Source organism: Arsenicicoccus sp. UBA6765 (genome assembly GCF_002453335.1).
GTDB lineage: Bacteria > Actinomycetota > Actinomycetes > Actinomycetales > Dermatophilaceae > Arsenicicoccus > Arsenicicoccus bolidensis.
In genome coordinates this window covers 56,488-110,788 of record NZ_DKGR01000020.1, presented here as the reverse complement: position 1 = coordinate 110,788, position 54,301 = coordinate 56,488, and the positions used below count along the sequence as shown (strand labels likewise).

58 protein-coding genes and 1 riboswitch (1 of these 59 cut by a window edge) are annotated in these 54,301 nt (G+C 72.0%); of the genes, 18 read left to right on the top strand and 40 right to left on the bottom strand.

The window, feature by feature from the left end:
* Positions 1-54 precede the first annotated feature (54 nt).
* Both B4K29_RS06150 and B4K29_RS06145 read right to left on the bottom strand, forming a co-directional pair.
* The gene (locus tag B4K29_RS06150; protein WP_286966665.1) at positions 55-774 is read right to left on the bottom strand and encodes a M15 family metallopeptidase; all 720 of its coding nucleotides are present in this window, start codon (positions 772-774) and stop codon (positions 55-57) included.
* Positions 771-2,291 carry an APC family permease gene (locus B4K29_RS06145; RefSeq protein ID WP_286966664.1) on the bottom strand — a complete coding sequence of 507 codons (1,521 nt, stop codon included), beginning with the start codon at positions 2,289-2,291 and terminating at the stop codon, positions 771-773. Before B4K29_RS06145 ends, B4K29_RS06150 begins: the two co-directional genes overlap by 4 nt.
* Before the next feature lie 172 nt (positions 2,292-2,463).
* On the opposite strand from B4K29_RS06145, the gene B4K29_RS06140 reads away from it, so the two are divergent.
* Positions 2,464-3,132 (top strand): hypothetical protein, encoded by a 669-nt coding sequence (locus B4K29_RS06140; RefSeq protein ID WP_286966662.1) that lies wholly within the window; start codon positions 2,464-2,466, stop codon positions 3,130-3,132.
* A 66-nt stretch (positions 3,133-3,198) separates the two neighbouring features.
* On the opposite strand, the gene B4K29_RS06135 is transcribed toward B4K29_RS06140, so the two are convergent.
* The 3 genes from B4K29_RS06135 to B4K29_RS06125 all read right to left on the bottom strand — a co-directional run bounded on the left by B4K29_RS06135 (position 3,199) and on the right by B4K29_RS06125 (position 6,761).
* Positions 3,199-4,326, bottom strand: a complete 1,128-nt coding sequence (locus B4K29_RS06135) for a D-alanine--D-alanine ligase family protein (RefSeq protein ID WP_286966660.1) — start codon at positions 4,324-4,326, stop codon at positions 3,199-3,201.
* A gap of 132 nt (positions 4,327-4,458) precedes the next feature.
* The gene (locus B4K29_RS06130) at positions 4,459-5,991 is read right to left on the bottom strand and encodes a Mur ligase family protein (RefSeq protein WP_286966658.1); all 1,533 of its coding nucleotides are present in this window, start codon (positions 5,989-5,991) and stop codon (positions 4,459-4,461) included.
* Positions 5,988-6,761, bottom strand: coding sequence for an alpha/beta fold hydrolase (locus tag B4K29_RS06125; RefSeq protein ID WP_286966656.1), 774 nt, complete (start codon positions 6,759-6,761; stop codon positions 5,988-5,990). The genes B4K29_RS06130 and B4K29_RS06125 overlap by 4 nt, the downstream gene beginning before the upstream one ends.
* 101 nt (positions 6,762-6,862) lie before the next feature.
* Here B4K29_RS06125 and B4K29_RS06120 point away from each other — a divergent pair, with 101 nt between their 5' ends.
* Both B4K29_RS06120 and B4K29_RS06115 read left to right on the top strand, forming a co-directional pair.
* The gene (locus B4K29_RS06120; protein ID WP_286966655.1) at positions 6,863-7,675 is read left to right on the top strand and encodes a hypothetical protein; all 813 of its coding nucleotides are present in this window, start codon (positions 6,863-6,865) and stop codon (positions 7,673-7,675) included.
* The gene (locus B4K29_RS06115; RefSeq protein ID WP_286966718.1) at positions 7,558-8,520 is read left to right on the top strand and encodes a GGDEF domain-containing protein; all 963 of its coding nucleotides are present in this window, start codon (positions 7,558-7,560) and stop codon (positions 8,518-8,520) included. The genes B4K29_RS06120 and B4K29_RS06115 overlap by 118 nt, the downstream gene beginning before the upstream one ends.
* Here B4K29_RS06115 and B4K29_RS06110 read toward each other — a convergent pair.
* The 8 genes from B4K29_RS06110 to B4K29_RS06075 form a co-directional block, all read right to left on the bottom strand.
* Positions 8,493-9,728, bottom strand: coding sequence for an acyl-CoA dehydrogenase family protein (locus B4K29_RS06110; RefSeq protein ID WP_286966653.1), 1,236 nt, complete (start codon positions 9,726-9,728; stop codon positions 8,493-8,495). The genes B4K29_RS06115 and B4K29_RS06110 overlap by 28 nt on opposite strands.
* A complete protein-coding gene (locus B4K29_RS06105) occupies positions 9,728-10,810 on the bottom strand; it encodes a phosphotransferase family protein (RefSeq protein WP_286966652.1) in 1,083 nt (360 codons plus the stop codon). The genes B4K29_RS06110 and B4K29_RS06105 overlap by 1 nt, the downstream gene beginning before the upstream one ends.
* A complete protein-coding gene (locus tag B4K29_RS06100; RefSeq protein ID WP_286966650.1) occupies positions 10,810-11,265 on the bottom strand; it encodes a MaoC family dehydratase in 456 nt (151 codons plus the stop codon). Before B4K29_RS06100 ends, B4K29_RS06105 begins: the two co-directional genes overlap by 1 nt.
* 97 nt (positions 11,266-11,362) lie before the next feature.
* Positions 11,363-12,139: a 3-oxoacyl-ACP reductase FabG gene (fabG, locus tag B4K29_RS06095; RefSeq protein ID WP_286960802.1), complete on the bottom strand. Its 777-nt coding sequence runs from the start codon at positions 12,137-12,139 to the stop codon at positions 11,363-11,365.
* An 85-nt stretch (positions 12,140-12,224) separates the two neighbouring features.
* Positions 12,225-13,208, bottom strand: coding sequence for an NADPH:quinone oxidoreductase family protein (locus B4K29_RS06090; RefSeq protein ID WP_286966647.1), 984 nt, complete (start codon positions 13,206-13,208; stop codon positions 12,225-12,227).
* The gene (locus B4K29_RS06085; RefSeq protein WP_286966645.1) at positions 13,205-14,002 is read right to left on the bottom strand and encodes an SDR family NAD(P)-dependent oxidoreductase; all 798 of its coding nucleotides are present in this window, start codon (positions 14,000-14,002) and stop codon (positions 13,205-13,207) included. The genes B4K29_RS06090 and B4K29_RS06085 overlap by 4 nt, the downstream gene beginning before the upstream one ends.
* Positions 14,003-14,007: 5 nt before the next feature.
* A complete protein-coding gene (locus B4K29_RS06080; protein WP_029212306.1) occupies positions 14,008-14,772 on the bottom strand; it encodes an SDR family oxidoreductase in 765 nt (254 codons plus the stop codon).
* 182 nt (positions 14,773-14,954) lie between these two features.
* A complete protein-coding gene (locus B4K29_RS06075; protein ID WP_286966643.1) occupies positions 14,955-16,100 on the bottom strand; it encodes an acyl-CoA dehydrogenase family protein in 1,146 nt (381 codons plus the stop codon).
* 122 nt (positions 16,101-16,222) lie between these two features.
* Between B4K29_RS06075 and B4K29_RS06070 the strand changes: the two genes are divergently transcribed.
* Positions 16,223-16,813 (top strand): TetR/AcrR family transcriptional regulator, encoded by a 591-nt coding sequence (locus B4K29_RS06070; RefSeq protein WP_286966641.1) that lies wholly within the window; start codon positions 16,223-16,225, stop codon positions 16,811-16,813.
* 116 nt (positions 16,814-16,929) lie between these two features.
* On the opposite strand, the gene B4K29_RS06065 is transcribed toward B4K29_RS06070, so the two are convergent.
* From B4K29_RS06065 to B4K29_RS06050, 4 genes are all read right to left on the bottom strand, one after another.
* Entirely contained in the window at positions 16,930-17,349 is a 420-nt protein-coding gene (locus tag B4K29_RS06065) for a type II toxin-antitoxin system VapC family toxin (protein WP_286966640.1), read from the bottom strand.
* Positions 17,346-17,582 carry a type II toxin-antitoxin system Phd/YefM family antitoxin gene (locus tag B4K29_RS06060; RefSeq protein ID WP_286966638.1) on the bottom strand — a complete coding sequence of 79 codons (237 nt, stop codon included), beginning with the start codon at positions 17,580-17,582 and terminating at the stop codon, positions 17,346-17,348. Before B4K29_RS06060 ends, B4K29_RS06065 begins: the two co-directional genes overlap by 4 nt.
* 133 nt (positions 17,583-17,715) lie before the next feature.
* Positions 17,716-19,014, bottom strand: a complete 1,299-nt coding sequence (locus B4K29_RS06055; RefSeq protein WP_019286699.1) for an AI-2E family transporter — start codon at positions 19,012-19,014, stop codon at positions 17,716-17,718.
* 238 nt (positions 19,015-19,252) lie between these two features.
* Positions 19,253-19,825 carry a sugar O-acetyltransferase gene (locus B4K29_RS06050; protein ID WP_239261816.1) on the bottom strand — a complete coding sequence of 191 codons (573 nt, stop codon included), beginning with the start codon at positions 19,823-19,825 and terminating at the stop codon, positions 19,253-19,255.
* A 28-nt stretch (positions 19,826-19,853) separates the two neighbouring features.
* On the opposite strand from B4K29_RS06050, the gene B4K29_RS06045 reads away from it, so the two are divergent.
* Positions 19,854-21,173, top strand: a complete 1,320-nt coding sequence (locus B4K29_RS06045) for an MFS transporter (RefSeq protein WP_239261814.1) — start codon at positions 19,854-19,856, stop codon at positions 21,171-21,173.
* A gap of 272 nt (positions 21,174-21,445) precedes the next feature.
* Here B4K29_RS06045 and B4K29_RS06040 read toward each other — a convergent pair whose 3' ends face one another.
* Complete coding sequence (locus B4K29_RS06040; RefSeq protein WP_286966635.1) at positions 21,446-22,309, bottom strand: aminodeoxychorismate lyase; 864 nt, start codon at positions 22,307-22,309, stop codon at positions 21,446-21,448.
* Between the two features lie 149 nt (positions 22,310-22,458).
* On the opposite strand from B4K29_RS06040, the gene B4K29_RS06035 reads away from it, so the two are divergent.
* The 3 genes from B4K29_RS06035 (at position 22,459) to B4K29_RS06025 (ending at position 23,691) form a co-directional block, all read left to right on the top strand.
* The gene (locus B4K29_RS06035) at positions 22,459-22,929 is read left to right on the top strand and encodes a nucleotidyltransferase domain-containing protein (protein ID WP_286966633.1); all 471 of its coding nucleotides are present in this window, start codon (positions 22,459-22,461) and stop codon (positions 22,927-22,929) included.
* The gene (locus B4K29_RS06030) at positions 22,926-23,207 is read left to right on the top strand and encodes a DUF86 domain-containing protein (RefSeq protein ID WP_286966631.1); all 282 of its coding nucleotides are present in this window, start codon (positions 22,926-22,928) and stop codon (positions 23,205-23,207) included. Before B4K29_RS06035 ends, B4K29_RS06030 begins: the two co-directional genes overlap by 4 nt.
* A gap of 262 nt (positions 23,208-23,469) precedes the next feature.
* Positions 23,470-23,691, top strand: a complete 222-nt coding sequence (locus B4K29_RS06025) for a hypothetical protein (protein WP_029212296.1) — start codon at positions 23,470-23,472, stop codon at positions 23,689-23,691.
* A gap of 106 nt (positions 23,692-23,797) precedes the next feature.
* Here B4K29_RS06025 and B4K29_RS06020 read toward each other — a convergent pair whose 3' ends face one another.
* Together B4K29_RS06020 and B4K29_RS06015 are read right to left on the bottom strand one after the other, a co-directional pair.
* Positions 23,798-24,298 carry a hypothetical protein gene (locus B4K29_RS06020; protein WP_029212295.1) on the bottom strand — a complete coding sequence of 167 codons (501 nt, stop codon included), beginning with the start codon at positions 24,296-24,298 and terminating at the stop codon, positions 23,798-23,800.
* A 32-nt stretch (positions 24,299-24,330) separates the two neighbouring features.
* Entirely contained in the window at positions 24,331-24,897 is a 567-nt protein-coding gene (locus tag B4K29_RS06015; RefSeq protein WP_286955365.1) for a TetR/AcrR family transcriptional regulator C-terminal domain-containing protein, read from the bottom strand.
* A 159-nt stretch (positions 24,898-25,056) separates the two neighbouring features.
* Between B4K29_RS06015 and bioB the strand changes: the two genes are divergently transcribed.
* Positions 25,057-26,337, top strand: a complete 1,281-nt coding sequence (gene bioB, locus B4K29_RS06010) for a biotin synthase BioB (protein WP_286966628.1) — start codon at positions 25,057-25,059, stop codon at positions 26,335-26,337.
* Between the two features lie 81 nt (positions 26,338-26,418).
* Here the strand turns inward: bioB and B4K29_RS06005 are convergent, their stop codons facing one another.
* The 9 genes from B4K29_RS06005 to B4K29_RS05965 form a co-directional block, all read right to left on the bottom strand.
* Complete coding sequence (locus B4K29_RS06005; RefSeq protein ID WP_286959807.1) at positions 26,419-26,685, bottom strand: DUF2277 domain-containing protein; 267 nt, start codon at positions 26,683-26,685, stop codon at positions 26,419-26,421.
* A 159-nt stretch (positions 26,686-26,844) separates the two neighbouring features.
* On the bottom strand, positions 26,845-27,510 hold the full coding sequence (locus tag B4K29_RS06000) for a DUF305 domain-containing protein (protein WP_286955357.1): 666 nt from the start codon (positions 27,508-27,510) through the stop codon (positions 26,845-26,847).
* 344 nt (positions 27,511-27,854) lie between these two features.
* Entirely contained in the window at positions 27,855-29,027 is a 1,173-nt protein-coding gene (gene metB / locus B4K29_RS05995; RefSeq protein WP_286955355.1) for a cystathionine gamma-synthase, read from the bottom strand.
* Positions 29,028-29,108: 81 nt separating this feature from the next.
* Positions 29,109-29,229, bottom strand: a riboswitch (SAM riboswitch).
* Between the two features lie 76 nt (positions 29,230-29,305).
* Positions 29,306-30,031 (bottom strand): GAF and ANTAR domain-containing protein, encoded by a 726-nt coding sequence (locus tag B4K29_RS05990; RefSeq protein WP_286966625.1) that lies wholly within the window; start codon positions 30,029-30,031, stop codon positions 29,306-29,308.
* A 61-nt stretch (positions 30,032-30,092) separates the two neighbouring features.
* Entirely contained in the window at positions 30,093-30,530 is a 438-nt protein-coding gene (locus B4K29_RS05985) for a DUF6918 family protein (RefSeq protein ID WP_239264490.1), read from the bottom strand.
* 102 nt (positions 30,531-30,632) lie between these two features.
* Positions 30,633-31,241, bottom strand: a complete 609-nt coding sequence (locus B4K29_RS05980; RefSeq protein WP_286966623.1) for a hypothetical protein — start codon at positions 31,239-31,241, stop codon at positions 30,633-30,635.
* Positions 31,242-31,296: 55 nt separating this feature from the next.
* Positions 31,297-32,028 (bottom strand): class I SAM-dependent methyltransferase, encoded by a 732-nt coding sequence (locus tag B4K29_RS05975; protein ID WP_286955347.1) that lies wholly within the window; start codon positions 32,026-32,028, stop codon positions 31,297-31,299.
* A 17-nt stretch (positions 32,029-32,045) separates the two neighbouring features.
* A complete protein-coding gene (locus tag B4K29_RS05970; RefSeq protein ID WP_286955346.1) occupies positions 32,046-33,317 on the bottom strand; it encodes an FUSC family protein in 1,272 nt (423 codons plus the stop codon).
* Between the two features lie 80 nt (positions 33,318-33,397).
* Positions 33,398-33,613, bottom strand: coding sequence for a hypothetical protein (locus B4K29_RS05965; protein WP_019286717.1), 216 nt, complete (start codon positions 33,611-33,613; stop codon positions 33,398-33,400).
* 187 nt (positions 33,614-33,800) lie between these two features.
* Between B4K29_RS05965 and B4K29_RS05960 the strand changes: the two genes are divergently transcribed.
* On the top strand, positions 33,801-34,340 hold the full coding sequence (locus tag B4K29_RS05960) for an SRPBCC domain-containing protein (protein WP_286955344.1): 540 nt from the start codon (positions 33,801-33,803) through the stop codon (positions 34,338-34,340).
* Positions 34,341-34,371: 31 nt separating this feature from the next.
* Here B4K29_RS05960 and B4K29_RS05955 read toward each other — a convergent pair whose 3' ends face one another.
* Positions 34,372-34,743 carry a hypothetical protein gene (locus B4K29_RS05955; protein ID WP_286955342.1) on the bottom strand — a complete coding sequence of 124 codons (372 nt, stop codon included), beginning with the start codon at positions 34,741-34,743 and terminating at the stop codon, positions 34,372-34,374.
* 176 nt (positions 34,744-34,919) lie between these two features.
* Here B4K29_RS05955 and B4K29_RS05950 point away from each other — a divergent pair, with 176 nt between their 5' ends.
* A complete protein-coding gene (locus B4K29_RS05950; protein WP_414632591.1) occupies positions 34,920-36,839 on the top strand; it encodes an amino acid transporter in 1,920 nt (639 codons plus the stop codon).
* Positions 36,840-36,843: 4 nt separating this feature from the next.
* On the opposite strand, the gene pflA is transcribed toward B4K29_RS05950, so the two are convergent.
* The 6 genes from pflA to B4K29_RS05920 form a co-directional block, all read right to left on the bottom strand.
* Positions 36,844-37,746, bottom strand: a complete 903-nt coding sequence (pflA, locus tag B4K29_RS05945) for a pyruvate formate-lyase-activating protein (RefSeq protein ID WP_376786836.1) — start codon at positions 37,744-37,746, stop codon at positions 36,844-36,846.
* Positions 37,709-37,960 carry an autonomous glycyl radical cofactor GrcA2 gene (gene grcA2 / locus B4K29_RS05940; RefSeq protein ID WP_019286722.1) on the bottom strand — a complete coding sequence of 84 codons (252 nt, stop codon included), beginning with the start codon at positions 37,958-37,960 and terminating at the stop codon, positions 37,709-37,711. Before grcA2 ends, pflA begins: the two co-directional genes overlap by 38 nt.
* A 109-nt stretch (positions 37,961-38,069) precedes the next feature.
* Positions 38,070-40,184 carry a pyruvate formate lyase family protein gene (locus B4K29_RS05935; protein ID WP_029211157.1) on the bottom strand — a complete coding sequence of 705 codons (2,115 nt, stop codon included), beginning with the start codon at positions 40,182-40,184 and terminating at the stop codon, positions 38,070-38,072.
* A gap of 250 nt (positions 40,185-40,434) precedes the next feature.
* Positions 40,435-42,459 (bottom strand): ABC transporter ATP-binding protein, encoded by a 2,025-nt coding sequence (locus tag B4K29_RS05930; RefSeq protein WP_286966618.1) that lies wholly within the window; start codon positions 42,457-42,459, stop codon positions 40,435-40,437.
* Complete coding sequence (locus tag B4K29_RS05925; protein WP_286955335.1) at positions 42,456-44,324, bottom strand: ABC transporter transmembrane domain-containing protein; 1,869 nt, start codon at positions 44,322-44,324, stop codon at positions 42,456-42,458. Before B4K29_RS05925 ends, B4K29_RS05930 begins: the two co-directional genes overlap by 4 nt.
* Before the next feature lie 43 nt (positions 44,325-44,367).
* Positions 44,368-45,177 (bottom strand): PIG-L deacetylase family protein, encoded by an 810-nt coding sequence (locus tag B4K29_RS05920; protein ID WP_286955334.1) that lies wholly within the window; start codon positions 45,175-45,177, stop codon positions 44,368-44,370.
* A 59-nt stretch (positions 45,178-45,236) separates the two neighbouring features.
* Between B4K29_RS05920 and B4K29_RS05915 the strand changes: the two genes are divergently transcribed.
* Complete coding sequence (locus tag B4K29_RS05915; protein ID WP_286959798.1) at positions 45,237-46,085, top strand: aldo/keto reductase; 849 nt, start codon at positions 45,237-45,239, stop codon at positions 46,083-46,085.
* A gap of 99 nt (positions 46,086-46,184) precedes the next feature.
* Positions 46,185-46,673, top strand: a complete 489-nt coding sequence (locus B4K29_RS05910; protein WP_286966617.1) for a glutathione peroxidase — start codon at positions 46,185-46,187, stop codon at positions 46,671-46,673.
* Between the two features lie 86 nt (positions 46,674-46,759).
* On the opposite strand, the gene B4K29_RS05905 is transcribed toward B4K29_RS05910, so the two are convergent.
* On the bottom strand, positions 46,760-47,305 hold the full coding sequence (locus B4K29_RS05905; protein WP_029211151.1) for a YceI family protein: 546 nt from the start codon (positions 47,303-47,305) through the stop codon (positions 46,760-46,762).
* A 98-nt stretch (positions 47,306-47,403) separates the two neighbouring features.
* Entirely contained in the window at positions 47,404-47,874 is a 471-nt protein-coding gene (locus B4K29_RS05900) for a DUF6328 family protein (protein ID WP_239264471.1), read from the bottom strand.
* A 49-nt stretch (positions 47,875-47,923) separates the two neighbouring features.
* On the opposite strand from B4K29_RS05900, the gene B4K29_RS05895 reads away from it, so the two are divergent.
* The 5 genes from B4K29_RS05895 to B4K29_RS05875 all read left to right on the top strand — a co-directional run bounded on the left by B4K29_RS05895 (position 47,924) and on the right by B4K29_RS05875 (position 53,055).
* Positions 47,924-48,772 (top strand): alpha/beta fold hydrolase, encoded by an 849-nt coding sequence (locus tag B4K29_RS05895; RefSeq protein ID WP_239264469.1) that lies wholly within the window; start codon positions 47,924-47,926, stop codon positions 48,770-48,772.
* 74 nt (positions 48,773-48,846) lie between these two features.
* On the top strand, positions 48,847-50,442 hold the full coding sequence (locus tag B4K29_RS05890; protein ID WP_376786835.1) for an SDR family NAD(P)-dependent oxidoreductase: 1,596 nt from the start codon (positions 48,847-48,849) through the stop codon (positions 50,440-50,442).
* A gap of 57 nt (positions 50,443-50,499) precedes the next feature.
* Positions 50,500-50,940: a VOC family protein gene (locus tag B4K29_RS05885; RefSeq protein WP_286966616.1), complete on the top strand. Its 441-nt coding sequence runs from the start codon at positions 50,500-50,502 to the stop codon at positions 50,938-50,940.
* The gene (locus tag B4K29_RS05880; RefSeq protein WP_019286737.1) at positions 50,937-51,569 is read left to right on the top strand and encodes a helix-turn-helix domain-containing protein; all 633 of its coding nucleotides are present in this window, start codon (positions 50,937-50,939) and stop codon (positions 51,567-51,569) included. Before B4K29_RS05885 ends, B4K29_RS05880 begins: the two co-directional genes overlap by 4 nt.
* Positions 51,570-51,765: 196 nt before the next feature.
* Positions 51,766-53,055 (top strand): citrate synthase, encoded by a 1,290-nt coding sequence (locus B4K29_RS05875; protein WP_029211148.1) that lies wholly within the window; start codon positions 51,766-51,768, stop codon positions 53,053-53,055.
* 198 nt (positions 53,056-53,253) lie between these two features.
* Here B4K29_RS05875 and B4K29_RS05870 read toward each other — a convergent pair whose 3' ends face one another.
* The gene (locus tag B4K29_RS05870; RefSeq protein ID WP_286966615.1) at positions 53,254-53,946 is read right to left on the bottom strand and encodes a DUF4328 domain-containing protein; all 693 of its coding nucleotides are present in this window, start codon (positions 53,944-53,946) and stop codon (positions 53,254-53,256) included.
* Positions 53,943-54,301: the final stretch of a DUF4328 domain-containing protein gene (locus B4K29_RS05865; RefSeq protein WP_286966614.1), read on the bottom strand. Its footprint extends 475 nt past the window's final position; only the last 359 of its 834 coding nucleotides appear in the window; the start codon falls outside the window, past its right edge; the stop codon is at positions 53,943-53,945. Before B4K29_RS05865 ends, B4K29_RS05870 begins: the two co-directional genes overlap by 4 nt.

Sequence of the window (54,301 nt, the reverse complement as noted above, 5' to 3'; positions counted from 1 at the left end):
CTGCCCCGACGCACCTTGGACCGTGCGCGTCAGCGCACGGATCGGTCGACGCCGTTAGTGGACCTCCACCGGCGCGTAGATCGTGCGACCCATGCGGTGCTGTGCGGCCCAGCGCTGCTCGCCGTAGGACCAGTGCCACCACTCCAGCGGGTAGGGCGCCAGGCCCGCGCCGGTGAGCACGTGCCCGAGCAGGCGCCGCAGGTCACGCGCCACGCGATGACGGGGCTCGGCGTCGTCGCCCACCGACTCCAGCGCCAGCAGGTGCGCCGCGTCGTCGAAGCTGTCGAAGTCGGTGCCCAGCGCCAGCGCCACCCCCTCGTGCGCGAGCGTCAGGTCGACCGCCCCACCCGTGGTGTGCGGCGCCATCCGCGTGCGGGACGCCGGGTCGGAGACGTAGCCGTCGAGCGCCTCACCGGTCTGCTCGCGGTAGTAGGCCAGCAGGTCGCCCTGGAACCGAGGCGTCCGCCACCCGTCGAGCACCACGAGCGAGTACCCCTGCGGCAGGGCTTCCTGCGCCTGCAGGAGCCGCTCGACCACACCGCGGCGCAGCCGCATCTCGGGCGGCGCGGTCGGCAGGTCGAGCTCGCGATAGCAGTGTCGGCGACCCAGCCCGGGCGGCAGTGCCACGAGCTCCTCGCCGCACTCCCCCGCCACCACCGCGTCGACGGCCTCCTCGGGCGCGGCCGGCACCAGGGGCGGCAACGACGGCAGGGACGAGAGCGCCTGCAGCAGAGCGGGGTCCGGCTCGACGAGCCATCGGGCCGGGGCGGTCATCGTCGCGGCTCCCGCGACTCCCGCGACTCCCTCGATGCCTTCGACTCCCGCGACTCCCGCGATGCCCTCGATGCCCTCGATGCCCTCGATGCCCTCGATGCCTCGGAGTCGCCCTCGACCAGGGTGTCGGCATACTCCCCGAGCAGCGCGCCCAGCGCCTCCTCCCGGGGCAGGGGGCGGCTCACGGCATACAGGATCACGCCGAGGACGAGCCAGACCCCGAGGATGAGGTACTCCGCGGGCCAGACCAGGGACACGTTGGTGCCCGGCCACAGGGCCATGACGATCACCACGGCAGCACCGAGGGCGCCGACCGCGGGGATCCACGAGGTCTGCAGGCGCCGGCGCGCCGCGAGGTGCGGATAGCGGCGCGGGAGCGCGTATTTCGCGAGGACCACCATGATCCACACGGCGCCGAGATAGATGCCGCCGGTGTCGAGGAACCACACGACGGCCGCCTTGCCGAGCCAGCCGAGCGCCAAAGTCACCACGACGGTGAAGACCAACGCGTTGCGCGGGGTGCCGCGGCGCTCGTCCAGCCGCGCCAGCCCGGCGGGCAGCAGCCCGGCTCGCGCCATCGCCACCACGATGCGGGACGTCGCGATGAACAGCCCGAGGAAGCTCGTCAGCAGACCGAGGATCGCGATCGCGAACGCGCCCCACCCGAGCAGCGGGAAGCCGGCGGCCTTGAACGCGTCGATCGTGCCGAGCTTCATGCCCGCGACGTCCTCCCACGGCACGACCCACGCGCTCGAGAGCAGGACGAGGCAGTAGAAGCTGCCCGCGAGGAGGACGGTCCAGATCACGGCGCGGGCGATCTTGCGCGGCGGCAGGTTCGCGTCCTCCGCGAGCACCGCGACGAGGCCGAAGCCCGCCATGTAGGTCATGCCCGGCACCACGAACCGCAGCGTGTCGCTGAGGGCGTCGTGGTCCGCGGCATACGGCGGCCAGAAGTTGCTCGGCGAGCCGGACGCGAGACCCACGACGACGAGGGCCAGCCCGATGAGGATCATCGCGGCGAACAGCACCACCTGGACCTGCGCGCCGATCTCCACGCCCCACCAGTTGAGCGCGAACAGCAGCAGCGTGAGCGCCACGCCCGCGATCAGGACGGGCGCGGTCACGGCCTCGCCGTTGATCGAGTAGAGGGGATGCTCCTCCATCACGGGCAGGAACTTGCCGAGCAGCAGCCCGAACGCCGTGACGTAGAACGCCAGGCTGGAGACATAGGCGCCGATCAGCATCCAGCCCGTGACCAAGCTCGCCCGCCGCCCGAGGATGGTGAACGAGTAGACGACCTCCCCACCCGCGCGCGGGAACAGCGTGGTCAGCTCCGCGTAGGCCAGCGCCACGCACGCCGCCAGCAGCGTCCCGATGGCGAGGCCGAAGATCATGCCGCCCGCGCCGTACTGCTCGAAGAACGCCGAGTTGGTGTAGATCCAGCTCGACCCGATGACCCCCGCCACCCCCAGCGCGATCAGCGGGAGGAACCCGAGGGTCTTCTTGAGCTCGGCCATGAGGGTGCCTCACCTTCGTCGGGGACAGGTGCCGTATGGCGAGAAGCCGCCACCTCCGTCATACTCCATCGTGGCTGCCGTGGCCACCCCCATCTGCCGGGTCCTGGACACGGGCGCCGGTGGTCCCCCTAGGCTCGACGGGTCACAGCAGATCGATCGAGGGGGAAGTCTCGTGCGTCGCACGCTCGTCATCACCACCATCGCCGCCACCGCGCTGGGTCTCAGCGCGTGCGGGGGCGCACCCAAGGACCTGTCCCAGGACATGGCCAAGTCGTCCATGCTGGAGGCGGGGGACCTGCCCGACGGCGGCTGGGAGGCCGGCTCCGTGGACGAGACCAAGCCCAAGCAGGACGACAAGTCGGCCGAGCAGATCTTCAAGAATGCCAAGGACGTCCCGCAGGCCTGCAAGGACGCGATGAACGCCATGAGCACGATGTCGGCCGACAACCCGTCGTCCTACGCCAAGCGCAGCTTCGCCAAGGGCAGCGGCACGGACAAGACCCAGGTCGAGGTGGTCGTGGAGACGCTCGGCAAGGCCAAGGACGTGCCGGCGCAGCTGACCAAGGTGGCGGACTCCTGCAAGACGATCAAGATGGGGACCGGGGCCGTGTCGATCGACCTCAAGATGAGCTCGCCGAAGCTCGAGACCAAGGACGCCAAGGGCCTTCAGATGTCGGCCGAGGCGATGGGGCAGAAGATGGCGGTCTCGATGGGCGCCGTCAACCGCGGCAACAACCTCGTGGTCGTGCAGACCCAGGGCACGGACGTCGACAAGGCCAACAAGCTCGTCGACAGCGTCCTCGGCAAGCAGGCCGACAAGGTCGAGAAGGCCGCCGGCTGATCCGGGCGGCCGTATGCCGAAGCCCCTCACCGCGACGAGCAGCGGTGGGGGGCTTCGGCATACGGCTCAGCGCTGGGGGCCGAGCCCGGTCAGCTTGCCGGAGATGCCGCCGGCCGCGCGCAGCGCCGCGCCCTCCTCGAAGGAGGCGGTCGGCACACGCCGGTTGGCGGTCTTGGCCTCCTCGACCATGGCAAGCAGGAGCCTGCCTGGGTCCTCGTCGGGCCACAAGTAGAGCGCCATCGCGCCGGGGATCGAGTTGACCTCGTTGACGTAGATGTCGGTGCCGTCGGTGAGGAAGTCGAGGCGGTTGATGCCGGTCAGGCCGGTGAGCTGCTGGACCTGGCGGGCGAGCTCGCGGGCCTGCGCCTCGAGCGCCGGGTCGATCTGCGCGGGTAGCTCACGCGGCGCGGAGGTCATGCCGTCGGCCCCGCCGCCCATGTACTTGCCGGCGTAGTCGTAGATCGCGCCGCCCTCCTTGCGCAGGGGCTTCTCGATCAGGGAGGTCTTGAACTGCGGGGCGGTGGTGAAGGAGATGTTGAGGTCCCACAGGTCCTCGCGGTAGGGCTCGACGACCGCGCCGGCGCGCATGTGCAGGCTGGACTTGAGCAGGGCGAGGGCCGTGTCGTAGTCCTCGACGACCTCGATGCCGATCGACGAGCCACCGAAGCGCGGCTTGACGATGTAGGGCCCCTCGAAGCTGGGCCGGAAGTCCGGGGAGACGATCTCGCGGCGCAGCGCCGGGACGCCCGCATCGGCCATCAGCGCGCCGAAGGCCAGCTTGTCCATGCCGAGCGCCGCCGCGGCCGGGGACGAGCCGGTCGCCGGGACCCCGAGCAGCTCGAACAGTGCCTGCGTGCCGCCGGACTCGCCCGCGCCGCCGTGCAGGGCGAGCAGCAACGAGCCGAGGTCGAGGGTCTTGGTGCCACGGAAGCCGGCCTTCATCTGGAAGCCGTCGTCGGCGCCGACGCCGATCTTGAGCTCGACCCTCTGCGCCTTGGCCGGGGCGCCGTCGAGGTAGTCCCGCGCCTCGGTCTGCGGCGGCACGGCGTGCCAGCGACCACCGCGGTCCCAGTAGAGGCACTGGACCTGGGCGCCCGCGCGCTGCAGGACGCGCTCGCACTGCAGGCCGGTGAGGATCGAGATGTCGTGCTCGGCAGACGGCCCGCCGAAGACGACGGTCACGGTCTGGGACATGGTCGTGAGACCTTTCTGCAGACGGCAGGGTGGCTACAGGCGATCGTATGCCGCCCGCCCGCCGCACGGCGGGGTGAGCGTCTCGCGGCGCGCCGCCGCCACGTCGTGCGCTCGCAGCCCAGGCGGGCCGGGTCAGGGGTAGTTGTCGGGCAGGTCGTTCTCGAAGAGGACGACGTCGCCCGCGCGGGTCTCGGGCATGATCGCGGCGGCCGCCTCCTCGCGCGAGGCGTAGGTGCGGACCTCACCCGGCTGACCCTCGGCGCCGGCGAGCAGCGCTTTCTTGTTGGTGAGCTGCGTGATGGCCAGCACCTGGTGGGGCGCGGCCGTCGCGTCGGCGCCGAACGTCCGGTTGCGCTCGGCCTGCTCGTCGCCGAGCTCCACCATGCCGGGGGTGATGGTGTAGATCCGGCCGCCCTCGCCCACGGCCGCCCGAGCCGAGCGCAGCGCAGACGCCGCGCCGTCGGGGTTGGAGTTGTAGGTGTCGTCGATGACGGCCACGCCGCGGTCGTCGCGCTGCAGCTCGGCGCGGTGGGCGGCGCCGGGCAGGTCCACCATGAGCGGCGCAAGGGTGGCGGGGTCGACGTCGAGCGCGCGGGCGATGCCTACGGCGACGGCCAGGTTGATCGGGTGACCGGCGGCGGGCGCGTCGACCGTCGTGACCTGCGCACCGTCGACGGTGACCTCCCAGCGACCCTCGTCGACCGGAGCCACGACCACGTCGGCCCGCGCACCGGGCGTCGTCGAGCAGCGCACGACCCGCTTGACACCGTCGAGGCGGTCCGCAAGCTCAGCCAGCTCGGGCACGTCGACGTTGAGGACCGAGATCGCGGCGTCCTCGGTGATCTCGGACTTGGCGCGCACGATGGTCTCGCGGTTCTTCATCCGCTCGAGGTGGGCCTCGCCGATCGTCGTGATGGCGGCGATCGTCGGGGGAAAGACGCGGCACAGCTCGCGGATCTCGCCGGGGCCGTAGGTGCCCATCTCGGCGACGAAGACCTCGGTGCCGGGCACGAGCCGGTCGTTGACGGTGCGGGACAGGCCCATGAGGTTGTTGAACGACGCGGGTGAGGCCACGGCGGCGTGCGAGCGCGACAGCAGCTGGTTGACGTAGAGCTTGGTCGACGTCTTGCCGTAGGACCCGGTGATCGCGACGACGGTCGGGCGCAGCCGGCGCAGCTTGTCCTGGGCCTCGACGACCCACCGCTGGGCCAGCTTCTTCTCCACCGGGCGCATGATCGCCATCGCGAGGTCGACGGTGGGCACGGCGAGCAGGGCGACCACGGCGGCGGCATACGGCCCGCCGAGCAGACCGGCGGCGGCCGCGAGGACGAGCTGCAGCCCGACGGTCACGGCGGTGAGCCGCTTCATCCGGTCGGTCCAGCCGAACTTCGCGGAGCGGCCACGCACCGGCAGGCCGAGCGGCCACGCGGCGATCGCGGCCAGCCCGAGCAGCGTGGCCGGGTGGGCCCAGAGGCCACCGGCGATGCAGAGCGCGGCGGCGGCGAGCAGCAGCTGGTTGGCCGGCTTGACCCTGCTCCACAGCCCGGCCATCGCGGTGGCGCGGCCCGGCTCGTAGTGCTCGCGCTGCGCGACCCGCAGCCAGCGCGAGTCCTCGGCGGCGAGCGCGGCCGCGACGGCGGCCCAGGTGATGACGTCGAGGATCACGGCTGAGTCTCCTTCGGGGTGTCGAGCAGACGGTCCAGGGCGGTGCGCAGGTGCGCGCCCAGCTGGTCGTCCAGCAGGTGCGCCGAGCCCGCGACGACGTCCAGGTGGGCGGTGGGGCCGATCAGCTCGGCGGCGGAGCGGGCCATCGCGACCGTGGCGGCCGTGTCACCCTCGCCCCACACCATCTCGACCGGTATGCCGGCCGCGCGCACCGCCTCGAGCTCGCGCGTGTAGTCCTCGTTGACCGCCTTGACCAGGACGGTCCGCATGACGCCCTGCGCGGCCTTGTAGTCGGCGGAGCCGTACTTCTTGCGGTACTTGTCAACCACGGACTCGGGGACGATCCCGCGGGCGTGCAGGGCCTTGGCGATGCGCAGGTCGAGGGGGCCGCCCTTGCGCGCCGGGGCGCCGGACGCGTCGGGGCGCAGCAGCGGGACGCCGGTGAGCACCAGACCGCGGACGGCGTCGGGCCGCAGCCGGGCGAGGTGCACCGCCACGCGTCCGCCGAACGAGTGCCCCATCAGCACGAGCGGCGAGGCGGGGTCCAGGAGAGGCAGCAGGCTCTCGGCATACTGCTCGGTCGACCACTCGCCCTCGGGGGGAGGCGTCGCGCCGAACCCGGCGAGGTCGACCGCGACGGCGTCGTAACCACCGAGCACCGGGGCCCAGTCGTGGCGCGTGCGGGCCCAGCCGTGCATCGCGAGGACGCGGGGACTGCCGGAGCCGTGCTTCTCGGCCATGACCTGGCCGTCGAGGAGGGTTGTCAGCACCGCGACAGTCTATGGGCCTGGCCCCTGGCCTCCGGGAAGGCACGACCAGCGCTTTCGTCACGCCCGGTTACCGCGGGGTATCCCTGCGTACCATGGGCCGCATGAGCGGAGACGCCACGAGGGCCAGGACCGACGCGTGCGGCGTCGCCGGCCGTGTGGCGGGGAGCGAGGACGGCGACCCGGCACTGGAGCGGGCCTGGGACCTGCGCCAGGACCACCCCACGGAGTTCGCGCGGGCGGTGGGGGCGCTCCCACGCTCCCCGGCCGCCACCCTGCTGCGCGGCCTGCTGGCGCAGGCGCGCCTCGCCTGGGACGACGCCCTGTGCCTGTCCATGGAGGCCGAGCGCGACATCCCCGACGGCACCCGGTGGCATGCCCGCGCCCTGGAGATCATCGGCAACATCCTGGTGGTGCTGCAGCAGGACGACGCGGCGGTCTCCTACCTCGCCGCGGCGTCCGACGGCTACGACCGCGTCGGCTGCCAGATCGGGCGCTCCTCCTCCCTGCAGACCCGCGCCCTCCTGGGCTTCCGCACCGACCGCGAGGCGCTCCCCATGCTGCTCGAGGCCCTGGAGCTGGCCGAGACCGCCGGCGACGACGGCCTCACCGGCACCATCCTGCTCAACATCGTCGAGGCCGGGGAACGTCTCGGCATGCCCGAGGCCGCCCGTCAGGCCTACCTCGACCGGGCGTTGCGGCTGCTGCGCGGCAGCTGGCGCGACGGCTACGTCAGGGCGCGGTGCTTCCGGGCCGACAGCCTGCTCGCGCGGGGGGACACCGAGGGGCCGCCCGCATGCTGCGCGACATCCCCGACCCCAGCACCATCGCCACCCTCGAGGCCCGCTGCGCGACTGCCTGCACCCTGGCCGAGCTGGCGCTGCGCCAGGGCAACCCCGAGCGGGGCGTCCAGCTGACGCGGGCCTGCCTCGTCGAGCAGCTGCCGGCCTGCGACGAGCAGATGGTCCGCCGCACCCTGTCCCGGTGCCTCGAGGCCGTCGGGGACCTGCGCGGCGCGCTCACCGAGGCCCGGCTCTCCGCGGACCTGCACGCCCGCCAGCTCGGGGAGAATGCCTCCGCGAAGGCCCGCGCCCTCGACGTCTGGCACCGCACCGCTCAGCTGCGCCGCGACCGGCAGCGGCAGGCGGCGCGCGCCGACCGCCTCGAGCAGGCGCTCGCCGAGCTCCGCGCGGCCCACGAGCGCATCCGCGGGCTCAGCATCCGCGACACCCTGACCGGGCTGCACAACCGGCAGCACCTGCTCGGGGTGGCCGATGGCGCGCTCGCGGACGCCGGGCCGCAGCGGCCGGGGCAGGTCGCGATGATCGACGTCGACGGGTTCAAGAAGGTCAACGACACCCACGGCCACCCCGCGGGCGACTCGGTGCTGCGCGCCTTCGGGCAGCTCCTGCGGTCGCACCTGCCGGCGGACGACCTCGTGGCGAGGTACGGCGGCGAGGAGTTCGTCGTCATACGGCTACCGCGCTCGGAGCAGGCCGACCCCCGTGCGGACGCGACCGGCCTGGTGCGCGACCTGGACGACTTCCGTGCGGTGGCGGCCTGCACGCAGTGGCGCGACCACCGGGGTGAGCCGCTCGCCCCCGTGACGGTGAGCGTCGGCGTCGCGCTCATCACGTCGCCGTCCCTGGAGCCGGCCCTGCTCCACGCCGACCAGACGATGTATGCCGCCAAGCGCGCCGGCGGGGACCGCGTCTGGACGGCAGACGGCTGCCCTCAGCCGGCGGTGTCACCCCGCCGCTGACCCGCGTGACGGCGCAGCTCCGCCTTGGCCAGGGCGTTCTTGTGCACCTCGTCCGGCCCGTCGGCCCAGCGCAGGGTCCGGATCCCCGCGAACATCCGGGCGAGCGGGGTGTCGGAGCTGATGCCGCCACCGCCGTGCACCTGCATCGCCTTGTCGAGGATCCACTCCACGGTGCGGGGGGTGGCGATCTTGATGGCCTGGATCTCGGTGTGGGCGCCCTTGTTGCCGACGGTGTCCATGAGCCAGGCGGTCTTGAGGGTGAGCAGGCGCAGCTGCTCGATCCGCACCCGGGACTCGGCGATCCAGTCGCGGATCACGCCCTGCTCGGCCAACGGCCGACCGAAGGCCACGCGCTCCGACGCCCGCTCGCACATGAGCTCCACCGCCCGCTCCGCGAGGCCGATCGAGCGCATGCAGTGGTGGATGCGGCCCGGTCCGAGGCGGGCCTGGGCGATCGCGAAGCCCATGCCCTCGCTCCCGATCACGTTGCTCGCCGGCACGCGCACCCCGTCGAAGACCAGCTCGCCGTGCCCGCCGTGGTCGTGGTCGTCGTAGCCGAAGACGGTGAGCCCGCGCTGCACGGTCAGGCCGGGGGCGTCGCGCGGCACCAGCACCATCGACTGCTGGCGGTGCCGCTCGGCGCCCGGGTCGGTCTTGCCCATGACGATGAAGATCTGGCAGTCGGGATTCATCGCCCCGGTCGTCCACCACTTGCGGCCGTCGATGACGATCTCGTCGCCCTCGCGGCGCATCGTCATCTCGATGTTGGTGGCGTCCGAGGAGGCGACGGCGGGCTCGGTCATCGCGAAGCCCGACCGGATCTCGCCCGCGAGCAGCGGCCTCAACCACCGCTCCTGCTGCTCCGGCGAGCCGAACTGCGCCAGCACCTCCATATTGCCGGTGTCGGGGGCCGCGCAGTTCATGGCCGGCGGCGCCAGCTCGATCGCGTGACCGCTGAGCTCGGCGAGGTGGGCGTACTGCAGGTTGGTCAGGCCCGCGCCGTGCTCACCGGGGAGGAAGAGGTTCCACAGGCCGCGCGACCGCGCCTCCGCCTGCAGCCGCTGGAGCGTCGGGGAGGCGGTCCAGTGCCAGCCCAGCTCGCCGCACTCGCGGGCGAAGTCGGCCTGGGCCGGGTGGATCTCCTCGTCGAGGAAAGCCCGCGTCCGGTCGATCCAGTCCTGCGTGGCGGCGTCGATCGTGAAGTCCATCAGCTCTCCTCCTTGAGGGCGCGCAGCCCGCCCGCAACGAGCGGCTCGACGTAGCCGCCGATCTCGGCGAAGCCCGCGCCCACGGTCTGTCCCTGGGTGTGGCGGTAGTAGATGCCCTCGAGGATCACGGCGAGCTTGTAATAGGCGAGGGCGACGTAGAACCCGAGGTCGCGCACGTCGCGTCCGCTGCGCTCGGCGTAGCGGGCCAGCAGCTCGGGCAGCGGCAGGTAGCCGGGTGCCTCGGAGACGTCGGTGATCATGGCGCCACCCGCCCCGAGCCGCGCCAGCTGCTGATAGACGGCGAGCAGCCCCACGTCGGTGAGCGGGTCGCCGAGCGTCGCCATCTCCCAGTCCAGCACCGCCCGCACCTCGTCCCTCCCGTCGACCTCGGCGCCGACGGGGGCGACGGGGCCGATGAGCAGGTTGTCGAGGCGGAAGTCGCCGTGCACGATCGCCGGCGGCTGGTCGGCGGGCACGCCACGCGTCAGCGCGGCATACAGCTCGTCGGCCCCGGCCAGGTCGCGGGAGCGCGACCCCTCCAGCTGGGTGCCCCACCGCTTGACCTGCCGGGCGAGGAATCCCTCCGGGCGCCCGAAGTCCTCGAGCCCCACGGCCCGCGGGTCGACGGCGTGCAGGTCCACGAGCGTGTCGACCATGCGCTCGCTGATCGCGCGGGTCCGCTCCGGACCCAGCGCGACCAGCTCGGAGGCCTGCCGGTATGGCGTCCCGGCGACGTGCTCCATGACGTAGAAGGGGGCGCCGATCACTGCCTCGTCCTCGCAGCACGCGTGGGTCACCGGCACGGGCACCGCGGTGTCGTGCAGGGCCGTGATAACCCGGTGCTCGCGCGCCATGTCGTGGGCCGTCGCGAGGACGTGCCCGAGCGGGGGCCGCCGCACGACGACGGTGGCCCCCGAGGCGTCGGAGACGGCATACGTCAGGTTGGACTTGCCACCCGCCAGCACCCGGGCCGACAGCTCACCCTCGAGCAGGCCCGGGGTCTCGCGGTCGAGGTAGCCGCGCAGGGCGCCCAGGTCCAGGCCGGGCACCTCGGCCCGGGCGGCCGCCGCTGCGTCGTCCATCAGGGCACCAGGAGGTAGACGACCTCGGCCACGCACGCGGGCTTGTCGGCGCCCTCGATCTCGACCGTCATCGCGAGGACCATCTGCAGGCCCGCCTTGGTCTGCGACGTCTCCTGCAGCTGGATGCCGACCCGGACGCGAGACCCCACCCGCACCGGGGTGAGGAAGCGAATCTTGTTGGCGCCGTAGTTCATCCCCATCGTGATGCCCTGCACCTCGTAGACCTCGGGCAGCAGCCCGGGGATCAGCGACAGGGTCAGGTAGCCGTGCGCGATCGTCCCGCCGAACGGCGTCTCGCGGGCCGCCCGCTCCGGGTCCACGTGGATCCACTGGTGGTCGCCCGTCGCCTCCGCGAACAGGTCGACCTGCTGCTGGGTCACCTCGTGCCAGTCGCTGTAGCCGAGGTGCTCGCCCGTCGCGGCGACGACCTCGTCGATCCCGTTGAACGTCCTCATGTCAGTCCTCTCCCGTTGCTCGTTCCTCGTCGGTCAGACCCGTCGAGTGGTCAGTTCCCGTCGAGTGGTCAGTTCCCGATCAGGCTGCGCCTGTCGGTCAGTCCTTCGGCCCGCCGGCCACGTAGATCACCTGGCCGCTCACGAACCCCGACTCCTCGGCGCACAGCCAGGACGCCGTGGCGGCGATGTCCTCGGGCTGGCCCGCACGGCCCACCGGGATCTGCTTCGCGGCACCCTCGAGGAACTCCTCGAAGGTGATGCCCATGCGCGCGGCCGTCGCCTTGGTCATGTCGGTGGCGATGAAGCCGGGGGCGATGGCGTTGGCGGTCACGCCGAACTTGCCGAGCTCGAGGGCCAGGGTCTTGGTGAAGCCCTGCATGCCCGCCTTGGCCGCGGCGTAGTTTGCCTGGCCGCGGTTGCCGAGCGCTGAGGTGGAGGACAGGTTGACGATGCGGCCGTACTTCGCCTCGGTCATGTAGCGCTGCGCCGCGCGCGTCATCAGGAACGAGCCGCGCAGGTGCACGCCCATGACGGAGTCCCAGTCGTCGACGCTCATCTTGAAGAGCATGTTGTCGCGGATGATGCCCGCGTTGTTGACCAGCACGGTCGGGGCGCCGAGCTCGGCGGCGACGCGCTCCACGGCGGCGGTGACGGCGGCCTCGTCGGACACGTCGACGCCCACGGCGAGCGCGCGGCCACCGGCGCCGGTGATCTCGTCGACCACGCCCTGGCAGGCGGCCTCGTCGAGGTCGAGGACGGCGACGGCCATGCCGTCGGAGGCGAGCCGGCGGGCGACCGCGGCACCGATGCCGCGGGCGGCACCGGTCACGATGGCGGTGCGCTGGGTGCTGGTCTGGTCGGGCTGAGCGGTCATGGGGACTCCTCGTCGAGTGGTCGTATGTCGGGCCGTGCGGGTGCGGCGCTCGCGGGGCCGGGGGCCACCGTGCTCACCGCCAGTCTCAGGGGGTCAGGACGACCCGTCCAGTGGTGTCGCCCGCGCCAAGGCGGGACAGGGCGTCGGGCAGGTCTTCCAGGGGGACGCGCTCGCTGACCAGCGGGGCGATGGCCCCGGCGGCGAGCAGGCGGGCGAGCTCCTGGTGGCAGGCGAGCAGCGAGCGGGGGTCCTTGGTGGCATAGAGCCCCCAGTGCAGCCCGAGGATCGCGTAGTTCTTGACCAGCGCGTGGTTGAGCGTCGGCGCGGGGATGTCGCCGGAGGCGAACCCGACCACGACGATGCGGCCCTCGAAGGCGATGCACTTGGTGGACTGCTGGTAGGCCGCACCGCCCACCGGGTCGTAGACGACGTCCGCGCCGTGCCCCTCGGTGATCTCCTTGACGCGGGCCACGACGTCCTCGGAGCGCCGGTCGACGACGGCGTCGCAGCCGAGGCGGCGCGCCACCTCGGCCTTGTCGGGCCCACCCACGACGCCGATGACCCGGGCACCGGCGGCCTTGCCCAGCTGCACGGCGGCGCTGCCGACCCCACCCGCGGCGGCGTGGACGAGCAACCACTCGCCCTCCTGCAGGTGGGCGCGGCGGTGCAGGCCGAACCACCCGGTCTGGTAGGCGATGGTCAGCGCCGCGGCCGCCTCGTCCGAGATGCCGTCGGGCACGGGCATGGTGGCGGTCGCGTCGAGCAGGGCCTCCTCGGCGAACCCGCCGTGCGGGACGGCGGCCATGCCGGCGACGCGCTGCCCCGGCCGGACGTGCTGCACGCCCGCGCCGACGGCGATGACGTCGCCGCAGATCTCGACGCCGGGCACGAACGGCAGCGGCGGCTTGACCTGGTAGAGGCCCTTGATCATGAGCACGTCGGGGAAGTTCGCGGCGGTCGCCCGCACGCGCACGTGCACCTGCCCGGGGCCGGGCTCGGGTGAGGGACGTTCGCTCAGCTCGAGCACCTCGGTGGGCTCGCCCAGGGTGGCGACGGTCCAGGCCTTCATGCGTTCTCCTCGGTGGATCGGGGCGGGGCGTCATACCGGCGCTGCAGGCGCTGCATCCCGCGCACCCACGCGTCGGTGTCGGTGGCCCGGGCGACGGCATACTCCCGGACCTGGGGGTGGGGCAGGACCTGGTGCCGGCCCTGCTCGATCGCCTCGAGGAGCGCAGCGGCGACCTCGGCGGGGGTCAGCAGACCGTCCGCGGCGAGCAGCCCCTGCACCTCGCCCGCGTTGCGATAGATGGCGGTGTCCACGCCCTGGGGGCACAGGCAGTGCACGTCGATCCCGCGGTGGCCGTAGGTCGCCGCCAGCCACTCGGCGAAGGCCACCGCCCCGTGCTTGGTGACGGAGTAGGGCGCCGCGCCGATCATCGTGAGCAGCCCCGCCGCCGAGGCGGTGACGACGAACCGGCCGCCCCGGCCCTCCAGCCAGGCCGGCACGAGCAGCCGGGCGGCACGCACGTGCGCCATGACGTGGACCTCGTGGGCGCGCTGCCAGGTCTCGTCGGGCGTCTCCAGACCGCGGCCGCCCTGGATGCCGGCGTTGCCGACCCAGACGTCGATGCGGCCGAGGTGGGCGGTCGAGAGCTCGATCAGCGCCGCGATGCCGTCGTTGGTCGAGACGTCGGCGGGCACGGCATACGCGCCGAGCTCCGTCGCGGTCGCCAGCAGCCGCTCGGCGTCGAGGTCGTTGACGACCACGCGTGCCCCGGCTGCGAGGCAGGCCTCGGCGATGGCGCGGCCGATGCCCCCGGCCGCTCCGGTCACCACGACTCCCTTGTCGCGCAACGCCTCCATCGCGGTCAGCCGCCGATCGCCGAGCCGTCGATGAGCGTGGCGCCGCCGTCGAGGACCATCGTGTGCCCGGTCGTCCACGCGGCGTCGTCGGACAGCAGGTAGGCCACGGCCCCCGCGACGTCCTCGGGCTCGCCGAGCCGCTTGAGGGCGTAGCCGCGCGACGCCTTCTCCTCGCGCCCCTCGTAGAGCGCGACGGCGAACCTGGTCTTGACCACGGCGGGCGCGACCGCGTTGACCCTGATGGCGGGCCCGAGCTCGACGGCGAGCTCCTCGGTCAGGTGCAGCAGCGCGGCCTTGCTCGCGCCGTAGAACGCGATCCCCGGCGCCGCCCGCAGGCCCGCGACCGAGCCGACGTTGACGACGGAGCCGCCGTGCTCGCGCATCCGCACGGCATAGGCCTTCTGCACCCAGGAGAGCGCCGCCACGACGTTGGTGTCGAGGATCTTGCGCGCGACGTCGAGGTCGATCTCCATCAGCGGCCCGTAGGCCGGGTTGATCCCCGTGTTGTTGACCAGCAGGTCCAGGCCCCCGAACCGCTCGACGGCCGTCCGGATCGCCTCGTCCTGGTGGGCGGGGTCACCGGCGTTGCCCGCGACCGCGATGCAGTGCTCCTCACCGCCCATGGTCTCCACCGCGGCGGCGAGCGCCTCGGGCTTGCGGGCCGTGATCACGACCTTGGCGCCCTCGGCGACGAGCCGCCGCGCGATGGCCAGCCCGATCCCCCGGGACGCCCCCGTGACGATCCCGACCTTGCCGTCGAACCTGTTCACTACCTGACTCCTTCGTCGTCTGCTGCGTAGTAGAGAGGGTGGGTGCTGAGGGTGGAGCCGGGGTGCGGGTGGGCGGACAGGCGGGTCTGGCGGGAGCCGCGAGGGACGAGCGGCGAGTGGAAGGCCGCCCGCCCGCACCCCGGCGACGCCAGGACGTCATACAGGCTGGTGCAGAGCCAGGCTCAGAGGCCCAGGTCCCGCCCGATGAGCTCCTTCATGATCTCGTTGCTCCCCGCCCAGATCTTGTGGACGCGGGCGTCGCGCCAGGCGCGGGCGACGCGATACTCGTTCATGTAGCCGTAGCCTCCGTGGAGCTGGACGCACTCGTCGAGGACGGCGCACTGCACCTCGCTCGCCCACCACTTGGCCTTGGCCGCGTCCACGGCCGTGAGGGTGCCCTCGGAGTGCGCGATCACGCACTGGTCGATGAAGGCCTGGGTGACCTCGCACTTGGTGACCATCTCGGCGATCTTGAACTTGTTGTGCTGGAAGGTGCCGATGGGCTGGCCGAAGGCCTTGCGGTCCTTGGTGTACTGGATCGTCTCGGCGAGGATCTGGCGGGCGTTGGCGAGGTTGCCGACGGCGGCACCGAGGCGCTCCTGCGGCAGGTGCTTCATCATCTCGATGAAGCCCATCCCCTCGGGCCCGAGGAGGTGGTCGTTGCTGACGCGGACGTTCTCGAAGAACAGCTCGGAGGTGTCGGACTCCTCCTGGCCGACCTTGTCGAGCTTGTTGCCCTTGGTGAAGCCCTCCATGCCGGCCTCGAGGACGAACAACGAGATGCCCTTGGCACCCTTGGTGGGGTCGGTGCGGACGGCGACGACGGCGAGGTCGCACTGGTGGCCGTTGGTGATGAAGGTCTTGGAGCCGTTGATGACCCAGTCGTCGCCGTCGCGGACGGCGGTGGACTTCAGCGCTGCCAGGTCGGAGCCGCCGGAGGGCTCGGTCATCCCGATGGCCATGATCTTCTTGCCGGCGGCGACGTCGGGCAGCCACCGCTGCTTCTGCTCCTCGGTGCCGAGGTGCACGAGATAGGGGGCGGTGATGTCGGCGTGGATGCCGAAGCACGAGCCAGCGGCGTTGGTGAACCTGCCGATCTCCTCGGCGAAGACGGCGTTGAAGCGGTAGTCGTCGATGCCGGCGCCGCCATACTCCTCCGGGATGCTGAGGCCGAAGAAGCCCTGGGACCCGGCCTCCTCCCAGATGTCTCGGGCGATGACGTGGTCCCGGATCATCTCCTCCGCCCGGGGCGCGAGGGTCCGGTCCACGAACTCCTTGACGGACTGTCGGAAGGCTTCGTGGTCCTCGTCGTAGATGGTGCGCTGCATCGCGTCTCCTCGGCTGGCGGATCATGTGGGACGGGCTGACTAAGCGCTTGCTTAGTTCATGGTCTCGCTAGAGAATCACCCATGACCCAGGCCCGGGTCAAGAGGTGAGAGGGGTGATCCGTATGCCGCCCGGCCCGACCCGTGACGCGCGCCACCGCATCAAGGCCGCGGCGCTGCGGTCCTTCGCCGCCAAGGGCTTCCACGCGACGACGACCCGCGACATCGCTGCGGCCGCCGGGATGAGCCCGGCGGCCGTCTATGTCCACCACGCCAGCAAGGAGTCGCTGCTGCACGCCCTCTCGCTGGAGGGGCACGCCGAGGTGCTGGGGCTGGCGCGGGAGGCCGTCGCGACAGGCGAGACCCCCACCGAGCAGCTGCGGGCGCTCGTGCACGCCTGGGTCCTGACGCACGCCGAGCGGCACACGGTCTCGCGGATCGTCAACTACGAGCTGGACGCGCTGACGCCGGAGCACCTGGCCGAGGTCGGGGACCTCCGCCGCCAGATCACCGACGTCTTCCGGTCGGTGGTGGAGGCCGGGGTGGCGTCCGGGGAGTTCGAGACCGACCAGCCCCGGATGACGGTGACCGCCCTCATCTCGCTGGGCGTTGACGTGGCCCGCTGGTGGAGCGACGACGGGTCGTGGACGGCGCAGGCCGTGGCCGACCACTTCACGACGCTCGCGCTCCGCCTCGTCCGCCCCGGCCACGCCTAGCCTGACCACGCCTGGCCTGACCACGCCTGGCCCCGGCCCTCCACCGGGTCGACCCTCGGAGCGCATCCCCCTGGCCCGTGAGTGGGCGCACGTGGCGCAGGCGCTGACTCGCTGGTTCAGGTGGCCGCACCCCACGGGTCGAGGACCTCCACGCCGGTGGGGGCGAAGTCGCTCACGTTGCGGGTGACGACCACCAGCCCGTGCACGAGCGCGGTGGCCGCGATCAACGCATCCCGCTCGGGCCGAGGATCTGGGACGTGCAGAGCCGCCGCACGCCGGGCGACCGTCAGGTCCGCGGGAAGCAGGCGGTCGGCATACTGCACGAGGACCCGCTCCTCGAGCCAAGACCGCAGGACTGCCCCCTGACGCTCTTCGCGTCGTTCGACCAAGATGATGCCGGCCTCGATCTCGCGGATGGTGACCACGCTCAGGTAGGCGTCGCGCCTGGCCAGCTGGGCGGCCCAGGTCACGACGCCGGCGTCGGCAGAAGGCGTGCGGAGCTCGCAGACGACGTTGGTGTCGAGCAGGAAGCTCACAGCGCTGGGACCTCACCCAGGGTCCGGCTGATCACCGGCTCGACGTCCACCTCGACGTCCATGCGCAGCGAGTCGAGGACGCTACCGGCCCCGGACAACCGCTCGTACTCGTCGATGCTGAGGACGACAAGGGTCGGGTTGCCCCGGTCGGTCACGAAGACCGGACCCTCCTTGGCCATCGCCTTGACCTTGGACGGCGAATGGTTGAACGTTCGCGCGTTCACGATAGTCATGAAACCACCTCCACGAGGAGGGTACTACGTATCTACAAAGTGGCGCGTGGTCCATCGGCTCGGACAGATCGACCGGCCTGCGGATCATCAGCCTGCTGAACGAGGCCCGGCTGATGCCTCTGCCGGGGGCGGGTCAGGCGACGGCGTCGTCGTCCTCGTTCTCCGGATCGACCGTGTCCTTGACCATCCCCGACTCGGCGGTCGCCGGGTTCGCCGCGATGAAGGCATTGGCCCAGCGCGCCTGCGGGTCCGAGTCGATCAGCACGGCCTTGATCAGCAGCGTCATCGGGAGGGCCAGGATCGCGCCCATCGGCCCGAGCACGGACGCCCAGAACAGCAGCGACAGGAAAGACAGCGTGGGGGTCACGCCGACGGCGTCGCCGGCGAACTTCGGCTGGATGATCGACTGCACGACGAAGTTGAGCCCGCAATAGGCCACGACCACCCACAGCGCCGTCATGGGGCCCTTGGCCAGCAGCGCCATCAGCGCCGGCGGGATCAGGCCGATGACGAAGCCGATGTTGGGGATGTAGTTGGTGAGGAAGCTCAGCACGGCCCACACCGCGGCCAGCGGGACGCCGAGCACGAGCAGCGCGGCCCAGTCGAGCGCCGCCACGATCAGGCCGAAGACCGTCGACACGATCCAGTAGCGACGCACGCCGCCGCCGAACGCGTCGAGCGCCTCGACGATGCGGGGGTGGTGCCGGCGCCCGAGGTCCATGCGCTTGCCCCAGCCCGTCGCGTCCATCATCAGGAAGAACAGGACGGTGAGGATGACGGCCAGCAGGCCGGTGAAGCTCTGCAGACCGGTCAGCACGGTCGTGACATAGCCCATGATGCTCTGCGGGTTGATGCCCTTGAGCTGGTCGAGCAGCGTGGACTCGCTGAGGCCGAACCTGCTCAGCTGGTCCAGCGACTGGGTGTAGAGCTGCTCGAACTTGCTGTTGTACTGCGGGATCTCGGCCACGAGCGAGGCGATCGACCAGCCCAGCGCGGAGAAGAACGCGATGATGACCGCGAACACGACCAGCCCCGCCAGGATCGAGCCGATCCACTCGGGCACGCCCTTGCGCGTCAGCCACCCCTTGAGCGGGTAGGCCGCGATCATCAGGTTGATCGCGAAGAAGACCGGCGCGATGAGGTCCTTGTTGGCCGTCATGCCCTGGATGCCGATCCAGGCGGCGGCCAGGCCGAGGAGGATCACCAGCATCCGAGGTATGCCGCCGGGGCGGGTCCACTCCTGCGCGCGCTGGTCGGCGATCTGGGCGCCGCGCCGCAGGCTTCCCTCGTGCGCGTCGTCGCGGGCCTGGCGCTTGGTGACCTTGCTGGCTCCGGCGCCCTCGCCCGCGTCGGTGGTGGCGGTGTGGGCGGTGGTGGCGGGGTCGGCCGTCGTCCCGGGCGTGCCGGGGTCGTCCGTCGGTCGTGCGTCCATCGTCGTGCCGTGGCCTCTCGTCGGGATCAAGGTCGTCAGCAGGGCCGTCCGTGGTCGGGCAGCCCTGGTTCGTCACCTAGCGTGCACCATCGAGGCCGTATGCCGGCGCCGCGCCGCCGAACGGATGCCACACCGTCACCCGGCGCGTGCTCCGCCATTCGTCTCGCCCCGAAGTGACCCGTCGGGGCATCTTGGGTGCGCAACCGCGATCTTTGAACGTTCCACGTGACCCGTCGGGTCAGAGCTCGCGGACGACGCGGGCCGGGTTGCCCACGACGACGACGCCGAGGGGCACGTCCTTGGTGACCACCGCGCCCGCGCCGACGATCGAGTCGCGACCCACCGTGACCCCGGCGAGGACGATCGCGCCGCCCCCGATCCAGACGTTGTCCTCGATCGTGATGGGGCGCGCGCCCTCCCAGCCCTCGCGGCGGGGACCCGGCTCGACGGGGTGGGTCGGCGTCAGGAGCTGGACGTTGGGTCCCATCTGCACCTGGGCGCCGATCCGGATCTCCGCGACGTCCAGGGCCATCAGTCCGTAGTTGGCGAACGTCCCCTCGCCGACGTGCAGGTTGTCCCCGTAGTCGACGTAGACGGGGGCGCGCAGGTGGGCGGTCTCGGCATACGACCCGAGGAGCTCCTCGAGCAGGCGGCGGCGCTCGTCGGCGTCCTCGCACGCGTTGGCGCGCCGCATGGTGGCCTGGGCCCGCTCCATGGCGGCGCCGAGCTCCTCGTCCACGCGATAGGGGTCGCCGGCGTCGCGGCGCTCGCGCATCGAGCGGCTGTCGGTGGTGTCGGGGATGTCCGTCATGCCTTCGACCGTAGGCGAGACTGGACCCGTGAGCACGCGAGGGTGGATCGTCTGGGTCGTCGGGGTCATTGCCTACACCGCGGCCGTGCTGCAGCGAACCTCCTTGGGCGTCGCGGGGATCGACGCGGCCAACCGCTTTCACGCGCCCGCGGGCATCGTGGCGTCGTTCGTCGTGCTGCAGCTGCTGGTCTATGCCGGGCTGCAGGTGCCGGTGGGGATCGCGCTGGACCGGTTCGGGACGCGGCGGATGGTCACGATCGGCGCGGCCCTCATGGCGGTGGGCCAGATCCTGATGGCCACGGCCGACGACGTCCCGACCGGTATGGCGGCCCGCGTCCTCGTCGGCGCCGGCGACGCGATGACCTTCGGCAGCGTCATACGGCTCGTCCCGGCGTGGTTCCCCCCGGGTCAGGTGCCGTTGTTCACCCAGCTCACGGGCCTGCTCGGCCAGGCCGGGCAGGTGCTCGCGGCCATCCCCCTGTCGGCTCTGCTGCACGGGCCCGGGTGGACCGTGGCGTTCGGCACGGCCGCCGCGATCGCCGCCGCGTCCTGCCTGCTGGCGGCGACCCTGCTGCGCGACGCCCCACCCGGCGCCGCCACCGCCGCGCCCGTGGAGCGACCGCCGATCCTGCGCCAGGTCAGCGCCGTGCTGCGGCATCCCGGCACGCGGCTCGGTCTGTGGACGCACTGGGTGACGGGGTTCGCGCCGATGGTCTTCGCGATGATGTGGGGCGTCCCCTATCTCGTGCAGGGCGAGGGTCTCTCGCCGCAGACCGCCTCCGCGCTGCTCACGCTCTTCGTCGTGCTGGGCCTCGGCATCGGCCCCGTCCTCGGGCTGCTGACCCAGCGCCATCCGCTGCGCCGCTCCAACCTCGCGCTGATGGTCACCGCCTGCAACGTCGTGCCGTGGGTGGCCGTGCTGCTGTGGCCCGGTCACGCCCCGATGTGGCTGCTCGTCGTGCTCGTCGTCGGCCTGGCGACGGGCGGTCCGGGGTCGTCGATCGGGTTCGACTTCGCGCGGACCTTCAACCCCTCGCACCGCCTCGGGGCCGCGACGGGCGTCGTGATCATGGGCGCCTTCACCGGCGCGCTGCTGGCGATCCTCGGGATCGGCCTGGTGCTCGACGCGACGTCGTCGGGCGGGCGCTACACGCTCGAGGGCTTTCGCCTGGCGATGGCGGTGCAGCTGCCGGTCTTTGCGATCGGGCTGGTGGGTCTCTATCGCTCGCGCGCCCTGGCCCGGCGGCGGTGGCGCGAGGAGGAGGGCGTGGAGATCCCCACCTGGAGCGAGGCGCTGTCGCGGGAGTTCGGGCCCTGGCTGGAGCGGCGGCGCGGCGGCCGGGGCTAGAGGCCGGACCTCGGCGGGACGGGCTAGGCGCGGGGGCCGGGCGCGCACGACGCGCGCCTCGTGGTCCTCCTCGTCGCGGCTGCTCGCGTCGATCGTGAACCTCACCGTGATCTGCGGCATCCCGCCGACGACGTCGAGCTGGTCCGCCTCGACCACGTGCGTCTCGCGCACCGTCGCGACCGCGGTCTGCAGCACCTCGGGAGGCGCGTGACCCTGGAGCACGTCCATGACGTCCAGGGTGATCCGGTATGACGGCACGCCCGCCGCCTGCCTCAGAAACCGTTGAGGGCGCGGACGATCCGCGTCGCCTCGTCGTCCGTGCGCAGGGCCCGACCGTCGAGCGCCGTCACCGGCGCCACGCTGCGCACCGACGAGACGAGCCACACCGCGTCGGCCTCCGCGAGCTCTGCCGGGGTCACGAGGCGACGCTCCGCACGCCAGCCGTGCTGCTCGGCACCGCCCAGGATCTTGCGGGCGCTGATCGAGTCGAGGATCCCGGTCGCGCCGGTCGGCGTCGTCGCGACCACGCCGTCGCGCAGCCAGACGACGGCCGAGGTCGGCGCCTCGAGGACGTAGCCGTCGCTCGACGTGAACACCGGGTCGTCGGCCCCGCGTGCGGAGGCCTCGCGCTTGGCGGCGACGTGGACGGCATACGACAGGAGCTTGACCCCGCCGAGGAGCCACGGCGCGCCATCGAAGCCGTCGCTCGCATAGCCGCGCGGGAGGGTCACGACGCTGATGCCCGCGCGCTGGGCCTGCATGCGCTCGTCGACGGCGGTGAGGGTCAGGAAGGCGAGCGGGGTGCCGTCGCCGTGCTCGTCGCCGCGGGTCAGGACCATCTTGAGGGCCGCCTCGTCCGCGCCCTGCCAGACCTGCAGGGCGTCGCCGACCAGCTCGATCCACGCGTCGTCGTCGGCGAGGGGGATGCCGAGCGCATCGGCCGACCGCCGCAGCCGCTCGAGGTGCTCGTCGAGGTCGTGGACCAGCCAGCCCTCGCCGTCCCAGCGCACGAGCGTGGCGTCGAAGCAGCCGTCGCCCCTGGTGAGTCCGAGGTCGTCGCCGCTGGCGAGCCCCGTGCCGCGGTCGACGACCCCGCGACCCATGACCGCCACGACCTGCTGCACGCGCTCCGCCATCCCCAGAACCTACCTCGGGCAGGCACATCCGCCCGACTTCGCACCCCAGGTCGATGTGCCGAGCTCAGGCGGATCTGTCGACGCTGGCCCCTCCAGCGAGAGGCGGGGGTCCGCGACGTCGGCCCAATAGCACTTGCTATAATGTCCGCATGGGGATGAGCTTGCATGCCGTTGCGCGTCACACCGACGAGGTCACCGCCCAGGCGCGGGCCGACCTCGTGAGCGCCGTGAGGCGGGCCGCCTCCGCAGGCATGACCCAGACGGAGATCGCCCGGCAGATCGGTCGAAGCCAGCCGGAGGTCTCACGGCTGCTGCGCTTCCACGGCACGTCCCCGAGGGCTCGGGTCCTGCGAGCCAACGCCGACCGGGTCCGCGAGATCGTGGGTGGGGCCGGGGGGAACCGCGTGCGCGTGTTCGGGTCGGTGGCCACCGGCAAGGACGGACCGGCCTCCGACGTCGACCTCGTTTTCTCCGCAGGTCGGACGTTGAGCCTCATGGAGCTGGGCCGCGTCGAGGGCCGACTCGCCGAGCTGCTCGGGATGCCCGTCGACCTCGTGCCTGAGTCCGCGCTCCGACCCAACATCCGCGAACGGGTCCTCGCCGAAGCGGTCACGCTGTGAGGTCGACGGACGAGCTGCTCAGGGAAGCCCTCTTCCACTTCACGCTCGCCGTCGACTACGCCAACGCCACTGCCGACGACCAGATGGCGGTTGATGCGGCCTCCATGCGGATGTCGGCCGGCATCGAGACCCTCAACCGACTAGACCCCTCCGTTCGCGACCAGCTGTTCGGTGGAAGCTGGCCGCTGATGTGGGGGATGCGCAATCGAATCGCCCACGGATATCTCCTGGTGGATCCCGAGACCATCCGCCGCACCGCTCAGACCGACATCCCCTAGATCACGAGCGTGATCCGAGACTCCCTCGCCTGACGGCGTCACCGGGCAGGCGGGAGACGACGACGAGTGATCAGGTGCGGTCCAGGCATCTGCGGCTGCCCGGGCCGCATGACGCCTCGCCGCATCTCGCCCGGCCCACACGACCGAGCGCTTCCTCCGGCTCCTGCCTGATGCGCGCCAGGGTCGAGACCCCCATCGCGAGGCCGCTGAGGCTGAGGACGCCGGGCTCGTCGTCGAGCAGCTGCGTACGGCACGGTGTCGGATGCAGTTCTACGACGTGGGCGCCGTCGTGTGGATCCTGCGCACGTGCGTCTGGTGGGTGCCGGACTCCGCCGCCGATCGGTACCTGGACGAGCTGCGTGAGCTGGACCGGTCGATGAGGCACTGCGGATCGGGCGGTGGCCCACTCGACGCGCCACCTGGTCGAGGCCCGCCGCCCAGCGAGGTGAGCGCACCCTCCGACCTGCTCGCACCGGCCGTATGACGTCCCGCCACATCTCGCCGGGCTCGCCCCCCGAACGACTGTGCACGTGCTGCCGCCACCGTCCTCGCCGCGCTGGCACGCCTGCGTCGGCACCACCGCTGACGCGTCAATCCCGAGCCCGGGCCTCGCGGACGTCCTGCACGAGCCGAGGAGTGCGCCACCGCGTGACGGCGCCGAACCACTCGGTGGCCGGGTAGGAGAGCCGCACCACGAAGTAGTTGACGTGCTCCACGACGGCGAACGCCCACACCCCGACGACGAGCACGGCGGCCCCCGGCCTCGACGGCCAGTGGAGGGCGATGACGACGAGGCCGGCGGCGAGCAGGGTCGGGTTCAGCACGCGCAGGGCCTGATAGGCGCCTGCCATCGCGCGTGGCATCGTCGAGTGCGGCGTCCAGGTCCGCGCCGCCAGCCAGTAGGCGCCGGCCTCGACGAGGACGATCAGCAGCGGGGCCAGCCCTCCCCAGAGGGCCCGGGCCTCCGTGGGGGTCAGCCGTGGCAGCGCCATCTGGAGCGCGGCCACCAGGAACACCCCGGCGGCGACGAGCTCCCCCACCCCGAGGCTCAGATAGCGGCGGCGGAGGGCGGCCTCACGGTCTCGATCCATGGCTCCGATGCTGGCACGTATGACGGAGTGGGTCAGGTCAGGCGCGAGCGGATCCCGTCGACGAGCAGCTCCAGGCCGTAGGCGAACCGCTGGTCCGGGTCGTCCGGCGCCACGCCGGGGCCGGCCGAGGCGACGCCGAAGGCCTGCATCTGGGCGTGGCCCTGCTCGTCGACCGCGTGCCCCATGACGAAGTGCAGCACGCCGGCCGCGGCGGCCCGGGCATCAGGCGCGCGCAGCCCCGCCCGGTGCAGGATCGCCACCAGCCCGCGCGTGGGGTCCACGCCCTCGGCACGCATCGAAAGGACCGACGCGACCAGCTCGGCCCCGTCGCGGTGGGAGGAGAGGGCCGCGCGCAGGCCGTGGGCCCACGACCGCACCTGCCCGTCCCAGTCGAGCCGGGGGTCCGGCGCCGCCACCTGGCCCAGCATCGACTCGGCGATGGCGGTGAGCAGCGACTGCTTGTTGGCGAAGTGCCAGTAGAGCGCCGACGGCTGCACCTCGAGCGCACCGGCGAGCTTGCGCATGGACAGGTCGGCGAAGCCGTACGCGTCGAGCGTGCGGATCGCCTCGTCGAGGACGGCCTGCCGCGTGAGCGCCATACGGGCTCTCCTCCTGACCGTGGGGCGGGGCGGGGCGGGACGAGAGCCCGGCCACACCAGGGCCCCTCACGTTGAGCGACCACCACCTCCTAGTTAACATGAACAGCGTTCATTGAACGGTGTTCATGACGCCGCTGACCGCTCGACGAGGAGAACCCCATGGACCTGCAGGCGATGGCGACGCGCGGCTGCGCCGGCGACCCGTGCACCCGCGAGGAGGCGCTGGCGGTGCTCGCCCTGCCCGACTCGGCCGTCCTCGACCTGGTGGCCACGGCAGGCCAGGTGCGGCGCGCATTCTTCGGCAACCGGGTCAAGATGAACTACCTGGTCAACCTCAAATCCGGCCTCTGCCCGGAGGACTGCTCCTACTGCAGCCAGGCCCGCGGCTCCGAGGCGGACGTGCTCAAGTACTCCTGGCTGAGCAAGGACAAGGCGGTCGAGGCCGCCACCGCGGGGATCGCCGGCGGCGCCGCGCGGGTGTGCCTCGTCGCGAGCGGCCGCGGCCCCTCCGACCGCGACATCGACAAGGTCACCGGCATCGTCGAGGCCATCAAGGACGCCGACCCGGCCGTCGAGGTGTGCGCCTGCCTCGGCTTCCTCAAGGGCAACCAGGGCGACCGGCTCAAGGCCGCCGGCGTCGACGCCTACAACCACAACCTCAACACCGCGGAGAGCAAGTACGACCAGATCTGCTCCACCCACACCTACGCCGACCGCGTCGACACGGTCCGGCAGGCGCACCTCGCCGAGCTGTCGGCCTGCTCCGGCTTCATCGCGGGCATGGACGAGACCGACGAAGATCTGGTCGACCTGGCCTTCGCCCTCCGCGACGTGGGCGCGGACTCGATCCCGGTCAACTTCCTGCTGCCGTTCGAGGGCACGCCGATGGCCGGCCACGGGATGATCAGCCCCCAGCGCTGCCTCAAGATCCTGGCGATGATCCGCTTCGTCAACCCCACGACGGAGATCCGGATGGCGGCCGGGCGCGAGGTGCACCTGCGGACCATGCAGCCGATGGGGCTGCACGTCGCGAACTCGATCTTCCTCGGCGACTACCTCACCAGCGAGGGCGCACCCGGCCGCTCGGACCTGGAGATGCTGCGGGACAACGGGTTCGTGCCCGAGGGGGCTCCGGACGACTGGGCCGAGCGGCTCGACGCGATCGACGTGAGCTCGTATGCCGAGCCGGCCGCCCCCAGCGGGTGTGGCGGTCACGCCGGCGGATCCGGTTGCGGGGGTTGCGGATCCGCGGGATCCGGCTGTGGCGGACACGCGGCGGACGAGCCGGCCGCGAGCGAGCAGGCGAAAGACCGGCAGTCGTCCGGGGAGGGCGGCGCGCCCGCCGCCCCGTCAGGCTTTTCGGCGGCGGCGGCCTTCGACGCCCCTGTCGTCAGCCCCCGCCGTCGTGGTGCGGGCACGCAGCTGCCCGCCAACGTCTGACCGGCCTCCGACCGGATCTACCTGAGGTAGTCACATCGACCTGGCGTGCGAAGTCGGGCGGATGTGACCACCTGAGGTAGGTCAGCCGAAGCGGGCGACGTTGCGGGCGCGGGCGCGCTCGGCCATCTCCTCGCGGCTGCGCGGCGGCGCCGTGGTCACGAGCTCGTCGAGCAGCGTCGAGGTGGCGGCCGTGATCTGCTCGACCGCGCGGGCATAGGCGTCCTCGTTGGCCTTGGACGGCTTGGGGGAGCCGGCCACCTTGCGGACGTACTGCAGGGCGGCGGCCTCGATCTCCTCCTGCGTCGTCGACGGGTCGACGTTGTGCAGGACGCGGATGTTGCGGCACATGCGGCAACCATAGGCAGCCGCTCGACCAGGCAGGAGAGGTTGGCGCAGGTGCAGCCGTTCAGTCGAGACGGCCTCGACGCACCGTGACCACCAACGGGGCCACACGGGTGATCGCTGGCATTCGACACGCACGAGCGTCGCCGAGCCCCGTCACCGTGATCAGGTGGTCGGCATCGCCTGCATCTCGGCGATCTCCTTGCGCTGGCCCGTGATGATGGCCTGCGCGAGCTTCTTGACCGCGGGGTCCTGCGTGGTCGTCAGGACGTCCTCGGCCATGCTCACCGCGCCCTCGTGGTGGCCGATCATGGCCTTGACCCAGGCTGCGTCGAAGGCCGGGCCCTGCATCCCCGACAGCGCCTTGAGGTCGCCCTCGCTGACCATGCCCTCCATGGGCATCGCGTGGTCGCCCGCCGAGACCGGGGCTCCCCAGCCCTTGAGCATGGCTGTCATCTGGTCGATCTCGGGCTGCTGGGCCGCCTGGATCCGTCGGGCGAGGTCCTGCACCGTGGCCGACGCACCGTGACCGGCGAGAGCCATCTCCGCCAGGTCGAGCGCCTGGGCGTGGTGCGGGATCATCATCTGCGCAAACATCACGTCGCCCGCCCGGCCCTGCATCGGCGTCGCCCCGGAGGTGGCGCCCGTCGATGCGGGGGCGCTCGAGCTGCCCGAGGCTGACGAGCTTGAGCCGTGACCGGCGTGGGCGTCGCCGGCTGCCGTGCTGGTGGTGGCGGTCGTGCTCGTCGCGCCGCCCTCGCTCGACCCGCAGGCGGCGAGCAGGCAGCCGAGGGCAGCGACGACGGCGACGGATGCGGTGGGGCGACGCATGGGGGCTCCTGACGTTCGAGGTGCTGGGGCAGATCTGCTTGTCTCCCAGCCTAGGTCGTCGGCCCCCGCCTGTGCCGGGCGCCCTGGCCGTATGTCGCCCGCCCGCTCGCACGCCGCGCCGGTGCACGGCGCGGCCCGGCGACCACGCGGGTCGCCGGGCCACGGCATACGGGCTCCGTCAGGCGCTGATGGACTCGCTCAGGCCGCCGGACCAACCCAGGCGGATATGCCTACCTCAGGTAGGTCCATCAGCCTGGCGAACGAAGGCCGGTCGATGCCTCTACCGGCGGCCGAGTCATCAGCCTGGCGAACGAAGGCCGGTCGATGCCTCTACCGGCGGTAGGTCAGGAGGTGGCGAGGGCGCGGTCCAGGCCGGCGCGCACGTCCGCCACCAGGTCCTCGGTCGCCTCGATGCCGATCGACAGGCGCAGCAGCTGATCGCCGATGCCGGCCACCTCGCGCGCCTCCGGCGTCATCGACGCGTGCGTCATCGTCGAGGGGTGCACGACCAGCGACTCGACGCCGCCGAGCGACTCGGCCAGCGAGAAGCACTGCAGCCCGTCGAGGAAGGCCCGCACCTGCGCCTCTCCGCCGGCGAGCTCCAGCGACACGATCGCGCCATACCCGTCCTGCTGCGAGGTCGCGAGCTCGTGGCCGGGGTGCGACGCCAGGCCGGGATAGAGCGCGCGCGACACGGCGGGGTGCTCGGCGATCAGCTCGGCGACGGCGCGGGCGTTCTCCTCGTGGGCCTTCATGCGGGTGTGCAGCGTGCGCAGGCCGCGCAGGGTCAGATAGCTGTCGAAGGGGCTCCCGGTCAGGCCCAGCACGTTGGCCCACCAGGCCAGCTGCTCGTGCAGCTCCTCGGTCGCGCCGACGATCGCGCCGCCGACGACGTCCGAGTGGCCGTTGACGTACTTCGTGGTGGAGTGCAGCACGACGTCGCAGCCGAGCTCGATCGGGCGGCACAGCAGCGGGGACAGGAAGGTGTTGTCCGCGACCACCGTCGCCCCGACCTCGTGCGCGGCCGACGCCACGGCGCGGACGTCGGTGATGCGCAGCAGCGGGTTGGACGGGGTCTCGATCCACACGACCGTCGGGGCCTTGTCGGCGCGCAGCGCGGCCTCGACCTGCGCCGGGTCGGTGTAGTCCACCGTCACGACCTCGAACGCGCCCTTGCGCGACAGCGAGTCGAACAACCGCCAGGTCCCGCCGTAGCAGTCGTGCGGAACGACCACGGTCTGGCCGGGCGACAGCAGCGCGGACACGACGACGGTGATCGCGCCCATGCCGGTGGTGGTGACGACGCCCCCGGCACCGCCCTCGAGCGTGGCGAGCGCGTCGCCGAGCAGGTCACGCGTGGGGTTGCCGCTGCGCGTGTAGTCGTAGCGGCGAGGGGTCCCGAGCTCCTCGAACGTGTAGTTGCTCGAGAGGTAGATCGGGGGGACGACCGCGCCGTGAGCCGGGTCGGTCTCGAGTCCGGTGCGGATCGCGCGGGTGAGGCGGGAGAGCTCGGTCATGGTGTCGCCTTTCGCAGTCTGAGCGGGCCCAGTCCTGCGGTCGACCATGAGGGAGCGGTATGCCGGACGCGCCGGCGTATCGACCCATCTGCCGGTGGGCCGCGAGGCCTCCGCAGGACTTGGCACCTGACCCTCGGGGTGTCCCCCTCGGGCGGTTGCCCCGGCGTCGTCGGGCCTGTCCCTCAGCCGGTCGTGATGGATGTGCCTGCACCCTAGCCGCCCGCCACGGGGTGGACAGTCGGTGTCCAGCACTCGGGCGCCCAGCGACCGCCGGCCTGCTACGGCTGGGGCTGCTTGTTGGCGACGTACTGCACGCGCTGCCCCTGCACGACCTCCTCGGCCAGCGTGACCAGCTTGATGTTGAGGTCCTGGCTGGTCTTGCGCAGCCGCTCGAAGGCCTCGTCGTCGTCGACCTTGTGGGCGGCCATGAGCAGACCGACCGCCTTGCCGATCTCGCGCGAGGTGCCGAGGGCCCGCTCGAGGTTGGCGCTGTCGTTCTGCGCCCGCACCGTCATGACGGCCACGGACGCGAACGACGCCAGGACGGCCGCCTGGTCCACCGAGGTCGTCGTGAACGCGTCGGCGGTGTCGGAGAACAGGTTGAGCGCCCCGACCTTCTCGCCGTCGAGCAGGATGCGATAGCCGATGAGGCCGCGCACCGTCGTCTCCGCGACGACGCGGCGGGCCAGCTCGGGCCACTGCGAGCCGTCCACGAGGTTGGGGTCGTGCTGGAAGGACTCCTCCACGATCGCGTCGACGCACGGCCCGTCGTCGACGGCGAGCTCCAGGTCGTCCACGGCGAGGGCGACGTCGTCGGTCGCGGCGGCGCTGTAGAACCGGCCGGCCCGGTCGACCAGCATCATGGACGCGTGGTCGCAGCCGTCGACGAGCTCGACGGCCGCGGCGACGACGGCCTGGTAGACGGCCTGCGCCTCGGGGCGGCCGTGGATCAGGGTGTTGAGCCGGGCGAAGACCTCGGTGGGCTCCACGCTGCTGCCGGGCATGGAGCCTCCAAGCGGTGATGACGCGTCGTTGACCAGGAGTCTAACGACGCGTCACCTCTTGTCATGACGCGAGGGTCTCGATCGCGGTCCCGAGCCTCGGGAGCGCCTCCACGACGTGCTGCTTGGCCTTGGGGCGGACGCCGTTGTAGATCGTGGCGATCGCGGCGTGCCGAGGGTTGGCGGCGCGGGTGTCGCTGACCGACAGCAGGGCGTCGGCGGCCTGGTCCCCGTGGGAGGTCAGGTAGGCGCCGAAGGTCTGGTCGCCGCGCGCGTCCCACAGCGGCTGGAGGGAGGCGGCGGCGTCCGGCAGCATGCCGTTGACCGCACGCCGGACGACGCCGTCGTTGACCTTCTTGACCGCGCCGTAGGCCGTCTTGATGATCGCGCCGCCGACGCCGCGCTTGCCCGCCACCTCGGCGTCGATGACGCCCACGAGGGTGTCGACGACGGTGTCACGCCGGGAGGGTGCGAGCAGGGTCTCGGTCAGGGAGGTGGACATCGTGGAGCCTTCCGGTCGGGAGGGTGGGCGACGGCGGGAGAGGCCGTATGCCGGGGGCCGCCCGCACGACAGGTCGCCGCGAGCGCCCGGCCGACGCCCACCCTAGGTCGGCGCGACGGTCGGCGCGACCCGCACGGCCCACCGCACCAGCGGGCCGCAGTCGGGCCAGGACGACAGGGGCCCGGACGGCACCATCCGGCCGTCCAGCACCCGTCCATCGGCGGGATCGAGGCGCGCGTGCAGGTGGGCCATGGGGCGCAGGGCCAGCGGCTCGCTCAGATCGAGGGTCATGGTGCGGTCGGTCCGACCGCTGAGGTGGACGAACCCATCCAGGTCGGAGAGCCAGCCCGGCACCGGGTCCTCGCGCAGTCGCAGCTCTCGTCGCACCCGCGCCTGCAGGATCTCGTCGCCGAGCAGGCGGGCCAGGATCGCGAGCGCGGTGGTGGTGACGACGTTCTCGTGGTCGATCAGGGCGGACACGAGCCAGCGCGAGTCGAGCTCGGGGCCGTCTCGCTCGACCTCGTCGAGCAGCGCGGACACCTCGAGCAGGACGTCCAGGTGGGTGCCGGCGCGGACGACCTCGCCCAAGCGAGCCACGACCGGGGGCACCGCGGCGCCGGGCAGCTCGCGACCCACCGGGTGCCCGCGTCGCGACCGCTCCCGCGCACGGCGCTCCCGACGGCGGCGCTCGTCGTCGGAGGGAGGGGACATGGATCCGACGCTAGCGACCACCTCGATGTTTCGCCTCCCGAGACGCCTGGTCCCGTCAGGCGACCACTCCGTCGACGTAGGTCATCGCGCCGCGCTGCACGACGCGCGGGTCGGTCAGCGGCACGGACCGCACCACCTCGGCCGGCGTCCGGGGCGGCGCGAGCTCGCCGGCGCGGTGCATGGCGTCGAGCAGCAGGTCGCTGCCCGGGCGGCCCCGCGTGAGGCTGGACAGATAGAGGGTGCCGCCCGGCCGGACCCAGCCCGCCAGCCGCGTGACCAGCGCCTCCGCGTCGGGGACGAGGTGCACGACGCCGAGGCAGGCGACCGTGTCGGCCGCCCGCTCGCGCAGCGGCAGGACGTCGAGGTCGGACTGCACCAGCACCACCTCGCCGCGGCGGGCCAGCCGCTCCTCGGCCCGCAGCAGCACCGCCAACGAGCGGTCGACGAGCAGGAGCGGGCGCCGGGACCGGGCGTACAGGTCGGCGGTGAGGGCCAATCCCCCGCAGGCGACGTCCACCAACGGTCCGCGCCGCGACGCGAGGGCGGAGCGGGCGAAGGACCGCTGGTCCACCGGGTCCAGGCCCCAGGCGGTGCGCAGGTATCCGCGCGAGGCCGCGAGGGCGTCATACCCCTCGGCACCGCGATCGCGGGGCGCCGAACGAGCACTCAGCCCGGAGGTGGTCGACCACACCCGACCGGCCACCCGGTGCAGCGCGTCCGGGCGGTCGAGCAGGTCGGCGCACCAGCCGGGCAGCGGAGCCGCTGGGCGATCGGTCGGCGTGCGCATGGGACCTCCACGGACGATCACGGGTGACGCTGGTTGCGCCAGTCTGGCAGGGCGTCGCGCAGCAGGGGCGCGATCGGGACCGCCACCCGGGCCGTCGACTCCCAGTGCTCGCGCTCCCGGCGGCGCACGTCGACCGCGAGGACGTTGAGGACCTGCTGGACGGCCGCGAGCGTGGACCCCCGCAGCATCCACTGCCCCGTCTCGGAGTGCGGGTCCACCAGCATGAGCTCGGTGAGCACCGCGCGGGTCTCGCCCAGCGTCTCGAGGGTCTGCTCGAGCTGCTCCTCGACGTCGCCGATCTCGGCGCCCGCCTCCGAGGCCACCAGGTCGCCGAAGGCACGTAGGCAGTCGGCCACGTCGGACAGGACGACGCTGAACGCGACGCGGACCTCCTCGCTGTAGCCGTCGTCCTCGCCGTCGGGCGGCGCGCTCTCGACCATGAGCAGCAGCAGGCTCCGGACCGCGAGCTGGCACTGCTCGAGCCGGTCCAGGCCGGTGCGCAACGGCGGCTCGGCACTCACCGACGCGAGGGCCCGTGGGTTGAGGCGGCGGGCGTCCTTGACCTGCTGGACGAGCGTGGTGGCCCGGGCCACCCGGGTGCTGAGGCCACGGACCTCGTCCAGCCACTGCTCGCAGTCCTGGCGCACCAGCGGGGTCGTCGCGAGGCTGTCCGCCACGCGGTCCACCGCCTCGGCCAGCTCCAGCGCCACCCAGCGCACCGACGAGGTGGCGGCGCGCGTGGGGATCGTCGGGGGAAAGAACAGGTTGATGCCGACCCCGACGAAGGCGCCGATGAAGGTCGTGATCACCCGGGTCTCGACGGCGAGCTCCTGCCCGCCCGCCGAGAGGATGAGCATCGCGGAGATCGGTGTCTCCAGGGCCTGGTCGCCGAGGCGGAAGACCTTGGCGAGGGTCAGCGACGAGCCGATCGCGATGGCGAGGGACCACCAGGTCAGCCCCACCATGCTCGACACGGTGACGGCGACGAGCACGCCCGTCAGCACCGCCCCCACCCGGACCGCCCCCATGCGCACCGACGACAGCGTCGAGGCCTGGCAGACGAGGATCGCGGTCAGCGCGCCGGTCAGGTCGATGGCGCCGTCGGTCAGGGCGACCGTGAGCAGGTAGGCCAGCACCCCCGCGACCGTCAGGCGGCCGACCTGCATGACGGTCGGTCGCAGCCGGCGCGGCACGTCGAGCCATCGGGTGGGCCCTCCGGGCCAGATCCGCGACCACGCCGTGGCCGCCACGCGCCGCGGGCTCCGCGCGCGCACACCGGGCGACGTCATACGGCCAGGTTGTCACGACAACCCGGCCGTATGGCGGACGAGGAGGCCGACGACGGCGTCGGCAGCGGCAGCGGGCGCGGCTAGAGCGCGGAGATCTCGCTGACGATCGCGTCGAGCCGCGACTGCGGGATCTTGCCGGAGGCCATCTTCATGGCCTTCTCGGCCTTCATGCCCTTGGCCATCCCGATCATCGGGTGCGACGTCAGCCCGGGGGCGTGCTTGTCGAAGATCTCGACGGCCTGGGGGTCCTTGAGCAGGTCCCCGATGGTCGTCGTGCTGATGTCGTACTTGCCCATGACGTGCCTTCCTTACCGATCGGTAGCGGTGCTGGCACCAGTGTGCCCGGCCCCGGGTGGTGCCCAGGACCTTCGTGGTCCATCCCACACGGATGGACCACGGCGCGCACCCGCGGGCACGGTGCACCACCCGACTCGCCGGACGGCACAATAGGTCCAGACCCGCACGAGCCACGAGGAGCCCCCGGTGAACGATCTGCTGACCAGCTATGTCGAGTCCCGCACCGTCGACGCGACGTTCGCGACCACCCAGGGCGAGGCCGTGCTGACGATGGTGCACGAGCTCCCCAGCACCCCCGAGGAGACCTGGGCCCTCATCACCGACCCCGGGCTCGCCGCCACCTGGTCCCCCGTCGTCGGCGACCGCCCCCTCGACACCGTCGGTGCGGCCACCTCCCGCGAGAACGCCGACGACGAGCCCGTCGACGCCGAGGTGCTGGTCGCCGAGCCCACTCGAGAGCTGGTGCACCGCTGGGGCAACGACGAGCTGCGGTGGAGCATCGCCCCGCACGCCGAGGGCTCGCGGCTCACCCTGCGCCAGGTGCTCGAGGACCCCACCCAGGCCAGCTCCCTCGCCGCGGGGTGGCACCTGTGCCTGTCCGGCCTCGAGGCCCGGGCCGCCGGCCACGACGTGACGCGTCCCGTCGGTCCCGAGGCGGCCCGCCGCTACGGCTGGGAGCAGCTGCGCGACGGTTACGACGTGCTGTTCGCCCAGCAGCAGCACTGACCTGCGGCCCCCCGACCAGCACCGACCTCGGTCAGATCCGGAAGTCCTGCTCGATCTTGGTGAGCCGGAAGCGCGCCAGCGCCAGGTTGGCGCGCGCCCGGTCCAGGACGAGGTAGAGGAACAGTCCCTGCCCCTCGCGGCTCGAGACGGGTCGGATGATGTGGTACTGCCGACCGAGGGTGATCAGGATGTCCTCGATCTCGTCGTCCAGGCCCAGCGCCTCCATCGTGCGGAGCTTGGCCTGCACCACCGAGCTGTTGCCCGCCGCCGCGACGTGCAGGTCCACCGCGGGTGGATCGCCACCGGTCGCGAGCGTCATACCGCTGCTCTGGTCCACCAGGGCCGCCCCCAGCGCGCCCTCGATGCCGAGGCAGTCGGTCATGGCCTGGGCGAAGTCGGTCATGGGGTCGTCTCCTGCGGGGTTTGCGACGAGGGGAGCGCGCAGCGGGGGAAGCGCTCGTCGTCACCCTAGTGAAGCACTCCCCCTCTTGGGTGGCGCCCAGGTGACGATGCGTGACCTACCCGGTCCAGCCCCTACCCTGGTCGCTCGTGACCATCACGAGGGCGCGCAGCCCGTTCATGCGCTGGTTCCTCGACGCCGAGGAGGCCGACCCGGGCGGCTTCTACGAGCGCGAGGAGGAGGCTCTCCGGCAGGACGACGTCCACCCCTGGTGGAAGGTCATGTGCCTGACCGGCGTCGACTACTTCTCCACGCTCGGCTACCAGCCGGGCATCGCGGCGCTGGCCGCCGGCGCCCTGGCGCCGATCGCCACCCTCGTGCTGGTGGTCATCACCCTCTTCGGCGCCCTCCCGATGTACCGCCGGGTCGCCGTCGAGAGCCCGCACGGCGACGGCTCCCTGTCGATGCTGCAGAAGCTCCTCACCTACTGGCCGAGCAAGCTGCTGGTGCTGACGCTGCTCGGCTTCGTCATGACCGGGTTCATCATCACGATCACCCTGTCCGCGGCCGACGCCACCGCCCACCTCGTCGAGAACCCCCTGCTGCACGCGACCCTCGGCGGCCACGAGGTCCTCCTCACCCTGACGCTGCTGCTGGCTCTCGGTGCGGTGTTCCTCAAGGGCTTCTCCGAGGCCATCGGCGTCGCCGTCGTGCTCGTGATCGTCTACCTGTCGCTCAGCGCCGTCGTCGTGGTCGACGGCCTCATGGCCATCGTCGCCAACCCGTCGCTGATCAGCGACTGGGGTGCCGCGATGACGGCGAGCCACTCGGCGCCGTTCGGGATCATCGCGGCAGCCCTGCTGGTCTTTCCGGCCCTGGCGCTCGGCCTGTCCGGCTTCGAGACCGGCGTGGTGGTCATGCCCCTCATCCAGGGCGACCCGGGCGACACCCGCGCCAAGCCGCGCGGCCGCATCCGCAACGCCAAGAAGCTCCTGACCACGGCCGCCTGCATCATGAGCGTCGCGCTGCTCGGGTCGTCCTTCGTCACCACCCTGCTGATCCCGCCGGCCGCGTTCAGGCCCGGCGGGGAGGCCAACGGGCGGGCCCTGGCCTACCTGGCGCACGAGCGGCTCGGGGACACCTTCGGGACGGTGTATGACGTGACCACGGTCGGCATCCTGTGGTTCGCCGGGGCCTCGGCGCTCGCGGGACTGCTCAACATCGTCCCCCGCTACCTGCCGCGCTACGGCATGGCCCCGGACTGGGCGCGCTCGACCCGGCCCCTGGTCTGCGTCTTCGTCCTCATCGCCGCGATCGTCACCGTGCTGTTCGAGGCCAAGGTCGACGCCCAGGCCGCGGCCTACGCCACCGGGGTGCTGGCGCTGATGACCTCCGCGGCCGTGGCGGTGTTCCTCACCGAGCTGCGCCGCAGGCACCGGCGGACCTCGATCTTCTTCGGCGTGGTCAGCGCGATCTTCGTCTACACCTTCGTCGTGACGATGGCCTCGCACGCGGGCGGTCTGGTCATCGCCCTGGTCTTCGTCGCGCTGATCATGATCATCAGCCTGTGGTCGCGGGTGACCCGCAGCCGTGAGCTGCGCGTGGCCGGCGTCGAGATCGACGACGCGGCCGACGTCGTCCTCGCCCGGGCCGCGCTCGGCCGCCAGCCGATCCGCTTCATCGCCAACAAGATGCAGGCCGGCGACCTCGACGAGTACGACGAGAAGGAGCGCATCGTCCGCGAGCGCAACCACATCTCGCCGAAGGACCAGATCGTCTTCCTCGAGGTGCGCATCAACGACGCCAGCGACTTCACCTCGCCCGTGCAGGTCACGGCCGGACGCGCCGGCACCCACCAGATCCTGCGCTGCTCCGGCACCTCGGTCTCCAACGTGCTCGCGGCCTTCCTGCTCTACGTCCGCGACCTCATGCCCGAGCCGCCGCACGCATACTTCGAGTGGAGCGAGCGAGACCCGATGGACAACGTCCTGCGCTTCCTGTCCGGCGGCGAGGGCGACATCCCGCCGCTGACGCACGAGATCCTGCGCATCGCCGAGCCGGACCCGGCCAAGCGGCCCCGCGTGCACGTCGGGGGCTGACGGGTCAGTAGGTCTGCAGCCCGCGCGCCCGGAACTGCTCGCGCACCCGCTCCACCAGCTCCGGCGGCGCCGGGGGCGTGTCCGCGAGGGGGTAGTCCACGCCGAGGGTCTCCCACTTGTCCCGCCCCATCTGGTGGAACGGCAGGACCTCGACGCGAGTGACCGTCGACAGCCCGGCCACGTGGTCGGCGACGGCGGCGACGTTGTCCGGCGCGTCGGTCAGGCCGGGCACGCAGACGAAGCGGACCCAGGTCTCGACGCCGTGCTCGGCCAGGCGGCGCGAGAAGCGCAGCGTCGGCTCGAGCTCGCGGCCGGTGACCTCGCGATAGGTGTCCGGCAGCCCGGACTTGATGTCGAGGAGCACCAGGTCGAGGTCGTCGAGCATCGCGTCGGTGGCGTTGGCCCCGAGATAGCCCGAGGTGTCCACGCACGTGTGGATCCCCAGCTCCTTGGCCGCGCGGAGCAGCTGACCCGTGAACGCCGGCTGCAGGAGCGGCTCGCCCCCGGAGATGGTGAGGCCGCCGTGGGTGGCGCGGAAGACGCCGCGGTAGCGCCGCAGCCGTGCGACGAGGTCGGCCAGCAGCACCGGCTCGCCCTTGGCGGAGTAGAAGGTGTCGGGGTTGTGGCAGAACTGGCAGCGCAGGGGGCAGCCCGCGAGGAAGACGGTCAGGCGGGTGCCGGGCCCGTCGACCCCCGTCACCAGCTCCCAGGAGTGCAGCGAGCCGAGCTCACCGGCGCGCACCGCCTCGAGGTGCTCGTGGTGCGACATCTCCCCCGCCGACGCGATGCCCGCGGTGCCGCGGCCGGTCGCCCTCAGCCGGGGGACGACCGGGAGGTATGCCGGACCGCCCGGGCCCGCGCCGGGCACCTCAGGCGTCGTGGTGGAAGGTGCGGGAGAGGACGTCACGCTGCTGGTCCTTGGTGAGCTTGACGAAGTTCACGGCGTAGCCGGAGACACGGACGGTGAGGTTCGGGTACTTCTCGGGGTGCTCCATGGCGTCCTCGAGCGTGCCGCGGTCGAGCACGTTGATGTTGGCGTGGAAGAGGCCGGGCGTGGTGCCACGCTCGGCGCGCGCGGCGGTCATCTCGGCGACGCGCTCGGCATAGGTCCTGGTCGACATGGGGGTCTCCGTCCTGCTGATGGGTGCGGTGGGTGCGGTGGTCGTGGTCTGTGACGGTGCTCTGGGCGGGTGGTCTGTGCGAGTGGTCCGTGCAGGTGCTCCGGCAGGGTCAGCAGCCGGGCACGAAGCCGGCGTCGAGGATCCCGACCAGGTTGCCGACCTGCTCGTCCTTGGTGCGCCCGAGGCCGGCCGGCGTGATCGTGTTGGTGAGGGAGATGCCGTCGAGGGCGTCCTCGTAGTCGAGCTTGCCGACGGACAGCATCGAGGCGAGCATGCCGTGGCTGTCCATGCCGTTCTCGGGGTTGGCGCCCGGGGCGAACGGCGTGCCGGCCTCGTGACCCGACGGGAACGCGCCGGTGTTGCGGCCGTAGACGACGTTGGACGTGATCGTCAGCACCGACTGGGTGGGGATCGCGTCGCGATAGAGCGGGATCTCCTTGATCTTGGCCATCACCGTGTGGACCACGGCCGCCGCGATCTCGTCGGCCCGGTCGTCGTCGTTGCCGTAGACGGGGAAGTCGCCCTCGGTGACGTAGTCCACGACCAGGCCGGTCTCGTCACGCACCGGGGTGACGGTGGCGTAGCGGATGGCGGCCAGGGAGTCGGCGACGATGGACAGCCCGGCGATGCCGCAGCCCATCGTCCGCACGATCTCGGAGTCGTGCAGCGCCATCTCCATCGCCTCGTAGGCGTAGCGGTCGTGGCAGTAGTGGATGATGTTGAGGGCCTCGACATACGTCCCGACGACCCAGTCGAGCATCTCCTCGTAGCGCTGCCACACGTCGTCGAAGTCGAGCGGCCCGTCGCCCCGGACCGGCTCGTGGCCCTCGACGACCTGCTTGCCGGACATCTCGTCGCGGCCCCCGTTGATGGCATAGAGCAGGGCCTTGGCGGCGTTGACCCGCGCCCCGAAGAACTGCATCTGCTTGCCGATCCGCATCGGGGACACGCAGCACGCGATCGCGGCGTCGTCGCCCCAGTGACCGCGGATCTGCTCGTCGGCCTCGTACTGCAGCGACGAGGTCTCGATCGAGATCGCCGCGCAGAAGTCCTTGTAGCCCTCGGGCAGCGAGGGGTCCCAGAAGATCGTGATGTTGGGCTCCGGCGCCGGGCCGAGGTTGCGCAGCGTCTGCAGCAGCCGGAAGGACGTCTTGGTGACCAGCGTGCGCCCGTCCTCGCCGAGGCCGGCGTCCGACCAGGTGGCCCAGTAGGGGTCGCCGGAGAAGATCTGGTCGTAGTCGATGGTCCGCAGGAAGCGCACGATCCGCAGCTTGATGACGAGCGCATCGATGATCTCCTGGGCGCCCTCCTCGGTGAGGGTGCCGGCGGCCAGGTCACGCTCGACGTAGACGTCGATGAAGCCCGAGAGCCGGCCGATGCTCATGGCCGCACCGTCCTGGGACTTCACCGAGGCGAGGTAGCCGAAGTAGGTCCACTGCACCGCCTCCTGCGCGGTGCGGGCCGGACGCGACAGGTCGAAGCCATAGCTCTCACCCATCCGCCGGAGCTTCGTGAGGGCCTTGATCTGCTCGGCGTGCTCCTCGCGGTAGCGCGCCCAGTGCTCGCTGAACGGCTGGTCCGCGACCGCGTCGCGGTCCCGCTCCTTGGCCGCGATCAGCGCGTCCACGCCGTAGAGCGCGACCCGGCGGTAGTCACCGATGATGCGACCGCGGCCGTAGGAGTCCGGCAGCCCCGTGATGATGTGCGCCGAGCGCGCGGCGCGGATGCGGGGGGTGTAGATGTCGAAGACCGCCTCGTTGTGCGTCTTGCGGTGCTTCGTGAAGATCTCCTTGACCCGCGGGTCGGGCTCCTTGCCGGCCTCGGTGATCGCGGTCTCGACCATCCGCCAGCCGCCGGCCGGCATCATCGCGCGCTTGAGCGGCACGTCGGTCTGCAGGCCGACCACGACGTCGTCCTGCTCGCAGATGTAGCCCGCCGGGAAGGCGTCGACGTCGGCCGGGACGTGCGTCTCGACGTCGTAGACGCGACGGGCCCGCTCCACCGAGAGGTAGTCGCGCTCCAGGGTGTCCCAGGTCGCGAGCGTCTTGGCCGTGGGGCCGGCCAGGAAGGACGCGTCACCCTCGTAGGGGGTGTAGTTGCGCTGGACGAAGTCACGGACGTCGATCTGCTGCTGCCACGGGCCGGGGGCGAACCCCTCCCACTCCGGCGCTGCGGCGGCGTCGGCCACCGGGACGGTGCGGGTCGGGGCGGACGTGACGGTCATGGGGGCCTTCCTCGACGGCGATGCCCGCGCCCGGACGGGGCGCGGGCATCGATGCCTGCTATGTGGTACGACCAATCTACGGACCGGACACCGGGCCACACGCGGGACCCCCACCCCTCTCGACGGGCATCCACCATCCGAGACGGACCGTCCGGTCGCCTGAGTGACCCGGCGGTGAGCGTCGCGGGCCCGGTCGAGATAGCCCGGTCGAGGGAGCCCGGTCGAGGGGGTGCCACCGTAACGGCGACCGTCAGGAGGTCCAGGCGCGCCAGAGCGCGGCGTACTCGCCGTCCTGGGCCATGAGCTCGTCGTGGGAGCCGAGCTCGGCGACCCGCCCGTCGATGACGACCGCGATCCGGTCGGCGTCGTGGGCGGTGTGCAGGCGGTGCGCGATCGCGACGACGGTGCGGCCGGTGAGCAGGGCGTTCATCGAGCCCTCGAGGTGGCGGGCGGTGCGCGGGTCGATCAGGGAGGTCGCCTCGTCGAGGACCAGCGTGTGCGGGTCGGCGAGGATGAGCCGGGCCAGCGCGATCTGCTGGGCCTGGCCCGGGGTGAGCGGGGCGCCGCCCGAGCCGAGCTGCGCGTCGAGTCCCTGCGGGAGCGCCTCGACCCACTCCCACGCGTCGACCGCCCGCAGCGCCTCGACGACCTGCTCGTCGGGGGATCCCTCGCGGGCGAGGACGACGTTGTCGCGGACCGATCCCATGAAGACGTGGTGCTCCTGGGTCACCAGGGCGACCTCGGTGCGCAGCACGTCCAGGGGCAGGCGGGTCAGCTCGACGCCGCCGACGGTGACCGACCCCGTGCGCGGGGCGTGGATGCCGGACAGCATGCGCCCGAGCGTCGACTTGCCGGATCCGCTGGGCCCCACGATGGCGAGACGCTCACCGGTCAGCAGCGTCACGTCGATGCCGTGCAGGACGTCGTGGCCCTCGCGGTAGGCGTAGCGCAGGTCGCGGCCCTCGAGGGTGCGCCCGTGCGGCAGGTCCGGACCGGCCTCGCGGTCGGGCGGGACGGTGGCGATGCCGAGCAGGCGCGTGGTGGACGCCATCCCCACCTGGACGCGGTCGACCGTGTGCACGAGCAGGTCGAAGGGCCCCCACACGGCCTCGATGTAGAGCATGGCCGCCGTGATCTGACCGAGCGTCGCCCACCCCTGGGCGTAGCCGACCGCCCCCAGCGCGAGCGTCAGCGCCCGCGGGAGGCTGAACGCGACGTCCATGACGATGAACAGCAGGTTGCGCAGGGTCAGGGTGTAGCGCTCGGCCTGCGCGGACTCCTCGATGTCGCGGACACCCCGGGCTCGCCGGCTCTCGGCCAGGCGCAGCGCCTCGACGGTGCGCGCGCCCTCGACGGTCTCGGTGAGGGTCGTGTTGATCTGGGAGTAGGTGCCCGACTCGGTGAGGTAGCCCGAGGGTGCCCGCCGCAGGTAGCGGCGGATCTGGATCATGGCGAGCGCGGACAGCACGTAGGTCGGCAGGGCCAGCCAAACCGAGTTGGCCCCCATGGCGACGAGGGTGAGCAGCACGGTGACGCCCGAGATGATCGCCTCGGGCAGGGCCCAGCGGACGCTCTCGCTCATGGTGCCGACGTCGCGGGTCACGCGGGTGACCAGGTCGCCGGTGCTGGCCTGCTCGACGCGGGACAGCGGCAGGCGCAGGATCGCGCGGATGACGTGCTCGCGGGCCTGGGCCAGGATGCCCTGGCCCATGACGGCCGAGGACAGCTTGGCGACGTAGGTGAACAGGGCCTGCAGCACCACCACGGACCCGACGAGGATCGCGATGGTGGTGGCGGCGTCCAGCGCCTCGGTGGTGGCCCCGCGCTGGACCCGGCCGACGGTGTCGTCGACGAGCCCGCCGAGCAGCCGCGGCACCATGAGCCCGGCGACGGCGGCCAGCGCGTTGGCCAGGACGACGACCACGACGAGGGTGCGGCGCTGCCACAGCAGGGACCCGAGGAAGGTGCGCACCGCGGACTCGGACGCGACCGGCAGGCCGCGGCGTGGCCCCATGGCCTCGGCGACGAACGACCGCGCCCGCTGCTCGCGCAGGCGGTGACGCTCGCGCAGGGCCCGCACACGCTCCACCGGACCCGCCTGGCCCGGGGGCAGCAGGCGAGGGTCGAGACCCCGGTCCGGTCCATCGAGGCGGTCGGGGACGGCGCCGGCATCGCCCGTGGCACCGGCACCGGCAGCAAGCCCGGTCGCCGGTCGTGCATCCCGCCAGGTGTCGGCCGAGCTACGCGCGATCTCGGGGGCCAGCAGGTCGGTCATCGGTCGTCCTCCCCTCGCACGACGACGGAGCGGTATGCCGTGTCGCCCGCCAGCAGCTCGTCGTGACGCCCCTGCGCGACGACCCGCCCGTCGACGAGCAGGGCGATCTCGTCGGCGTGGTGGAGCAGGAGCGGGGAGGCCGTCATCACCACGGTGGTGCGCCCGGCGCGGTGCCGGGCGAGGCGCCCGGCGATGCGGGCCTCGGTGTGGGCGTCGACGGCAGAGGTCGGCTCGACGAGGACCAGCACCTCGGGGTCCGCGGCGAGCGCGCGGGCCAGGACGAGACGCTGCCGCTGCCCGCCGGACAGGCCGCGCCCCCGCTCGTCGAGGATGCCCTGCCAGCCGCCGGGCAGGGCGTCGTAGACGTCCTCGGCGGCGGCGCTGTGCAGCGCCTCCTCGGCCTGCTCGCGGGACAGCCGGCCGAGCGGGTCGACGGCCTCCTGCAGCGTGCCGGCGAAGACCTGGGAGGCGGTGTCGCTGACGAGGATCCGCTCACGGACGGTCGCGAGCTCGACGTCGCCGAGGTCGACCCCGCCGTAGGTGACGCCCCACGCCTCGGCGGCGCGCTCCCGGTCGGCGAGCACCAGCGCCTGACGGGCCTGCTCGCGACGGCGGCGCTCGTCACGGGCGGCGCGGCCCTTGAGGTCCTCGGGCAGGTCGGCGCTCACGACCGCGGAGGGGTCACCCGGGAGGTAGCGGCCGAGCCGGTCGGCCACGGCGGCGCTGTCGTCGGGGACCGCGGACACGACCATCGTCAGGACACCGGGACGCACGACCAGTCCGCTCCCGTGGTCCACCAACGGCGCGGGCCCGACGGGCAGCACGGAACCAGCCTGCGCGGCGGGCTGCCACGGCGGCTCCTGCTCGAGGACCGCCTTGGCCTTGCGGGCGGAGACGACCGAGCGCGTCCACTTCTGGGCGAACTCGAAGAACGTGCGCATGGGCTGCATGAGGAACAGGCCGTAGCCGAGGAAGGTCACGAGCTCCCCCACCGTGAGCTCGCCGACGGCGACCTGTCGCACGCCCAGCCACATCAGCGCCACCAGGAAGGCACCCGACAGCAGCACGCCGGCCGCGTCGACCGCGGCCTGCCACGCGCCGGCCCGCACGCCGGCGCCGCGCACGAGCTGGGACTGGCGGGCGTAGCCGTCGCCGAAGGTCGCCTCGCCGCCGATGCCGCGCAGGATGCGCAGGCCCGCGACGATGTCGGTGGCGCGGGAGGTCAGGTCGGAGTTGCGGGAGCGCTCGATGCCCTGCCAGTGCTCCATCGGCCGCAGCAGGGGCAGCGCCACCAGCACGAGGATCGGCGCGACGAGCAGGACCAGCAGGCCGAGCCGCACGGACATGGACAGCACGATCGCGGCGACGGCGAGGTAGGCGAGCAGCTGGGACAGCGCGCGCGTCGTGACCTCGACGAGGGCGCCGAACTGGTCGCCGTCGCTGGACGAGACCGACAGCACCTCGCCGGTCGGGGTGCGTCGCGGCAGGACGTGGCCCAGCTGCAGCGCCTTGTTGGTGACCAGGCGCGTCGTGCCGTAGAGGGCGACCAGCCACTCCGCGACGATCACCGAGTGGTAGGCGATGCCGCTGACCGCGCCCACCACGGTGATCACGAGCAGCCCGACCAGCCAGGTGGTCGTGGCGCCCGTGTCCCGGGCGACGATGCCGTCGTCGATGGCCCGTCCCAGCATCCACGGCCCCAGCGTCTGCGGCACCATCCAGATCGTCGCGAGCAGCAGGCCCACCGCGAACAACCGACCCTGCATCCGGATGACCGACCACAGCAGCCTCGCCGGCGTCCGGGTGTCCGGGACGACGGCGGCGGGATCGGCATACGAGCGTATGTCGGGAGGGAAGGCCAGCACCCTCGTCACTGTAGGTGCGGGGTGTGACAGACCCCCACCCGATTTAGCCCTCGCGCGGGGCCTCGTCGAGCCACCAGCCGTCGACCAGGCCAGGCTCGCGCCCCGGCTCGATGAACCACTCCTGCCCGAAGCCGGCGGTGTAGATCTCGATCGGCATCGCGAGGAACATCTCGATGTCGGTCGCCTGGCTGCGGTGGCAGGCCAGCGCCGCCCGCTTGGTCTCGATCAGGTCGGACACGTCGACGCGCCAGTGGATCTCGGCCTCGGGCGTCCCGAAGGGGTTGCCGTCGTCCATCGGCGCGTCCGGGTCCCAGTCCATCGGCAGGCCCGCGTCCTTCGCCGCCTGGAACTGCCGCCGCATGTGGTCGCGGTTCATCGTGGACTCGAGCAGCCGGGGGCGTCGCTGCGCCAGCTCGGCCGCGCGGTGCGCGACCTGGTGCACCCGCACGTGGTCCGGGTGGCCGTAGCCCCCGTGCCAGTCGTAGGCGACGAGCACGTCGGCGTCCTCCTCGTCGAGGATCGAGGCCAGGCGGCCCGCCGCCTCGTCCAGGTCCGCGGAGGCGAACGCGTCGGCCGCGGAGTTCTGCTCCCACCCGCTCATGCCGGAGTCCGCGTAGCCGAGCCACGCCACCCGCGCGGTGCCCGTGACCTGCGCGGACGCCTCCGCCTCACGCCGGCGGTAGGCGACGACGGTGTCCCCCTCGGCCAGGTCCTGGGGCACCTCGCCGTGGTCGCCGTTGGTGCCGTAGACGACGACCACCCGGTGCCCCTGGGCCGAGGCCCGGGCCATGGATCCGGAGGTCTGGGATGCCTCGTCGTCGGGGTGGGCATGCAGGAAAACGACGGTCGCCATACGGTCAGTGTGGCAGGACCGCCGACGACCAGGTGCACGCGAGCGACGGAGGAGCAGGTATGACGACCGACATCCCGACCCACACCCTCAACGACGGCACGGTGCTGCCGCAGATCGGCTTCGGCACCTATCCGCTGCGGGGCGTCGAGGGGGTCGAGGCGATCACCAGCGCGCTGCAGACCGGCTACCGGCTGATCGACAGCGCCGTCAGCTACGAGAACGAGCACGAGGTCGGCGAGGCGCTCGTCCGCTCCGAGATCCCGCGGTCCGAGGTCCTGCTCACCACCAAGATCCCCGGTCGCTTCCACGAGCACCAGCTGGCCGTGCAGTCGGTCGAGGACTCGCTGCGCCGGCTCGGCACCGACTACCTCGACCTCGTGCTGATCCACTGGCCCAACCCCTCCGTCGACAGGTACGTCGAGGCGTGGCAGGCGCTGGTCGACGTGCAGGAGCGTGGGCTGGTGCGCTCGATCGGGGTCAGCAACTTCACCGAGGCCCACCTCGAGCGGGTCATCGAGCGCACCGGGATCACGCCGGCCGTCAACCAGATCGAGCTCCACCCGGCGTTCCCGCAGGTCGAGATGCGTGCCGTCAACGAGCGCCTGGGGATCCGCACCGAGTCGTGGAGCCCCCTGGGTCGCGCCAAGCAGGACGGCCCGGTCGGCTCGGAGGCGGTCCTGTCGGCGGCCGAGGCGCACGGCGTGGAGCCCGCCCAGGTGGTCCTGCGCTGGCACGTGCAGCTCGGTTCGATCCCGCTGCCCAAGTCGGCGTCCCCGGAGCGGCAGCGCAGCAACCTCGACGTGTTCGGCTTCGAGCTGAGCGAGGACGAGATGGGGGCGATCACGGCGCTGGGCCGGCCCGACGGGCGGCTGTTCGGCGCGGACCCGGACACCCACGAGGAGATGTGACCAGGGGCGCCCCTCGCGCAAACGACGGGTGGGATCGACCACCCATGACGGTGGCGGATCCCACCCGATGATCGACGAACCACGACCAAGGAGCACGTCATGCCGTTCACCCTCCACGACTTCACCGCGACGACCCTGACCGGCGAGGAACGACCGCTCGCGGACTACGCGGGCCAAGCGGTCCTCGTCGTCAACACCGCCAGCAAGTGCGGGCTCACCCCCCAGCTCGAGGGCCTGCAGAAGCTCCACGAGGAGTACGCGGACCAGGGCCTGGCGATCCTCGGGTTCCCCTGCGACCAGTTCGCGCACCAGGAGCCCGGGACCGCCGAGGAGATCGGTGAGTTCTGCACGCGGAACTACGGCGTCGCGTTCCCGATGTTCGACAAGGTCGAGGTCAACGGGTCCGGGGCCCACCCGCTCTGGGCCTGGCTGCGCAGCGAGAAGGGCGGCGTCCTCGGCGGCGCCATCAAGTGGAACTTCACCAAGTTCCTGGTCGACCCGCAGGGCCGCGTCGTCAAGCGCTACGCCCCGACGACGTCGCCCGATGACCTGCGCGCCGACATCGCCCAGGTGCTCCCCGGCGAGTGAGCCAGGGGCCGGATGGGCGCAGACGCGCGAGAGGCGCCGACCCCGTGCGGGGTGGGCGCCTCTCGTCATACGGCCGGCTCGCGAGGTCAGGCCTGCTTGATCGCGGAGACCTCGAGCTCGAGCTGGATCTTGTCGGAGACGAGCACGCCGCCAGTCTCGAGCGCGGCGTTGAAGGTGATGCCGAACTCGCTGCGGACGATGGTCGTGGAGCCCTCGAAGCCGATGCGCTGGTTGCCGTAGGGGTCGGTGGCCGCGCCGTTGAACTCGAAGTCGATGGTGACCGGCTTGGTGACGTCCTTGATGGTCAGGTCGCCGGTGACGCGCAGGGTGTCGGCGTCCGCGGCCTCGACGGCGGTGGAGCGGAAGGTCAGGGTGGGGAACGTCTCGACCTCGAAGAAGTCGCCGGTCTTGAGGTGACCGTCGCGGTCGGCGTTGCGGGTGTCGACGCTGGCGACCTGCGCGGTCAGCTCGATCTGGGCGCCCTGCAGGTCGGGGCCGGTGGTCGCGGTGCCCTCGAACTCGGAGAAGGTGCCGCGCACCTTGGTCACCATCGCGTGGCGGGCGACGAAGCCGAGCTGGCTGTGGGCGGGGTCGATGACGTAGGTGCCGTCGAGCTGCTGGAGCGTGGTCATGAGTTCTCCTCAATAGGTCCTGGTGGCTATTTGTTGAATTTTCAACTACCATCATACGCCGATCATTCCCGAAGTCAAGGAGGTCGGGGAGGGGCGGCTCAGACGCGGCGCCGCAGCACCAGTGGCAGGACGAGCCACAGACCGACGACCACGAGACCCACGCCGGCGCCGGCGATCCAGCCGCCCGTCGACCCCGTCACCACCCACACGATCAGCGCCGCCGCCAGCACCAGCGTGATCGCCAGCGTCACGAACCCCGCCCGCGCCAGCTGGTCGGACACCTCGACGACCTGCTGCTTCACGCCCCGGCGAAAGAGCACGCGGTGGATGATCACCGGCGTCATGAGCAGCACGATCGACACGAGCGCGGCGACCAGGACGACGAGATAGAGGTTCTCCTGCGCCTCCCCCAGCGTCGAGAACCGTTGCTGGAACGGCAGGGTGATCAAGAAGCCGGCCAGCACCTGGATCCCCGTCTGCGTGACGCGCAGCTCCTGGAGCAGCTCGTTCCAGTTGCGGTCCATCCGCTCCGCGTGCGTCTCGTCGCGTTCCTGGTCGATCGGATCCATCGGGCCTCCAGCTCGTCGTCACCTGCCACCAGAGACATACCGTGGAGGCATGACCGGCACACCCTGGATCACCTCGACGGACGCATCGGGCCTGGCGGTCCACACCTGGGACGGCGACGCCCCGTCCGGATCACCACGCCTGGTCCTCCTGCACGGGCTCACCGACAGCGGCCCCGCGTGGGAGGACGCCGCGAGACGGTGGGGGTCGGCATGCCAGGTCATCGCCCCGGATGCCCTGGGGCACGGGCGATCTCGACGGTTCACCCCCGAGGAGCTCGCCTCTCCCGACCCGATGCAGAGCGCGTATGACGCCCTCCGGGCCCTCGTCGCCCGCCTCGTCGACGAGGACGCGACGCCGGTGCTGGTCGCCGGTCACTCGATGGGTGGAGGCCTGGCCGCAGCGCTGGCCGCGCGGATGCCCGACGCGGTGCTGGCCGCCGTCCTGGAGGACCCGGTGTGGTTCGCCGGCGGGCCGGAGGTGGGGACCCCGCGGTCCCGCAAGGCCGCCCAGGACCGCGTCGCCGAGGCACGTCGTGCGCGCTCGGACCTGGACGCGCTGGTGGCGGAGGGCCGGACCCGCAACCCGAGCTGGCCGCAGTCCGAGCTGCGACCGTGGGCCCAGGCCAAGGCCGACGGCGACGACGACTTCCTCGCCGTGGGTCGGGCCGTCCTCGACGAGCCGTGGGAGCAGATCGCCGCGGCCCTGCAGGTGCCCACGCTCGTCGTGACCGGCACCGAGTCGGTGATCATCGACCAGACCGTGCGGGCCGCGATCGAGGAGGTCGGCAACCCCCGCATCGAGGTGGCGGTGATCGACGGGGCCGACCACTGCGTGCGTCGCTCCCGGGGCGATGCCTTCCACGCCGTCGTCGACCCGTGGCTGGCCTCGCACGTCTGACCCGCCGCCGGTAGAGGCATCAGCCTGGCGAACGACGGCCGGTCGATGCCTTCGCCGCCGGTAGGTTTGGGCAGGTGAGCGACGGAGGAGACGGGGCGGCAGCGAGCGGGGCGGCAGCGAGCGGGGCGGCGGGCGGCGAGGTGGGCGGCGGGGCGGCATACGGCATCGACCCGGACGACCTGGCGACCACCCTCCGCGTCCTCGCGCAGCTGCCAGGGCTCCCCGCCGGCCACCCCGACATCGAGACCGTCAAGCGCGCGACCAGCACCATGCGCAACCGGATCCGCAAGGCCCGCCGCGCCGACGCGCGTCGCGAGGTCCGCGGGCCGCTGCTCGAGCACGACCGGCGGGTCCTCGCCGCCACCGGCACCGGCAGCCCGTTGCGCATCGACGACGAGACGCGCGGGATCCCCCTCGTCTCGCCCACCCCCGGCGCGGTCGCCGGCGAGCTGCACACACCGCGCGGCTGCTACATCTGCCACGACACCTACACGACCGTCGACGCCTTCTATCACTGGCTGTGCCCGCGCTGCGCCGCCGCCTCCCACGAGCGTCGTGACCAGCGCACCGACCTGCGCGGCCGCCGGGCGCTCCTCACCGGTGGGCGCGCCAAGATCGGCATGTACATCGCTCTCCGCCTCCTGCGCGACGGCGCCGACCTCACGATCACGACGCGCTTCCCGCGGGACGCGGCGCGCAGGTTCGCCGCGCTGGCGGACGCCGACGAGTGGCTCGACCGGCTCACGATCATCGGCACCGACCTGCGCGACCCCACCCAGGTCGTCGGTCTCGCGGACGAGGTCGCGAGCGCCGGGCCGCTGGACATCCTGATCAACAACGCCGCGCAGACCGTCCGCCGCTCCCCCGGCGCCTACTCGCACCTCGTCGACGGGGAGTCGCTCCCGCTGGCCGGCGCCGCCCTGCGCCCGAGGATGGTGACCTTCGAGCGGGTCAGCGAGGCTCATCCGTCGGCCCTGGCCGGGACCTTGCGCACGTATGCCGCCCAGCACCTGCCCGACGGGGCCGGCGCCTCCCCCGAGGCCACCCCCGACGTGCTCGCCGCGCGCACGGCCGCCGAGATGACCGGGCTCGCCCTCACCGCGGGCCACGCCTCTCTCGACGCGCACCGCGCCGGCACGGCCGTGGACGCGGGTGGGCTCCTGCCCGACCTGCAGCGCACCAACTCCTGGACGCACACGGTCGACGAGGTGGACCCGCTGGAGCTGCTCGAGGTGCAGCTGTGCAACGCGACGGCGCCGTTCGTCCTGGTCAGCCGGCTGCGCCCGGCGATGCGGGCGGCGGTGGAGGCCGGCGCGCGGCGGGCCTACGTCGTCAACGTGTCGGCGATGGAGGGGCAGTTCTCGCGCCGCTACAAGGGGCCGGGGCACCCGCACACCAACATGGCCAAGGCTGCGCTCAACATGCTCACGCGCACCTCGGCCGGGGAGATGTTCGAGACCGACCGGATCCTGATGACGGCCGTCGACACCGGCTGGATCACCGACGAGCGCCCCCACGACGACAAGCTCCGCATCGCCGCCGAGGGCTGGCACGCCCCGCTCGACCTGGTGGACGGCGCCGCCCGCGTCTACGACCCGATCGTGCGCGGCGAGGCCGGCGAGGACCTGCACGGCGTCTTCCTCAAGGACTACGAGCCACACCCCTGGTGAGCGGCACTCGCACCGACGGGCACTTGACTACCCATCGATGTGCAGCATAATTCCCATATGACGACCTCCGAGAGCTCCACCCGTCCCCCCTTCCACCTTGCGATCCCGGTGCACGACATCGAGGCGGCGCGCTCGTTCTACGGCGAGGTCCTCGGGTTCCCCCGGGGCCGGTCGGACGTGCGATGGACCGACTGGAACGTCGAGGGCCACCAGGTGGTCACCCACCAGGTCGACGACCACACCAACGCCGTCGCCGGCACCAACCCCGTGGACGGGCACGACGTGCCGGTCCCGCACTTCGGGCTCGTGCTCTCGGTCGAGCGCTTCCAGGAGCTGGCCGACCGACTCACCGCGGTCGACACCGACTTCGTCATCGACCCCTACGTGCGCTTCGAGGGCGAGCCGGGAGAGCAGTGGACGATGTTCTTCCTCGACCCGTCGGGAAACGCCCTGGAGTTCAAGGCCTTCCGCGACCTCGACCAGCTCTTCGCGGTGTGAGCGAGACCAGCACGCCCGGCGTCGACCAGACCGCGGCCGGGGCCGACGAGACCGGCGCCGGCACCCTGGACGACCAGTTCCTGACGGACGTCGGCACACGCCTGCGCCGCCTGCGCACCGACCGCGGCTGGACGGTGCAGCACCTGGCCGACCGCGCCGGGATCAGCCGTCGCCTGCTCACCCAGATCGAGCGGGGCCAGGCCAACCCGAGCCTCGTCACCATGACCCGGCTCGCTCGGCAGGTCGGCACCGACTTCCGGGCGCTGCTCGACCAGGACGGCACCGACACCCCCGTCACGGTCGGCGGTCCGGCCGAGCGGCGGCTCGTGTGGTCGACGCCGGCGGGGAGCACCGGTGAGCTGCTGCAGTCGGTGACCGGCGACCGCAGCGTCGACCTGTGGCGCTGGCGGCTGGCCCCCGGCGACTCCTACCAGGGCCAGCCCGACCCGGCCGGGTCCGCCGAGCTGTTCCACGTCCTCGAGGGCGAGCTCACGCTGAGCGTGGGCGCGGACCGGTGGAGCGTCCCGGCGGGTGGGTCGGCGCGGCTGGCGAGCGACTGCCGCTACGCCTACGAGAACCAGGGTTCCGAGCCCGTGACCTTCGTCCGGACGGTCTACCTGTCCCGATAGCCGGCCGTGCCGAGCCGGGCGCCACCCGCGCTCGCCCGGCAGCTCGTGCGGCAGCTCGCGCGTGGTGCGCGTCACAGCCGGTGGTCGCGCCGTGCGTGCCGCCCTCCGCAGCGCCCCGCTCCGCACCTGCACCCGCCTGCGCTGGCTCGTAGAGTGACGGGTGGACATCGCACTCACCGCGAAGAAGGGGTCACGCATGAGCCACACCGCCCGCCTAGAGCTCGACGGCACGTCATACGACCTGCCTGTCGTGGAGGGCACCGAGCACGAGCTCGGCATCGACATCAGCAAGCTCCGCTCCGAGACCGGGTTCATCACCCTGGACGACGGCTACGGCAACACCGGCTCGTGCAAGTCCGCCATCACCTACATCGACGGCGAGCAGGGGATCCTGCGCTACCGCGGCATCCCGATCGAGGAGCTCGCCGAGAAGTCCAGCTTCATCGAGGCCGCCTGGCTCGTGATCTTCGGCAAGCTGCCGACGCAGGCCGACCGCGACCGGTTCGCGGGGATGCTGACCGAGCACTCCATGCTCGACGAGAACATGAAGAAGCACTTCGACGGCTACCCCACCAACGCGCACCCCATGGCGATCCTGTCGGCCATGATCAACACCCTCTCGGCGCACGACCCCGAGGTGTGGGAGGCCGACGACGACGCGGGCATCGAGCGGGCCGCCGCCGTCCTCATGTCCAAGGTCCGCACCATCGCGGCGGCGGCCTACAAGTCGAGCGTGGGCGAGCCGATCGTCTACCCCCGCTACGACCTGCGCTACGGCGAGAACTTCCTGCACATGATGTTCTCCAAGCCCTACAAGGACTACGAGCCGACCCCGGCGGTGTCGCGGGCGCTCAACCTGTTCCTGCTGCTCCACGCCGACCACGAGCAGAACTGCTCCACCTCCACGGTCCGCATGGTCGCGTCCTCCGAGGCCAACATGTTCGCGTCCTGCTCGGCGGGCGTCTGCGCTCTGTGGGGTCCGCTGCACGGTGGCGCCAACGTCGCGGTGATCGACATGCTGCAGCAGATCAAGGACCAGGAGATCCCGGTCTCGGAGTACGTCAAGAAGGTCAAGAACAAGGAAGACGGCGTGAAGCTCATGGGCTTCGGGCACCGCGTCTACCGCAACTTCGACCCCCGCTCCAAGATCCTGCGCGCCGCGGCCGACGACATGCTCAAGGAGCTGCAGATCGAGGACCCGCTGCTCGACATCGCGGGCGAGCTGGCCGACGCGGCCTTGTCCGACGACTACTTCGTGGAGCGCAAGCTCTACCCCAACGTCGACTTCTACAGCGGCATCATCCTGCGCGCGATGGGCCTGCCGACCAACATGTTCACGGTGATGTTCGCGATCGGTCGCATGCCCGGCTGGATCGCCAACTGGAAGGAGATCCACGACGACCCCAAGGGTCGGATCTACCGTCCGCGCCAGATCTACACCGGCCCCACCGACCAGCACTGGATCCCGCGCGACCAGCGCAGCTGACCCCTCACCCGAGCCACGGCGGCCCCCACCTGATCGAGGTGGGGGCCGTCGCGTCGTGGGGCAAAGTCGCGGTCCCGACGCACCTCGCGCACACCAAGGACCCCACCACGAGCCAAAATCGCGGTCCGGCCGCACCTTGGGCACACCTGTTCCTCACCCACCAGGCCGTATGACGCCCGCGCCCACCCGGTCGCGACGTCAGCGCGCGGCGGCGGGGGCGAGGTCGTCGCGGACCGGCTCCAGGGCTCGTGTCGTCAGGTCGTGGAGGATCCCGATCGCGAGGACCGCGGCCACGACGCCGAGAGCGTTGCCGATCACGCCGAGGACGAGACACCGCTCGTAGAGGTCGATCGCCCGGTCCAGGTCCCCCGCGCCCACCAGATCCTCGACGGCGTAGGCGCGCCAGGCGGCATACCGACCGAGAACCACGCTGAGCACGAAGGAGATCCACCACACCCACAGCGGGGAGCGCAGCCGACGACGGCCGGGCACCCCGAGGCCCCGATCGAGCTGGCGCATCGCCAGGGCGGGCAGGACCAGGTTGAGCACGGGGACGAACCACGCCCAGGCGTGCCACCCCGGTCGGAGCCGGCCGCCGGCGCGCTCCAGCCGCGGGCTCGACGCGAGCTGCCCCTGCCAGTCGATCCAGCAGACCCCGGCCGGCAGGAACACGAGGGCGTAGACGATCATGGTGCCGACCGACCACTGGTCCAGGGAGACGAGCTGACGCTGGTGGGTCGCGTCGTCCGTGGCGGTGTCGTAGAAGGCCTCGACCGTGCTCATCCCCACCTGGAGCAGCAGCGCGTCCAGCAGACCGACCACGCCGACGAGGACGCAGACGGCGGTCCCGAGGCGCCTGAAGCCGCGTCCGAGGCCGGGCCGCACGCTCACCCGACGGCACCTCCCGTGGTCCCCGTAGTCCCCGGGGTCCCCGGGTCGGCCCGCACGTGCGTGTGGGGGCTGGTCCAGGGCGTGTCGGCCGGCCGGGTCGCGCGCTCGGTGAGGTTGCGGACCACCAGGATCGCGAGGATCGCCGACACGGCACCGAGGATCGTGCCCACCAGGTCCATCGTCACGGACGTCGACATCAGCGACACCGCGTCCTCCACCTGACCGGCCTCCAGACGCGTGTCGGCCATGGAGCTCGTCGCCGACGAGACGCGGGTGACGGCGAGGCCGAGCAGCCAGAGCACCCACCACGCCACCAGGGGCGGGCGCCGATCCCGGTCGGAGAAGTGCCCGAGCC

Excerpts from the sequence above, each read along its gene's own strand:
- B4K29_RS05915 (WP_286959798.1), top strand. The coding sequence starts at position 45,237 with ATGACGACCGACATCCCGACCCACACCCTCAACGACGGCACGGTGCTG.
- B4K29_RS05930 (WP_286966618.1), bottom strand. The coding sequence starts at position 42,459 with ATGACCGACCTGCTGGCCCCCGAGATCGCGCGTAGCTCGGCCGACACC.
- B4K29_RS06105 (WP_286966652.1), bottom strand. The coding sequence starts at position 10,810 with ATGGACGACGCAGCGGCGGCCGCCCGGGCCGAGGTGCCCGGCCTGGAC.
- B4K29_RS05965 (WP_019286717.1), bottom strand. The coding sequence starts at position 33,613 with ATGGGCAAGTACGACATCAGCACGACGACCATCGGGGACCTGCTCAAG.
- B4K29_RS06135 (WP_286966660.1), bottom strand. The coding sequence starts at position 4,326 with ATGTCCCAGACCGTGACCGTCGTCTTCGGCGGGCCGTCTGCCGAGCAC.
- grcA2 (WP_019286722.1), bottom strand. The coding sequence starts at position 37,960 with ATGTCGACCAGGACCTATGCCGAGCGCGTCGCCGAGATGACCGCCGCG.
- bioB (WP_286966628.1), top strand. The coding sequence starts at position 25,057 with ATGGACCTGCAGGCGATGGCGACGCGCGGCTGCGCCGGCGACCCGTGC.
- B4K29_RS05990 (WP_286966625.1), bottom strand. The coding sequence starts at position 30,031 with ATGCCCGGCAGCAGCGTGGAGCCCACCGAGGTCTTCGCCCGGCTCAAC.
- B4K29_RS06150 (WP_286966665.1), bottom strand. The coding sequence starts at position 774 with ATGACCGCCCCGGCCCGATGGCTCGTCGAGCCGGACCCCGCTCTGCTG.
- B4K29_RS05935 (WP_029211157.1), bottom strand. The coding sequence starts at position 40,184 with ATGACCGTCACGTCCGCCCCGACCCGCACCGTCCCGGTGGCCGACGCC.
- B4K29_RS05895 (WP_239264469.1), top strand. The coding sequence starts at position 47,924 with ATGACCGGCACACCCTGGATCACCTCGACGGACGCATCGGGCCTGGCG.
- B4K29_RS06040 (WP_286966635.1), bottom strand. The coding sequence starts at position 22,309 with ATGGCGGAGCGCGTGCAGCAGGTCGTGGCGGTCATGGGTCGCGGGGTC.
- B4K29_RS06050 (WP_239261816.1), bottom strand. The coding sequence starts at position 19,825 with ATGACGGACATCCCCGACACCACCGACAGCCGCTCGATGCGCGAGCGC.
- B4K29_RS05975 (WP_286955347.1), bottom strand. The coding sequence starts at position 32,028 with ATGCGCACGCCGACCGATCGCCCAGCGGCTCCGCTGCCCGGCTGGTGC.
- metB (WP_286955355.1), bottom strand. The coding sequence starts at position 29,027 with ATGACCGAGCTCTCCCGCCTCACCCGCGCGATCCGCACCGGACTCGAG.
- B4K29_RS05920 (WP_286955334.1), bottom strand. The coding sequence starts at position 45,177 with ATGGCGACCGTCGTTTTCCTGCATGCCCACCCCGACGACGAGGCATCC.
- B4K29_RS05950 (WP_414632591.1), top strand. The coding sequence starts at position 34,920 with ATGCGCTGGTTCCTCGACGCCGAGGAGGCCGACCCGGGCGGCTTCTAC.
- B4K29_RS06145 (WP_286966664.1), bottom strand. The coding sequence starts at position 2,291 with ATGGCCGAGCTCAAGAAGACCCTCGGGTTCCTCCCGCTGATCGCGCTG.
- B4K29_RS06085 (WP_286966645.1), bottom strand. The coding sequence starts at position 14,002 with ATGGAGGCGTTGCGCGACAAGGGAGTCGTGGTGACCGGAGCGGCCGGG.
- B4K29_RS05910 (WP_286966617.1), top strand. The coding sequence starts at position 46,185 with ATGCCGTTCACCCTCCACGACTTCACCGCGACGACCCTGACCGGCGAG.
- B4K29_RS05970 (WP_286955346.1), bottom strand. The coding sequence starts at position 33,317 with ATGACGTCGCCCGGTGTGCGCGCGCGGAGCCCGCGGCGCGTGGCGGCC.
- B4K29_RS06090 (WP_286966647.1), bottom strand. The coding sequence starts at position 13,208 with ATGAAGGCCTGGACCGTCGCCACCCTGGGCGAGCCCACCGAGGTGCTC.
- B4K29_RS06060 (WP_286966638.1), bottom strand. The coding sequence starts at position 17,582 with ATGACTATCGTGAACGCGCGAACGTTCAACCATTCGCCGTCCAAGGTC.
- B4K29_RS06070 (WP_286966641.1), top strand. The coding sequence starts at position 16,223 with ATGCCGCCCGGCCCGACCCGTGACGCGCGCCACCGCATCAAGGCCGCG.
- B4K29_RS05885 (WP_286966616.1), top strand. The coding sequence starts at position 50,500 with ATGACGACCTCCGAGAGCTCCACCCGTCCCCCCTTCCACCTTGCGATC.
- B4K29_RS05875 (WP_029211148.1), top strand. The coding sequence starts at position 51,766 with ATGAGCCACACCGCCCGCCTAGAGCTCGACGGCACGTCATACGACCTG.
- B4K29_RS05905 (WP_029211151.1), bottom strand. The coding sequence starts at position 47,305 with ATGACCACGCTCCAGCAGCTCGACGGCACCTACGTCATCGACCCCGCC.
- B4K29_RS06025 (WP_029212296.1), top strand. The coding sequence starts at position 23,470 with ATGCAGTTCTACGACGTGGGCGCCGTCGTGTGGATCCTGCGCACGTGC.
- B4K29_RS06120 (WP_286966655.1), top strand. The coding sequence starts at position 6,863 with ATGAGCGGAGACGCCACGAGGGCCAGGACCGACGCGTGCGGCGTCGCC.
- B4K29_RS05985 (WP_239264490.1), bottom strand. The coding sequence starts at position 30,530 with ATGTCCACCTCCCTGACCGAGACCCTGCTCGCACCCTCCCGGCGTGAC.
- B4K29_RS06000 (WP_286955357.1), bottom strand. The coding sequence starts at position 27,510 with ATGCGTCGCCCCACCGCATCCGTCGCCGTCGTCGCTGCCCTCGGCTGC.
- B4K29_RS06110 (WP_286966653.1), bottom strand. The coding sequence starts at position 9,728 with ATGGACTTCACGATCGACGCCGCCACGCAGGACTGGATCGACCGGACG.
- B4K29_RS06005 (WP_286959807.1), bottom strand. The coding sequence starts at position 26,685 with ATGTGCCGCAACATCCGCGTCCTGCACAACGTCGACCCGTCGACGACG.
- B4K29_RS06020 (WP_029212295.1), bottom strand. The coding sequence starts at position 24,298 with ATGGATCGAGACCGTGAGGCCGCCCTCCGCCGCCGCTATCTGAGCCTC.
- B4K29_RS06055 (WP_019286699.1), bottom strand. The coding sequence starts at position 19,014 with ATGGACGCACGACCGACGGACGACCCCGGCACGCCCGGGACGACGGCC.
- B4K29_RS06075 (WP_286966643.1), bottom strand. The coding sequence starts at position 16,100 with ATGCAGCGCACCATCTACGACGAGGACCACGAAGCCTTCCGACAGTCC.
- B4K29_RS06015 (WP_286955365.1), bottom strand. The coding sequence starts at position 24,897 with ATGGCGCTCACGCGGCAGGCCGTCCTCGACGAGGCGATCCGCACGCTC.
- B4K29_RS06100 (WP_286966650.1), bottom strand. The coding sequence starts at position 11,265 with ATGAGGACGTTCAACGGGATCGACGAGGTCGTCGCCGCGACGGGCGAG.
- B4K29_RS05900 (WP_239264471.1), bottom strand. The coding sequence starts at position 47,874 with ATGGATCCGATCGACCAGGAACGCGACGAGACGCACGCGGAGCGGATG.
- B4K29_RS05980 (WP_286966623.1), bottom strand. The coding sequence starts at position 31,241 with ATGTCCCCTCCCTCCGACGACGAGCGCCGCCGTCGGGAGCGCCGTGCG.
- B4K29_RS05955 (WP_286955342.1), bottom strand. The coding sequence starts at position 34,743 with ATGACCGACTTCGCCCAGGCCATGACCGACTGCCTCGGCATCGAGGGC.
- fabG (WP_286960802.1), bottom strand. The coding sequence starts at position 12,139 with ATGACCGCTCAGCCCGACCAGACCAGCACCCAGCGCACCGCCATCGTG.
- B4K29_RS06035 (WP_286966633.1), top strand. The coding sequence starts at position 22,459 with ATGGGGATGAGCTTGCATGCCGTTGCGCGTCACACCGACGAGGTCACC.